This window comes from Geobacillus sp. YF-1 (assembly GCF_052692335.1).
Map to the genome: position 1 here is coordinate 147,652 of NZ_CP199850.1, position 57,671 is coordinate 205,322.

The window sequence follows — 57,671 nt, forward strand, 5'->3', positions numbered from 1 at the left end:
ATTTGGTCATAAGTCGTCCGCTGGCGAGAAGGTTTGAAGCCGATTGCGACGTTTTCGCGGAATCGAGCGGCAACATGGCAGCCGCCTGCCCGTTTATGGTATGATGCGTATAGAAGCAACCATCGATTGTGAAAAGGTTGGTGAAGACGATGCTGACAGCAAATGACGTGCGAGCCATTCTTGAAAAAATGAAAGATCCGTTCTTAAATAAAACCTTTCAAGAAACGAATGCCATTCAAGAAATTAAAATCAAGGAAGAGAAAAACCATGTCAGCGTGAAAATTGCCCTCGCCAAAACGGGAACGCCTGAGCAGCTCCGCTTGCAGACGGAGATCGTTCAGCAGTTGAAAAACGCGGGGGCAGCGACTGTTGGGCTGCGGTTTGCTGAATTGCCGCGCGAAACAGTTGAAAAATATCGTCAGCACAAGCCGAAAACGACGTATATTGCCATTGCCAGCGGCAAGGGAGGAGTCGGCAAATCGACCGTCTCTGTCAATTTGGCCATTGCCCTCGCTCGTCTCGGCAAAAAAGTGGGGCTAATTGACGCCGATATTTATGGATTTAGTGTGCCTGACATGATGGGAATTACCGAGCGCCCGACAGTAAGGGGCGATAAAATTATCCCCGTGGAACGGTTTGGGGTAAAAGTCATTTCGATGGCCTTTTTTGTTGAGGACAACGCCCCGGTGATTTGGCGCGGACCGATGCTGGGGAAAATGCTCAACAACTTTTTCAAAGAAGTCGAGTGGGGCGATTTAGACTATCTATTGCTTGATCTGCCGCCAGGGACAGGTGATGTCGCCTTAGACGTCCATACGCTTCTGCCATCGTGCAAGGAAATTATCGTCACAACCCCGCATCCGACCGCCGCGTTTGTCGCCGCCCGCGCCGGAGCCATGGCGCTGCGCACGGAGCACGAGATTATCGGGGTCATCGAAAACATGTCCTATTACGAAAGCCGCAAAACAGGCGAACGAGAATACGTCTTTGGCAAAGGCGGCGGGGAAAAGTTGGCCAAAGAGTTGCAAACTGAACTGTTAGGACAGCTGCCGCTTCAGCAGCCGGATTGGAATGACGACGACTTCGCCCCGTCGGTCTATGCAGAAGATCATCCGATTGGGAAAATTTATATGGATATCGCGCGTAAAATTGTCGCCAAGTCCTCGTAAAAAACAAAGCGTCCGATGGCTGTAGGGCTGACCGTGTTCGTCTTCGGCGAACGGCGCCCTTTCGCATCCGGACGCTTTTTGATTATCCGCTCCCACCTTGTTGGTTTCCGCCTCCTCCTTCTTCTCCTTCCCCACCTTCTTCTCCTCCCTCTTCTTGTTTTCCCCCGCCTTGCTGGAGCGATTCCGCCGCTTTTGTCAGCATATCTTGAATTTTGGCCTGATATAGCGGGCTGTTCAGCGTTTCTGTTACGACTTTTTGCACGTGCTGGCGGAACTCCTTGCTTTTTAAGACATCCATCATCGCTTTTTCTGCTTCTGGATCTTTTAGAATGTCAATCATCATGCCTTGATATTCAGGGTCTTTCATCAGCGCTTTCATCATTTTTTCATGCTCTTTTTGCAACCCTTTGGCAAAGCTTTCGGCAAATTTCGGGTCTTTGAAAGCATTTTCCCAAAATTTTTTTCCTTGTTCAGACGTCAGTACCTGCTGCAGCGTCTCTTTCACAGCAGTCTGGTCCATCATGAGCTGCTGCTTCATCTGCTCGTCAGACATAATATCTTGAATCGCCTTTTTCCCCTCGTCGGTTTTTAAAATGTCAACAACCATTTTTTTCGTTTCATCATAATCCGGTGGAGGGGGGCTGATTTCTTGAGGGGCACAAGAACCGAGAAAGAGAAAACTGAGCAAGAGGAGCGGTAGGTGTTTGTTCATGAAAATGAGCTCCTTTCTGCAAAAATCCCTCACCCTTAATATGAATGTTGGTGAAAAAAATATGCATGGAGAGGAATGGAGCTGGCTTTTTCAAAAGGGCGCTGGTAAAATGATAAGCGGATGATGTTGATGATGGAGGATGAAGTTGTGAACAGCCGCAAATGGGTGCGTTTGTTTTTGTCTACATTGCTGATAGGCGGCATTGCCACGGCAGCCGTTGGCATGATTTTAAACGGGAAGGAATTTGCACATCTCTTTGTCCGCTTGGAGATCGTAGAGCTGCTCGCGGTGTTGTTTTGGCATATTGGCGTCGGTTTTATTTTTAGCGTCATCAGCCAAGCCGGTTTTTTTGCCTATTTGACCATTCACCGATTCGGCCTCGGTTTTTTTCGTTCACTCTGGAATTCGGTGCAGCTCGTTCTCATCGTGTTTGTCCTGTTTGACCTCGTCTATTTTCGCTATATGGTGTTTGCGGACAAGGGAGATTCGATCATCCCTTACCTTCTTGTGGCCCTGTTTATTTTGGCGGTCGGCCTCGCCGTTGCCTATGTTAAGAGTGTACAAACCAATAAAGGTGCGTTCGTTCCCGCCCTGTTTTTTATGGTTGTTGTGACGGTGATCGAATGGTTTCCTGTGCTGCGCATCAATGACCGCGATTGGCTGTATTTGATGCTCATCCCATTATTACTATGCAATGCATACCAGCTTCTTATTCTGCATAAGTTGACAGGCGGCGCAAAACAATAAAAAGGAGACGCCGCCTGTTCTTTTTTCACGTTCGTGAGGGAGAGAGGGCTTGATGTCGGCTCGAGCCGCTCCGGAAGCCGATGATAGAAGGGAAGGGAGCGTGCGGCTTCACAGCATTGTTTCCAGAATGGAAAAGCTTTTCCCCTCAGCCCAGCTTTTTCCCTGTCGACTCATCGATCAAGAAGGGAACCCGTGTTTTTTCGCCTCCTTCCGAGAGGCGGGTGATTTAGTGCAAAAACGATGGATTCCACTCATTTCTCAATTAGAAAAACCTTGCAGAATCCGCTTTCTCTTCTGAATGAAAATGCCGCCGATCGGGAGGTGACAGCGGTTTTTCACCGGCTTTCTAGGAGGCTGGTGATTTAATCGTGGATACGGCTTTACAATGTTATTTCTCAATTAGAAAAACCTTGTTACATCGGTCCTGCTTTTCGCTCATTCTCCCATTGATGAAAGGAATCAGCGGTTTTTTTACCGGCTTTCTCGGCAGCTTCCTTAGTCGATTCCTTTGCTTTTCGCTTCCCCGTTTGCCAACAGTTCCGAGAGTCTGACGTTTTGGTAACCGTTCTCTTTCATCACCGCAATGATTTTGGGCAACGCCTTTGCGGTTTGTTTTGCCGAATCGGAGGCGTGCAAAAGTACGATATCACCTGGTTCTAAATCGTTTGTCACATTGGCTACAATCTGCTCCGTGCCCGGATTGAGCCAGTCTTTTGAGTTAATGCTCCAATGTACAACCGTATAACCGAGAGAATCAGCAATTTTTAGAACGGTTTTGTTAAAATTTCCACCTGGAGGGCGCAGCAGCTCAACGTTTTTGACTCCCAATGTGTCAAACACTTTTTTGGCCATCATTAAATCTTGGCGAATTTTGGAGCTCTCCAGTTCAGTGTAGTTCACAAATTGATACCCCATGCTGCCAATTTCATGCCCATCTTCTTTGATCCGTTTCACAACGGACGGATGGCGTTCGGCCCATGAAGCAGATAAAAAAAAGGTTGCATTTTTGATGCCGTGTTGTTTTAGGACATCTAAAATTTGCTCGGCATTTTCGTCTCCCCAGCTAATATCAAACGTTAAGGCCACTTGCCCACGGGCATTGTCCACTTTATACACCGCTTTTGGTCCAGATGGAAGCGAAAAAACCGGGCGGTTCGTTTCATAAGCGTATAGAATGACGGCAGTGAAAAAAGCAGAGCATATAATAATGAGCGCCTTTTTCAGCATCCTTCCGTTCAACGCATAAAACATGACATCCGTCCCCCTTTGCACGGAAAATCGCTGTCCCAGTAAAATCTTATGCGGACAGACAGGGGGGATATGAATGCTATTTGTAACCAGAACAAAACACAAATCGTTTTCCCCTCCTCCAACACCTCAAAATTCCAGTAAAAATATATTGCATTTTCGACATGTAAATGATAAAACAAAAATCGTCGCTTCAAAAGAAAGGCTTTGAAACGATGATAAGGGTTGACGAAAGCGAAAGATTGTGTTAGTATAAAAGAGCTGCTTGTGAGAGAATGTTGATGAAACTCACGAGCAAAAGTCATTTTCCCTCGTTCCTTGAAAACTGAACGAAACGAAGCGCAACGAAAAGCGGAGGTCGCTTGCCTATCGGCGAAACGCGCTGGAGGGCCTGCGAGGAGGCTATCGCCGCCGCAGCAGGACCGAAGCGTCGCGAGCCGATAGCGGCCGAAGCTAGACAATACGAAAAGCGGAGGTCGCTTGACACGTTTGGTGTCGGCGCCGAAGCTTACAAAGCCAATCCACTTTCTTTTGGAGAGTTTGATCCTGGCTCAGGACGAACGCTGGCGGCGTGCCTAATACATGCAAGTCGAGCGGACCGAATCGGAGCTTGCTCTGGTTGGGTCAGCGGCGGACGGGTGAGTAACACGTGGGCAACCTGCCCGCAAGACCGGGATAACTCCGGGAAACCGGAGCTAATACCGGATAACACCGAAGACCGCATGGTCTTTGGTTGAAAGGCGGCCTTTGGCTGTCACTTGCGGATGGGCCCGCGGCGCATTAGCTAGTTGGTGAGGTAACGGCTCACCAAGGCGACGATGCGTAGCCGGCCTGAGAGGGTGACCGGCCACACTGGGACTGAGACACGGCCCAGACTCCTACGGGAGGCAGCAGTAGGGAATCTTCCGCAATGGGCGAAAGCCTGACGGAGCGACGCCGCGTGAGCGAAGAAGGCCTTCGGGTCGTAAAGCTCTGTTGTGAGGGACGAAGGAGCGCCGTTTGAACAAGGCGGCGCGGTGACGGTACCTCACGAGAAAGCCCCGGCTAACTACGTGCCAGCAGCCGCGGTAATACGTAGGGGGCGAGCGTTGTCCGGAATTATTGGGCGTAAAGCGCGCGCAGGCGGCTCCTTAAGTCTGATGTGAAAGCCCACGGCTCAACCGTGGAGGGTCATTGGAAACTGGGGAGCTTGAGTGCAGGAGAGGGGAGCGGAATTCCACGTGTAGCGGTGAAATGCGTAGAGATGTGGAGGAACACCAGTGGCGAAGGCGGCTCTCTGGCCTGTAACTGACGCTGAGGCGCGAAAGCGTGGGGAGCAAACAGGATTAGATACCCTGGTAGTCCACGCCGTAAACGATGAGTGCTAAGTGTTAGAGGGGTCACACCCTTTAGTGCTGCAGCTAACGCGATAAGCACTCCGCCTGGGGAGTACGGCCGCAAGGCTGAAACTCAAAGGAATTGACGGGGGCCCGCACAAGCGGTGGAGCATGTGGTTTAATTCGAAGCAACGCGAAGAACCTTACCAGGTCTTGACATCCCCTGACAACCCAAGAGATTGGGCGTTCCCCCTTCGGGGGGACAGGGTGACAGGTGGTGCATGGTTGTCGTCAGCTCGTGTCGTGAGATGTTGGGTTAAGTCCCGCAACGAGCGCAACCCTCGCCTCTCGTTGCCAGCATTCAGTTGGGCACTCTAGAGGGACTGCCGGCGACAAGTCGGAGGAAGGTGGGGATGACGTCAAATCATCATGCCCCTTATGACCTGGGCTACACACGTGCTACAATGGGCGGTACAAAGGGCAGCGAACCCGCGAGGGGGAGCGAATCCCAAAAAGCCGCTCTCAGTTCGGATTGCAGGCTGCAACTCGCCTGCATGAAGCCGGAATCGCTAGTAATCGCGGATCAGCATGCCGCGGTGAATACGTTCCCGGGCCTTGTACACACCGCCCGTCACACCACGAGAGCTTGCAACACCCGAAGTCGGTGCGGTAACCCTGACGGGAGCCAGCCGCCGAAGGTGGGGCAAGTGATTGGGGTGAAGTCGTAACAAGGTAGCCGTACCGGAAGGTGCGGCTGGATCACCTCCTTTCTAAGGGGAAAAGCGAAGGTCGCCCGCCTATCGGCGAAACGCGCTGGAGGGCCTGCGAGGAGGCTATGCCGCCGCAGCAGGACCGAAGCGTCGTGAGCCGATGGCGGCCGGAGCTAGACAGTACGAAAAGCGGAAGCGCCGTGATCGGCTCTCGAAGCCAAATGTTCTTCACCCAGAGGGGTGCTTGCACCCCGAGGGGGAAGGTTATTTGGCAGAAGAGAGCCAGGCGCTGGAGCTAGACAGTAGTCCATATGCATGAACATCGCGCTTTCGTTTCGTTCAGTTTTGAGGGAACGAGTGATGTTCTCTCAATGGCAAACATCGTTCTTTGAAAACTAGATAACCGCAAAAGTAAAGGAAGAAGCCGAGACGCTGTAGGTTAAGCTAGAAAGGGCGCACGGTGGATGCCTTGGCACTAGGAGCCGATGAAGGACGGGGCAAACGCCGAAACGCTCCGGGGAGCTGTAAGCAAGCGTCGATCCGGAGATGTCCGAATGGGGGAACCCACTGTCCGTAATGGGGCAGTATCCATGCCTGAATCCATAGGGCATGGAGGGCACACCCGGGGAACTGAAACATCTTAGTACCCGGAGGAGAAGAAAGCAAACGCGATTCCCTGAGTAGCGGCGAGCGAAACGGGAACAGCCCAAACCAAGAGGCGAGTCCTCTTGGGGTTGTAGGACCGCTCACTGTGGGAGTGAGAAAGGAACGGGGTAGACGAACCGGTCTGGAACGGCCGGCCAGAGAAGGTGAGAGCCCTGTAGTCGAAACTTCGTTCCCTCCCGAGCGGCTCCTGAGTACGGCGGGACACGGGAAATCCCGTCGGAAGCAGGGAGGACCATCTCCCAAGGCTAAATACTCCCTAGTGACCGATAGCGAACCAGTACCGTGAGGGAAAGGTGAAAAGCACCCCGGAAGGGGAGTGAAAGAGAACCTGAAACCGTGTGCCTACAAGTAGTCAGAGCCCGTTCATGGGTGATGGCGTGCCTTTTGTAGAATGAACCGGCGAGTGACGATGGCGTGCGAGGTTAAGCCAGGAAGGCGGAGCCGCAGCGAAAGCGAGTCTGAACAGGGCGCAGGAGTACGTCGTCGTCGACCCGAAACCAGGTGATCTACCCATGTCCAGGGTGAAGGCCGGGTAACACCGGCTGGAGGCCCGAACCCACGCACGTTGAAAAGTGCGGGGATGAGGTGTGGGTAGGGGTGAAATGCCAATCGAACTTGGAGATAGCTGGTTCTCCCCGAAATAGCTTTCGGGCTAGCCTCGGGTGTAAGAGTCTTGGAGGTAGAGCACTGATTGGGCTAGGGGCCCTCATCGGGTTACCGAACCCAGTCAAACTCCGAATGCCAACGACTTATGCCCGGGAGTCAGACTGCGAGTGATAAGATCCGTGGTCGAGAGGGAAACAGCCCAGATCGCCAGCTAAGGCCCCCAAGTGTACGTTCAGTGGAAAAGGATGTGGAGTTGCGAAGACAACCAGGATGTTGGCTTAGAAGCAGCCACCATTTAAAGAGTGCGTAATAGCTCACTGGTCGAGTGACTCTGCGCCGAAAATGTACCGGGGCTAAACGTGCCGCCGAAGCTGCGGGATGACCGTTGGTCATCGGTAGGGGAGCGTTCTAAGGGCAGAGAAGCCAGACCGGAAGGACTGGTGGAGCGCTTAGAAGTGAGAATGCCGGTATGAGTAGCGAAAACAGAGGTGAGAATCCTCTGCGCCGAAAGCTTAAGGGTTCCTGAGGAAGGTTCGTCCGCTCAGGGTTAGTCGGGACCTAAGCCGAGGCCGAAAGGCGTAGGTGATGGGCAACAGGTTGAGATTCCTGTACCACCTCCTTCCCGTTGGAGCGATGGGGGGACGCAGGAGGATAGGGCGAGCAGGCGGCTGGAAGAGCCTGTCCAAGCAGTGAGGCTGGCCAGTAGGCAAATCCGCTGGCCGGAAGGCCAAGCTGTGATGGCGACGGAGTGATCCGGAAGTCCCCGATTTCACACTGCCAAGAAAAGCCTCTAGCGAGGGAAGAGGTGCCCGTACCGCAAACCGACACAGGTAGGCGAGGAGAGAATCCTAAGGCGCGCGGGAGAACTCTCGTTAAGGAACTCGGCAAAATGACCCCGTAACTTCGGGAGAAGGGGTGCTCTTTCGGGTGAAGAGCCTGGAAGAGCCGCAGTGAAAAGGCCCAAGCGACTGTTTATCAAAAACACAGGTCTCTGCGAAGCCGAAAGGCGACGTATAGGGGCTGACACCTGCCCGGTGCTGGAAGGTTAAGGGGAGCGCTTAGCGGAAGCGAAGGTGCGAACCGAAGCCCCAGTAAACGGCGGCCGTAACTATAACGGTCCTAAGGTAGCGAAATTCCTTGTCGGGTAAGTTCCGACCCGCACGAAAGGTGTAACGACTTGGGCGCTGTCTCAACGAGAGACCCGGTGAAATTATACTACCTGTGAAGATGCAGGTTACCCGCGACAGGACGGAAAGACCCCGTGGAGCTTTACTGCAGCCTGATATGGAATTTTGGTATCGCTTGTACAGGATAGGTGGGAGCCTAAGAAGCCGGAGCGCCAGCTTCGGTGGAGGCGCCGGTGGGATACCACCCTGGCGGTATTGAAATTCTAACCCGCACCCCTTAGCGGGGTGGGAGACAGTGTCAGGTGGGCAGTTTGACTGGGGCGGTCGCCTCCCAAAAGGTAACGGAGGCGCCCAAAGGTTCCCTCAGAATGGTTGGAAATCATTCGGAGAGTGCAAAGGCACAAGGGAGCTTGACTGCGAGACGGACAGGTCGAGCAGGGACGAAAGTCGGGCTTAGTGATCCGGTGGTTCCGCATGGAAGGGCCATCGCTCAACGGATAAAAGCTACCCCGGGGATAACAGGCTGATCTCCCCCAAGAGTCCACATCGACGGGGAGGTTTGGCACCTCGATGTCGGCTCATCGCATCCTGGGGCTGTAGTCGGTCCCAAGGGTTGGGCTGTTCGCCCATTAAAGCGGTACGCGAGCTGGGTTCAGAACGTCGTGAGACAGTTCGGTCCCTATCCGTCGCGGGCGTAGGAAATTTGCGAGGAGCTGTCCTTAGTACGAGAGGACCGGGATGGACGCACCGCTGGTGTACCAGTTGTCCCGCCAGGGGCACCGCTGGGTAGCTATGTGCGGACGGGATAAGCGCTGAAAGCATCTAAGCGTGAAGCCCCCCTCAAGATGAGATTTCCCATCGCGTTAGGCGAGTAAGATCCCTCGAAGATGACGAGGTCGATAGGTCCGAGGTGGAAGCGTGGCGACACGTGGAGCTGACGGATACTAATCGATCGAGGGCTTAACCTAGAAAAGCGGAGGCCGCCCGCTGATCGGCGAAACGCGCTGGAGGGCCTGCGAGGAGGCTATGCCGCCATAGCAGGACCGAAGCGTCGCGAGCCGATGGCGGCCGGAGCTAGACAGTACGAAGCGCAGCTTCTTCCGACGGTTATCTAGTTTTGAAGGAATGAACTTCCTGGTTGACAATCAGAACAGGATGGATATAATAATTAGTGTCGAAAACAAACAATAGTCGCATCATTTGTCGTTCCGCAATAGCTCAGCGGTAGAGCAACCGGCTGTTAACCGGTAGGTCGTAGGTTCGAATCCTACTTGCGGAGCCATTTTATGCTTCCATAGCTCAGTAGGTAGAGCACTTCCATGGTAAGGAAGAGGTCACCGGTTCGAGCCCGGTTGGAAGCTCCATTTATTTCTAGGCCCGTTGGTCAAGTGGTTAAGACACCGCCCTTTCACGGCGGTAACACGGGTTCGAATCCCGTACGGGTCACTTTCATTCCTCAATCAACCGTCCCCAAAGACGGTTGATTGAGAAGGTATAATTAGCACGGAACAGGCCATAATAATAAACGGATAAGGCGTTTTCACTTTATAGCGTTGGGCTATAGCCAAGCGGTAAGGCAACGGACTTTGACTCCGTGATGCGCTGGTTCGAATCCAGCTAGCCCAGCCATATTTTTTTGCACATAAAACATGAAACTTACTTCGAGCTGTCCCAATGCACTCGGCATCTTCGAATCAGCAGGCAGAGGAAGGGACATCGTCAAATATTTGAGTGTACCCTAACGATGAGCCATTCGCTCAGTAACGAGCGACGCCTCTTTGAGTTCGCTGCGAGTTGTCCCGACGCACTCGGCATCCTTGGATCAGCTAGCAGAGGAAGGGACATCGTCAAATATTTGAGTGTATCCTAACGATGAGCCATTAGCTCAGTAACGAGCGATGCATCTTCGAGTTGACTGCGAGTTGCCTCGACGCACCAAGCTTCCTTGAAACAGCTCGTAGAGGAAGAGGCAGGTAGAGCTCATCAGTACTTAGAGTGTTATGATCACCATGAGCCATTAGCTCAGTAACGAGCGCTACATCTTCGAAATCGCTGCGAGTTGTCCCGACGCACTCGGCATCCTTGGATCAGCTAGCAGAGGAAGGGACATCGTCAAATATTTGAGTGTATCCTAACGATGAGCCATTAGCTCAGTAACGAGCGATGCATCTTCGAGTTGACTGCGAGTTGCCTCGACGCACCAAGCTTCCTTGAAACAGCTCGTAGAGGAAGAGGCAGGTAGAGCTCATCAGTACTTAGAGTGTTATGATCACCATGAGCCATTAGCTCAGTAGGTAGAGCATCTGACTTTTAATCAGAGGGTCGGAGGTTCGAGTCCTCCATGGCTCACCATGTGCGGAAGTAGTTCAGTGGTAGAACACCACCTTGCCAAGGTGGGGGTCGCGGGTTCGAGTCCCGTCTTCCGCTTGGGCGGGGCCTTAGCTCAGCTGGGAGAGCGCCTGCTTTGCACGCAGGAGGTCATCGGTTCGATCCCGATAGGCTCCATCAAAAGCAACCCTTTTTTAGAAAACGGGTTGCTTTTTCTTTGTTTCACTAAAGAGCGAGCCCGCTTTTTTGTCGAAGAAACCATCGAGGAACGCGCTGAAAAGGTTCAACAGCATGGAGATGAGGCCGTGCTTTGGGCACGAAAAGATGACGGGTTTAGGCACGTTAGGCGGCAAATCAGTATAAATATTCGAAAGGTTGTCAAGTTGAGTCATCTCCCTTCTTTCCTCTACAATAAAAGGGCAATGGGAAACGGAAAGGAGAGGAGACAGCATGAAACCAATCTCGATTATCGGTGTTCCGATGGATTTAGGACAAACGCGCCGCGGTGTCGATATGGGACCGAGCGCGATGCGTTATGCTGGTGTCGTCGAGCGTCTTGAACGCCTTCACGATGACATCGAAGATTTAGGAGACATTCCGATTGGAAAAGCGGATCGGATTCATGAACAGGGGCATCCACGCTTGCGCAATTTGAAAGCGGTTGCGGAGGCGAACGAAAAGCTCGCTGCGGCGGTTGATCAAGTCGTTCAACGCGGGCGTTTCCCGTTGGTGCTGGGTGGCGATCACAGCATTGCCATCGGCACGCTGGCCGGGGTGGCGAAACATTATGAACGCCTTGGCGTCATTTGGTATGATGCGCACGGCGACGTCAACACAGAAGAGACATCGCCGTCTGGAAATATTCACGGCATGCCGTTGGCGGCGAGCCTTGGATTTGGGCATCCTTCGTTAACACAAATCGGGGGATATACTCCGAAAGTCAGACCGGAGCATGTTGTGTTGATCGGTGTGCGCTCTCTAGATGAGGGGGAGAAGAAGTTTATTCGGGAGCAAGGAATCAAAATTTATACGATGCATGAAGTTGATCGGCTTGGCATGACAAAGGTGATGGAGGAAACCATCGCCTATTTAAAAGAGCGGACCGATGGGGTTCATTTATCGCTTGACTTAGATGGGCTTGATCCGAGCGACGCACCGGGAGTAGGGACACCGGTTATCGGGGGATTGACGTACCGAGAGAGCCATTTGGCGATGGAGATGTTAGCGGAGGCTCAACTGATTACGTCTGCTGAATTTGTAGAAGTGAACCCGATTTTGGACGAACGGAATAAAACCGCTTCCGTAGCTGTCGCTTTAATGGGTTCGCTGTTTGGGGAAAAGTTGATTTGATTGAGCACCAACGTCAACCGGTTGCCGGAACGCGGATGCCGCCATCTCCTCCCTGCCGATAGCGGATGGTGATGCGGCCGCGGCGCGCAAGTGGGCCGCCATATGGTTGATGCAATAATGTCCTTTTTCGGTTGGCGTTCGTTGGTTTGAGGGGTGGCTTTGATTTGGCTGCCCCTCTTTTTTTATTCTATGGTACAATAAACGTGTTGCCTGAAACTTTTTGCAGTGGAGCGCCGTAGTATACGGTGAGCTGCGAGGCGGGGGTATTGTATTTTATGGATTTGTTTATTAAAAAAAGGATTAGGGCGGTTCAAAAAGGCGACCAAAATGCCTACGCCGACCTTGTTGATTTGTATAAAGACAAAATTTACCGACTTTGTTATCGAATGCTTGGCAATCAACACGAGGCGGAGGATGCGGCCCAGGAGGCATTCATTCGCGCCTATGTTCATATTAACACCTATAACCCTGATATGAAATTCTCGACATGGCTGTATCGCATTGCGACCAACTTGACGATTGATCGGTTGCGAAAGCGGAAACCGGATGTTTACTTGGATGAGGAAGTGAATGGAACGGATGGACTGACGATGCAAGCGCAGCTTCCTTCCCGTGAAGCCTCTCCTGAAGAAGCGGTGGAAAGTCTAGAACTGCAAGAAACGGTTCAGCGGGCCATTGAGCGGTTGCCGGAAAAATATCGCAGCGTAATCGTGTTAAAGTATATCGAAGATTTGTCGCTGCAAGAGATCAGCGATATTTTAGGGCTGCCGGTCGGCACGGTGAAAACGCGGCTCCATCGCGGCCGTGAAGCATTGCGCAAACAATTGGGCCATTTATAAGAGGGTGGGAAAGAATGAAATGTCCAAACGAAATGATATCGCTTATGCATCACTATCTAGACGGCGATCTTCGTCCGGAGGAAGAGCAGCGCCTGAAGGAACATCTGCGCTCATGCGCTGCCTGCGCTGCCTATTTTCATGAGTTGAAAAAAACCGTTGCTTTTTTGCAATATGCCGCTCATCTAACAGCGCCCCCGGCTTTTACGACGAAGGTAATGAAAATGATGCCGAAAGAGAAAAAAAGCGCCCGGCTGCGCCGCTGGATGCATGGGCATCCGTTGCTGACCGCCGCTTCGCTGTTTGTGCTGCTTACGGTTGGCAGCTTTGCCTCTTCGTGGGGAGAGAACGGAGCGTTTTCCGTTTCGGCGGATGAACACGTTATCATTCGCGATCATACGGTCATTGTGCCAAAAGGGGAAACGGTGAAAGGGGACATTGTCGTCCGCAACGGTTCAATTCGCATTGAAGGAACGGTTGATGGGAACGTCACCGTGATTCACGGAAAAAAATATATGGCGTCAGCGGGGCAAGTGACCGGGGAAATCGAGGAAATTAATCAAGTGTTTGAATGGATTTGGTATAATATTAAAGAGAAAGTCAATCACGCGCTCCAATCGCTCGAATGATGGCAGCCATCGTCCGATGGCTTTTTCCATGGCCGTGAGCGGAGCGGAATTAGAGATAAAGGAAGTGTGAAGATGTCCTTCCAAGAGCTCCCCATCGTGTCCTATTTGCTGAAAGTGGTCGATATTCTCGTTGTATGGTACGTTATTTACAAACTGCTGATGATGATTCGCGGGACAAAGGCCATTCAGCTGTTAAAAGGCATTTTTTTGATTATTTTGGTTCGCTTTGTGAGCAATTATCTCGGGTTGACCACGCTGCAATGGCTGATGGACCAAGCGATCATTTGGGGGTTCCTTGCCATCATCATCATTTTTCAGCCGGAATTGCGGCGCGCGTTGGAGCAGCTTGGCCGCGGGCGGCTGTTTACACGTAATACGGTCAATGAGGATGAAGAACGGCTTCGAATGGTGGAAGCCATCGTAAAGGCAACGGAGTATATGGCAAAACGGCGCATTGGCGCGCTCATTTCGATCGAGAGGGAAACGGGAATGAGCGATTATGTGGAAACGGGCATAGCCCTAAACGCGCACGTGTCTTCGGAGCTGCTTATCAATATTTTCATTCCGAACACGCCGCTGCATGACGGGGCGGTGATCATTCAGAAAAACCAGATTGCGGCCGCGGCCTGTTATTTGCCGCTATCGGAAAGCCCGTTTATTTCCAAAGAGCTCGGAACACGCCATCGGGCGGCGCTCGGCATCAGCGAAGTGACGGACAGCGTCACGGTCGTTGTCTCAGAAGAGACGGGGGCGGTATCGTTGACCAAAAACGGCGAACTATATCGCGATTTAACGATGGATGAGTTTCGGGAGCTGCTGACAGGCGAGCTCGTCCCGGTGGCGAAGGCGCCCGCTTCTTCCCGTTGGCAATGGAGGGGAAAGAAACATGGATAACTTAATGGATCATCCGTGGTTTATTCGCCTTGTTTCCTTATTGCTAGCGATCATGTTGTATATGTCGGCCAATGTCGGGGCGAAAACTGGCGAAACACGCAACACGTTTGGGCAAGAAGATACGGAAACGTTGACAGATGTTCCGGTTGTTGCTTACTATGACGAAGAAAACTTGATCGTTTCCGGCGTGCCGAAGTATGTCAATGTCACGCTTCAAGGTCCGGCTAGCATTGTCAAACCGACAGCTCTGCAACGAAATTTCGAAGTGTATGTCGATTTGACGAACTTGCCCTTAGGCACTTACACGGTTCCGATCAAATACAAAGATGTTTCTGAGAAACTGAAGGTGAATATACAACCGGCTTCAGTAAAAGTAACGATTCGCGAAAAAGTGTCCAAACAGTTTTCCATTGGTGTTGAATTTTTTAATCGAAATAAAATGCCGGATGGCTACTCCGTCGGGGAACCGACCGTTGAACCGAACGTGGTGACCATTACCGGGGCGAAAGAGTTGATTGACAGCATCTCGTTTGTGAAAGCCATTGTTGACTTGGAGGGAGCGACGGAAACGGTGACGCGGGAAGCCCGCGTTCGCGTGTACGATCGGAGCGGAAATGAATTGGATCTGGAACCGAAGCCGTCATCTGTTCAAGTCACTGTGCCGGTGGAGAGCCCAAGCAAAGCGGTGCCGGTTGATGTGCAAACGACAGGTGAGCTTCCGGATGGCGTTCATCTCGTCGGCATCACGCCGGAGCCGAACCGAGTGACCGTTTACGGTCCGAAAGACGTGCTAAATCGGATCGATCGGTTGGAAGGATTGACCGTCGATTTGGATGATGTGACAGATGATAAGACAGTGGAAGTGGACGTTCCAGTCCCCGATGGGGTCAAAAGCGTCAAGCCAAACAAAATCAAGGTGCGCATCGACGTAGAGAAAGATGTCACACAAACATGGAAGGACGTCCCCATTGAGGTCGTCGGCTTGCCGGACTCCTATGAAGCGACGTTTGTCCAACCGGTTGGAGGCAAGCTGACCGTGCGGCTGATGGGGCCGCCCGATATCGTTCAAGGGTTGACGAAAGACGATGTCCGACTGTATGTGGATGCCAGTGGGCTCGGCACCGGTCAGCATCAAGTTCCCATTCGCTGGGACAATCCGAAGCAAATCCAATGGCAGCCATCGACGGAAACAGCGATGATCGACATTAGCGAAAAGGCAGCTGTCCAATAAATTGTATAGTAAGGAGAGAGTGAACGAATGGGCAAATATTTTGGCACTGATGGTGTACGTGGAGTCGCAAATCGTGAGTTGACGCCGGAGCTGGCGTTTCGGATTGGCCGTTGCGGCGGATACGTGCTGACGAAAAGTGCAGAGCGTCCGAAAGTGTTGATCGGGCGTGACACGCGCATTTCCGGGCATATGCTGGAAGGCGCGCTCGTCGCCGGGCTGCTCTCGATCGGAGCGGAAGTGATGCGGCTTGGCGTGATCTCTACGCCAGGCGTCGCCTATTTGACGAAAGCGCTCGGCGCGCAAGCCGGCATCATGATTTCTGCTTCCCACAACCCCGTCCAAGACAACGGCATTAAATTTTTCGGGCCGGATGGGTTTAAACTGTCGGACGAGCAGGAGGCGGAGATTGAAGCGCTGATCGACAGCCCGGAAGATATGTTGCCGCGGCCGATTGGCGCGGCGTTAGGCCAAGTGAATGATTACTTTGAAGGCGGGCAAAAATATTTGCAATATCTCAAACAGACGATTGACGAAGAAGACTTTTCCGGGATGAAAATAGCTCTCGACTGCGCGCACGGGGCGACGTCATCGCTGGCCACTTACTTGTTTGCCGATTTGGACGCTGATGTCATCACGATGGGCGCTTCGCCCAACGGCCTCAACATTAACGAAGGAGTCGGTTCCACCCATCCGCAGGCGCTGGCGGCGTTTGTGAAAGAAAAAGGGGCTGATGTCGGTCTTGCGTTTGACGGCGACGGCGACCGCCTGATCGCCGTGGACGAGCATGGCAACATTGTGGATGGCGACCACATCATGTACATTTGCGCCAAATATTTAAAAGAAACCGGTCGTCTCAAGCAACAAACCGTCGTTTCAACGGTCATGAGCAATCTTGGATTTTACAAAGCGCTCGAGGCGCAGGGCATCCAAAGCGTGCAAACGGCGGTCGGCGACCGCTATGTCGTCGAAGCCATGCGCAAAAATGGATATAATCTCGGCGGCGAGCAGTCCGGTCATATCATTTTCCTCGACTACAACACGACGGGAGATGGCATGTTGACGGCGCTCCAGCTTGTCAACATCATGAAAGTCAAAGGCAAGCCGCTTTCTGAATTGGCCGCGGAAATGAAAAAATACCCGCAGCTGCTTGTGAACGTACGGGTAAAGGATAAAGAAAAGGCAATGGAAAACGAACAAGTGCAAAAAGTGATTCAGGAAGTGGAGGCAGAGATGAACGGCAATGGCCGCGTCCTCGTTCGTCCGTCAGGGACGGAACCCCTCGTGCGCATTATGGCTGAGGCTCCAACCGAAGAGGCGTGCCGCGCCTATGTGGAGCGGATCGCCGATGTTGTCCGCCGTGAAATGGGGGCCGAATAACCGATTGTTTGAACCATCCTATGCATAAACGGAACGTTCGCTTTCGTTTATGCATAGGTTATTTTATATAAACGGATGTATAGATGATAGTTGACGCCGCTGGGAATGTGCTGTAATATTAACGTTGTTGCCTTTTACCTGAAAGGAGGCGATAGCGGAGCGGAGATCGTGAAACGACGGCTTGTCGCAGCGGTTTGTAGGACAAAGACAACGCAAATATCGTTGGTTGTTGCTTCGTTTTGACGACGAAAAAAGCGCCTGGACTAAGCGCGGGAACGGAAGCGCGCTTAGTTGACGAGGAGGAGGTTTATCGAGTTTTCGGCGGATGCCTCCCGGCTGGAGCGATGACAGCCGCAAGTCCTCTCTTAAAACAAAGGGGTGACCCTTTGCACAAAGGGGAGGATGTCATCGCGCAACTAGAAAGGGGAGTCTGCCGCAGCGACGGCGAGACCCCGTTGTTCTTTGACAACTGAACATGGAAGGATCTCGTTAGCGGCAGCCTCCGATGTTAAAGGAGGAAAGATTGCCATGTGCGGCATTGTTGGTTATATCGGTTACCAAGATGTGAAAGAGATTTTGTTGCGCGGATTGGAAAAACTCGAGTACCGCGGCTACGATTCGGCAGGGATCGCCGTATTAAATGAGAACGGGGTTCATGTGTTTAAAGAAAAAGGACGGATCGCCGATTTGCGCCGCATCGTCGACCCGAACGTCAAAGCGACGATCGGCATCGGCCATACCCGTTGGGCGACGCACGGGGCGCCAAGCCGGGTGAACGCCCATCCGCATCAAAGCGCCTCCGGCCGTTTTACGCTCGTGCATAACGGTGTCATCGAAAACTACGAGATGCTGAAGCGCGACTACTTGGCTGATGTCGAGTTCCGCAGCGACACGGATACGGAAGTGATCGTCCAGCTCGTGGAACAATTCGTCCGTGACGGGTTGACAACGGAAGAAGCGTTTCGCCAAACGCTCTCGCTGTTAAAAGGGTCGTACGCCATCGCCATGATTGACGCGGAAAACGAGGAAACGTTGTATGCGGCGAAAAACAAAAGCCCACTTCTTGCCGGTCTCGGTGACGGGTTTAACGTCGTGGCGAGCGATGCGATGGCCATGCTTCAAGTGACGAACCAATTCGTTGAACTGATGGACGGCGAAATGGTGATCGTCACGAGCGAGAACGTCACGATTCAAACGCTAAACGGTGAAACAGTCGAACGGAAGTCATTTACGGCTGAGCTCGATGCGAGCGACATTGAAAAAGGGACGTATCCGCATTACATGTTGAAAGAAATTGATGAGCAGCCGTTCGTCATCCGCCGCATCATTCAAAAGTACCAAGACGAAAACGGCGGATTGACGATTGACCAAGCGATCATCAACGAAGTGCTGAACGCCGACCGCCTGTACATTGTCGCGTGCGGAACGAGCTACCACGCAGGTCTTGTCGGCAAGCAATTGATCGAGTCGTGGGCGAAAATTCCAGTCGAAGTGCATATTGCCAGCGAATTTTCGTACAATATGCCGCTTCTGTCGGAAAAGCCGCTCTTCCTCTTTATTTCGCAAAGCGGGGAAACGGCCGACAGCCGCGCCGTGCTCGTGCAAACGAACAAACTTGGCCATAAAGCCATTACAATCACCAACGTCCCAGGCTCGACGCTGTCGCGGGAAGCGGACTATACGCTCTTGTTGCACGCTGGCCCGGAAATTGCCGTCGCTTCGACGAAAGCCTACACGGCGCAAATCGCGGTGCTGGCGATTTTAGCGGCGACTGCGGCGAAAGCGAAAGGCCTCGAATTGGATTTTGACCTGACGAAAGAGCTCGCCATCGTCGCCAATGTGATGGAAATGCTGTGCGATGCGAAAGAAGAAATGGAGAACATCGCACGCGACTACTTGACGTTGACGCGCAACTGCTTCTTTATCGGCCGCGCCGTTGACTACTATGTCTGCCTAGAAGGCGCGCTGAAACTGAAGGAGATCTCTTACATCCAAGCGGAAGGGTTCGCCGGCGGCGAGCTGAAACACGGCACGATCGCCTTGATTGAGGACGGTACGCCGGTGATTGCCCTCGCCACCCAAGATCACGTCAACTTAAGCATTCGCGGCAACGTAAAAGAAGTCGTCGCCCGCGGCGCGAACCCATGCGTCATCTCGATGCGTGGCTTGGAAGGCGACGGCGACCGCTTCGTCATCCCGGCCGTCCATCCGGACCTTACGCCGCTTGTTTCCGTCGTGCCGCTGCAGCTGATCGCGTACTATGCCGCCCTGCATCGCGGCTGCGACGTCGACAAACCGCGCAACTTGGCGAAGAGCGTGACGGTGGAGTGAGCGGTTCGTTGGGAAAAGGCTGTTGTGTTGAATGACAAAAAAGTCGGGTACTTGACAAAAAAGTCGGGAACCGGACAAAAAAGTTAGGTACCGAACAAAAAAGTCGGGAACTGAAAGCCTGTTGGTGAATCCAGCAGGCTTTTGTTTTTTCTATTACAGTGTTTATTTGCTTTGCAAATATAACTGTTATTGGTATCTGCGGAAAATAAAGTCGCATACTGAAAAATAAAGTTGGTAACTAGAAAATAATAATGGTAACTGGGAAAAGGTGTTGGCATAGGTTTATGCCAGCACTTTTTTATTTTCGATCAGATAGAATCACTAAAAAAGCAGGATATTTTAAAAATATTTGTAATATTATGGTACAATTATTGTGAGATATCGATCTTCTTCAAATCACACTGGAGAACATAATTTTTTTAAAATGTGGTGACATGAATGGGGCATAGGCGACTAACGGGTGAGTTGTTTCAATAAGAAAACAGTATATGATTATTAAAAACGTTCAGATTTTAAATAAATTAGAAAGGAGAATCTACATCATGTCAGTTGATTGGAAAAGTGTAGAACATAGAATTTATACGATGTGTATGATTCAAAACGAAGATAAAGTTTTATTAATTAAACGACCTAACCATTTCGGTTTTCCGGGATATTTAGCACCAGGGGGTATATAAACACATTTTACAACAGGGATATTAAGTGGGGAAGCAAGGCATCATTATTGAGCCTTTTGTTAGACAAATCCATTAACAATTGACAATGCTTTTTAGATATGTAAAACTACATATGTAAAAAAGCTTTATAATGGGGGAATAACATGAACTTGGACAGTCTCTATGATAAATTTTTTGCTACTTACCCGATTTATCAACGTTTTAGACCAATAAAGTCGTTTAGAGACTTGCACGATTGGCTTTGGTTTACTGAGATTATACATAATTTTATCGATGGTAAGTGAAGTGTGGAAACATAAATGAATGGGGACTAGGACGGCAACCAAATAATAAAGGGAGAAGTTCGGGGAGGAAATCATAAAATGTACATATCAAGCATGCGGATTCAGAACTTTAGATGTTTTGATGATTTTTTCATCGAATTTAATGAGGGTTTAAATGTTTTGATAGGAAGTAATAATGCTGGAAAAACGACAATTATTAAGGCATTAGAATATATTTTTAGGCGTACGGGTGTAAAATCTCCTACAATTGATGATTTCAATAAAAATGTGGATTTGGCTGTTCCGCCAGAGATAACAATTACTGTGACATTACGCTCTTCAAAAACAGACACAACAGATGATAAAGCGATTGTTGCAAGTTGGCTTACAAAATTGGATACCCCATGGGAAGCCCAGCTCACGTATAAATTTTTTCTACCTGAGCAAGACCATAAACCGTACCATGATGATTATGCAAAAACCTCTTCCACTAAAGAACGTTGGGCATTGCTAGAAAAAAACTTGAAGAGATATGTCTCAAAGATATACGGTGGAAATATTATAAATAAAATTCGTGCAGAATCAGAGTATTTAGACAAAATACATTGTGAATCGTTAGATGCACTTCGAGATGTGGAAAGCAATATGTTTACTGGAAGAAACACGCTTTTAAAGCAATTATTAATGCATTTTAAAGATAAGGTGGTAGCGGCAGAACCTGCGGACAATGGACTGACTAAGGCTCAAATATTTGACCAGTATGCAGACTTGTTAGTGAAGAATCTAATTGAAAGAGTAAACCAAAAGGAAGTGCTAAAGTTTGCAGAAGACACAGGTGCGTCTGTTGGAGGTACACCTGCTTTGGATGGGAATTTAGATGAAAATGATGTGCTATCCGTTCTTCGATTAATAATCAAGGATCGGACTGGAATAGAGATACCTATCATAAACAATGGCATGGGTTATAACAACCTTATATACATATCTCTGATCTTATCAAAATTTAAAATGATTACTTCCGAAGAATACGGGGAAAACGCCAAAACTTTTCCGATACTTCTTATTGAGGAACCTGAAGCACACTTACATCCAGCTCTTCAATATAATTTTCTAAAATTTCTCAAAGAAGAAGTGAAAAATCAAACCTTTAGCAGACAAATTTTTATAACTACCCATTCAACGCATATAACCTCTGCAGTTGGTTTAAAACCAATTATTTGTCTGGAAAAAGATGAAAGCGGAAAAATCTTTGCTAAGTATCCTGATAAAGTATTTTTAGAAAGCAACGAGGATCAGGAATCAAAAAAGTATGTGGAGCGATATCTTGATGCTACAAAATCGGCTATGTTATTTGCAAAGTCCGTAATTTTGGTTGAGGGAATGGCTGAATTGTTACTTCTTCCTGTACTGGCGGAATTGATTGGTTGCGATTTGGATAAGCATCATGTCTCCCTTGTCCGTGTTGATTCATTAACTTTTAAGCACTTCATTAAATTATATGGAGCTGGAGTTACTTCGGAAAGACAAAAATATGCTTTACAAAAAAGAGTAGCCTGTATTATTGATTCTGATCCAGCTAAATTAGAGAAGAGAAACGATAGTAGTTCTGGAAAGAAAAGATGGAAAGAGTGTTGGCCGTTTGAGATAAATCAAGATCCTGAAAACTACGAGTATCGTGAAATATCAGGGGCTGTAAAGAAATTATTAGAACAAAAAAATAACTGTTTGAATGTAGAGATATTCTACAAAAAGGAACATGGAAAAACATTTGAATACGATTTGGCTTGGGACAATTATAACAGTAACTGTAGATGAGCATTTTTCATTACAATAATTTCCATGCCCTAAGAGACAAACAGGGGACCCCTTAGGCGACATGGAGCTGTTTTTTGATCACATCAATGGGAATATTTTGCTTCGCGGCATCGTAGATGAACTCGACGACGCTGTGCCCTTTCCGAGACCGAAGAAGCTCCAGGCCGGAAGAGAGGTCTTGCTGAGATTCGGCGATGCTGTATACGCAGGCGAACAGCACCACGGCCCAATACCGTTTCACCGCCCGAATGTGACGAACACGGTACCCATCGAGCTTCAGCTGGTCTTTGGCCTGCCGGAAAAAGCATTCGATCGTCCAGCGCTGGGCATAATAACGCAAGATCTCTTCATCGCCTAGCTCCCGGTCGGTGCTCAAGACGACATGGAGATGATCTGGCGTCATCGGTTCATCCGCCTTCCAAGCCAGCAGCACCACCGCGTCATCGAGGCCATGGATCGCTCCCTCGTAGCGATACACGCGGTAACGCTCCTTCCCCACCGTGACGAGGTGGGTGTCGTTGGGCTCGATATAGCGGGCGAACTTCTTCGCTTGGATGGCGATACCTTTCGGATAGAGAATCCGGTTCGTCTTGAGCATGGCGATGACATGGAATCCTTGTTTCAGGCAGGCTTCGATGAGCGCTTGGGACGGATACCAGGAATCCATGAGCACATACACCGGCTGAGCCCGCTTCCCCTTGAGCGAGGAAAGCATCTCGATCGCCAGGTCGATTTTGCTTCTTCCCGCCGTCTTGTCATACAGACGAAAGGCGAACGGAAACGCTTGCGAGAAAGTATGCACCATCAGCCAAACAAGCGAATGCCCCCAAACGGATTGATGATCTTTGTGCGAGTAGTGCCAATCACACCCTTGAATGGCGCGGGCAGCCCGTGACGAAGGCTTCGTTTTTTGGCAAATCGTATCATCAATCGAAACAAAAAGGGGTTGATTCTCCCGTTTGGCTAGGCGTTCGATCTGGCGAAGAATCCATTCTTGAAGCTTCTCAAGCAGTTTTTCCTCGTTCCAAGGGCTTTTCGTGAAAAAATGGCTGAGCGTGGTTCGATGGTTGGGATGAAAACTCCAGTACCGGACATCCGTCAATGTCCCCGAAAATCCCTTGGTAGTCAAGGCGTCGACAAGGTAAACGAGATGCTTGATGACCGGCTTCGAGAAATAAAGCGCCAATCCCAACGTCATGAAAAACTTGTGGATTCCTTGATGATGTGCTAATCTATTCATGAGACATGAACCTCCTTGTGTGAATGGGTTTGAGCACATCTATTTTACTCAAGGAGTTGGGTTCATGTCTCCTTTTTTGTTTAGTTGTCAATTTATGTTAGCAAATTTGCTCATCTACAGCAGTAAGCTACTTTTTACTGATGAAGTAGAAATTGTTGAAGTTGACGAACTTAAGGCAAGTAATTGGGAAAATGAGGATAAAGAGAGGGCTAAGCATGCTTCGAGCTTCCTTTTGTACGCAAAAGGGAGAAAAGGTGAACTTGCTTTTGAATTGGCTAGCAGAATACAAGAGAACAAAGATGAAAGATTGATAGTACCTGACCATATTCGAAAGGCCCTTGAGTGGGTGTGTTACAAGGATAATCAAGGGGTAGGGCAGGATGGACAATATTAGACTGATTTCTTCTGATCAACGAATACCATTATCAGATCTTAGTCGTCATTTTAAAGTGATAGCTGGGCCTGGGGCAGGAAAAACGCATTGGCTTGTAGAGCATATCAAAAATGTTCTTCAAAATGCGGAGAATCTTACATATACTTCAAAAATTGCTTGTATAACATACACAACTGTTGGTGCAGAAGAAGTCCAAAGTCGTTTGGGAATGAATCAGGAAAGGGTTGAGGTATCGACGATTCACAGTTTTCTGTATGCGAACGTTGTAAAGCCGTATGTGTATTTATTAAATGATAATCATGGAAAGAGATTGGTTAATGTTGAGGAGTTAGATGGCCATTATGAAAATATAGCAACAAACGGGAAAATATATCAATGGAAGGTAAAAACAAGAGCTCATTATCTTCAGGATAATAAAAAGCTAAAAGAATATTTAGAACAATTGGATTGGAAGCTCGTAGACGGGCAACTATATCTAAAACCAAGAAAAAACTATCGGATCGGGAAATATTATATTAGAATAGAGGACCTTCCTTTATATAAGCAATTATTTTGGGATGAAGGGGTCATTCATCATGAGGATGTCTTGTATTTCTCTTATAGAATTTTGAAAGAGTTTTCAATTATATTGGAGCATTTAAGTGCAAAATACCCCTATATTTTCTTAGATGAATTTCAAGATACCAATCCAATTCAAACAGAAATAATTAAATGGCTTGGGAATTCAGGCTCAGTGATTGGCGTCGTAGGAGATCCAGCTCAGTCGATTTATGAATTTCAAGGGGCATCCCGTCAAGATTTTATTGATTTCACTCTCCCTAATCAGATTATTTACATGATTGAGAACAATAGGAGATGTGGCAGTAAGATTGTTGATTTTCTAAATCATATTAGAAAAGGAGACCAACTAACGCAAAAGCCGACGAGAGAAAATAGGAATCATGATATATATTTTATTGAATGTACAGATGGTCCATATCAAGCTATAGCAAACTTCAACAATTTGAGGATCAGTTTAGGGCTTGAAAAAGATTATTGTATACTCACCCGAAATAACGACACCGTTAAATTACTACGTAACACAGAAAATAGCGAAGTATGGACAAGCTTCAGTGAGGCAGATTCTTCAAATAGAGAACGTTTTATCAAGTCCATTTTGACTGCATATAAGCTTACATTAGATACTCGGTATGAAGTAGCAATTAAGGAACTAGAAAGATCAATAAAAACTGATCGGCATGGAGAATTAAAGGATCCATTTCAAGAAAATCAAATTATAAGTCCCATTATGAAAAGGAGTCTGGCCGTAGATTTACTTGAATTCTTGGCAAACGATTTGAAAACTTCACTTGATCAATCTTTATTCGAATTCTATAACTCCCTTTCTGATTTTTTTATAGAGAAAGGAATTGCAATAAAGAAAATTTCTAGGGGAAAAATAAAGCAATTTTCCGAATCGATAACTATCAGGAACTTGGTGGATAACCTTATATTGTCCGAAGAGAAAACAACCGAGATAAGGACAATTCATAAAGCAAAAGGAGCAGAATTTGAATCTGTTCTTTTATATCTCCCTGAAGTTAAAGATGTGAATTTGCTCGTCAGTCCTGACATTAATTCTGAGCAAGAGGATACGCGAATTTTATATGTGGCTTTAAGTAGAGCAAAAGATTTATTATGTATTTCATGCCCGCCTCTCAACGACGCAATGATTAAAAAATTAGAGGCTTTGAATGTGAAAAGGAACCATTAAAAATTACAAACTGTCACTCTTTAACTCGCACCCTAATATGTAGACAGCTAATAAATCCCGTCCTGAGAAAATAAAAACTGTCCAGGGACAATAAAAAATGTCCAAGAAGCCGAGCGTGGTTAGGGTTTTGCCTGGATCCATGCTGGGCTTTTCTGTTGATAGGGGGACAGGGTATAGGGCGGAAAGGGTTGAGGGATCAGGTTTTATCCCAATATACCCATCCATTTTTCCTCTCTCCTTACCCCTGCTCCCTATCCCCTCCAGATATTTCCTTGGACATTTCCCAACGTTTCGTTTCCCTCATCCCTTCCCCCTAATTCCCTAAATCATTCCAATTGAACGGACACTTATTATTTTCGTGGTATTTTGTTCCAACTGGTTCCTCAAAACCCGAAAACCCTTGCGGCTGTAGGGAAGAGAGGCGGTGAGGGGAAAGTTGTGGGATGGACATGAATTATTGTCTCTTGACAATGTTGTAACAAAAGGTCAGATGCCGAACCAAAAAGCTGAAAACGAAAAGGCCTGTTGGGTGAGTCTAACAGGCCTTTTTTGTAAATAGGCTACGGTTGACCATTTGGCCGCCTTTACCATACAAAAAGCTTCGCAGATTTTGTTTCCGGCTAGAAAGAAACATAATGGCCAAGCTGTTGTAGCGAAGAACTTTTGGGGAGACATGAACCTACTTGGGTGAATGAGTTTTGAGCACAGCTATTTCAACCAAGGAGTCCGGTTCATGTCTCATTTTTACATATGGTTTGATGTAAATGAAGATAGGTATTCGCCACGCACCTTAGCTTCCTAGAAGGCTGGTGAAAAAACGCTGTTTGCCTTGATCGATGATGGAACGCGTGAACATAGAAGCTGATGCAACCGGTTTTTCTATTTGAGAAACGATTGCGAGAAGCGGTTGCGTGAGTAAATCACCAGCCTCCTAGACAATTCCCCATGTTCCGATTTTGTACCCGCTGTAAACTTTTGGGCTCTTCACCAAAAAAGTAAGAGGATGCTACTAAAGTTCAACTCGGGCTAAAATAGATGGTGCATTTCCCTTGCCAAATCTGAGTAATTGTAGTATACTGAATTTTATAAACCATGATAATATTATTAATCAGGATGACTTGAGAAGCCCCACCTCTAAGCGTCAGTGCAGGTGGTGGGAGGATGTCGCTAAAAACAGCATATCTGATAAGACCAAGCAACAGGTAGTTCACCAATCTGCGTGAACTTTAAAAGGGAAGTTTGGTGAAAATCCAACACGGTCGCGCCACTGTGATGCAGAGCGAGGATCAATAACCCACTGTTCCTTGTTTGGAATGGGAAGGGGATCCACCGCGATGAAGCTAAGTCAGGAGACCTGCCTGTTGTATACACTTTCGACCTACGCGTCATAGGGAGGAGTGGGGGAAAATGAACAAGAGGCACTTCAAGTACCTCAATACAAGCTAGTTATGCCCTCCTTCTGTCTGTCTAGAAGGTGGGCATTTTACTTGTATTGAGGAAAATGACATGGAGGTGCTACGATTGGCAATTCATAGTTCTAATTTAGGTTATCCTCGAATCGGTGAACAACGAGAATGGAAAAAAGCATTGGAGTCATTTTGGAATGGGCAATTGGAAGAAGCCAATCTAATGGAAACGATGAAGACCATTCAACTATCATCCATTAAAAAACAAATGGCAAAAGGAATCGAACTGATACCAATCGGGGACTTTTCATTATACGATCATGTGCTGGATACCGCTTTTATGTTTGGGTATATTCCAAAACGATTTGGCCAAGAAAGTGAGCGCCGATGGGATACTTATTTTGCCATGGCGAGGGGAACAAGCAGCCAGCCGGCTATGGCCATGACAAAATGGTTTAATACCAACTATCACTACATTGTTCCAGAGCTTGATGGCCTACAACCAAGGCTTATGGAAAATTTTCTTTTACGTGATTACCAATTTATCAAAGATAATCTTTCAATTGAAACAAAACCTGTTTTGCTTGGACCTGTCACGTTTTTAATTTTGGCCAAGTTAAGCACAGGAGTACATTGGCATAAGCACCTACAGCTCCTCGTCCCCGTATATATCGAATTGCTTGATGAGTTGTATAGAGCAGGAGTGCGCTGGGTACAAGTTGATGAGCCTATTCTTGTGCAAGAGATTGATGAAGACATAGTGGCCGCTGTTGAATACGTTTATCATTCATTCCATCAAAAAGTACCTGGTGTCCAGCTGATTTTACAAACGTATTTCGAAAGCCTTTCTAATTATCCAGAAATCGTCTCTCTTCCTGTTGCCGGGTTCGGTCTTGATTTCGTTCATGATGACGGTGAAAATTTGTACAACATGAAGAAATATGGGTTTCCAAAAGGGAAATGGCTAGCTGCGGGTATGATCGACGGTCGCAATGTTTGGAAGAGTACACTCGTCCAAAAAGCAGCGCTACTGGAAGAGCTATCGAAGCATACGGAACACTTGATTATTCAACCGTCGTCTAGCCTGCTTTATGTACCGATTACAGTCAAACATGAACACCGTTTACCAAAAGGATTGGTCGATTCATTGGCATTTGCGGATGAAAAGCTTGATGAAGTGCGCCTGCTTGCTGAATACGCCCAAGGGAAACGTTCTTTATCCGATTTGCGTCACTATGATGAACAAACCGGGGAAGCTCTTCGCCTACTTCGAGGCCAGTCTATAAAAAAAACGATGCACCCCATTGAGCAAACGGAACGTCCTCCCTATGCAAAGCGAAGGCAAGCACAGCAACAACATCTAAAATTGCCGCTTTTGCCTACTACGACGATCGGGAGTTTTCCACAGACCCGCGAAGTGCGGCAAGCGCGGCTGAAGCGGAAAAAACAAGAATGGGACGAAAAGCAATATCAAACCTTTATCCGTAAACAAATCGCAAAGTGGATAGAAATTCAAGAAAAACTCGAACTTGACGTTCTTGTTCATGGTGAATTTGAACGAACAGATATGGTAGAGTTCTTTGGTGAAAAATTAGGAGGTATCGCCTGCACGACAAACGGATGGGTGCAGTCATACGGATCGCGTTGCGTCCGTCCCCCAATCATATTTGGGGATGTTGTCCATCTTTGTCCTATAACTGTTGAAGAGAGTGTTTACGCTCAATCGCTAACAGAAAAACCGGTGAAAGGGATGTTGACGGGTCCTGTCACTTTGTACAATTGGTCATTTGTTCGTCGGGATCTGCCTCGCTCCGCGGTGCTGAATCAACTCGCTTTGGCAGTCCGTCAAGAAGTGTTGGCGCTTGAACAGGCGGGAATCCGCATCATTCAAGTTGATGAACCTGCACTAAGAGAAGGGTTGCCGCTCAAAAGACAAAAACAGCCGGCTTATTGGCAGGAAGCGGTATATGCCTTTCGTTTAGCGACATCGGCTGTTCGTTTAGAAACGCAAATTCATACACACATGTGCTACTCAGATTTTTCGGAAATGATCGACATCATTGATGATCTAGATCCCGATGTCATTTCGATTGAAGCCGCGCGGAGCGGAGGAGAGCTGTTATCTTTATTTGAAATCCATACGTATCGCAAGCAAATCGGACTGGGGGTGTATGACATTCATAGCCCTCGCATCCCGAGCAGAGATGAGATTCTCATTCAGCTTGAGAGAGCGTTGCGTGTCCTGCGGCCTGACCAATTTTGGGTGAATCCTGATTGCGGATTAAAAACCCGTACGGAGAAAGAAGCGATCGCCAGCTTGCAAGCGATGGTTGCCGCGGCAAAGGAGATGCGTAACCGTCTTTTCGTCTCTCTTCAAGGAGGGGATCAGGATGATAGCAAGCGCTGAACAGTCGAAAACGATTCAGACTAGATTGGTGCTCCCGTCCGATACGAATCATCTTGGTACCATTTTTGGTGGAACGGTGCTGGCGTACATTGACGAAATTGCGGCAATTTGCGCTATGCGTCATGCCCGAAGAGCAGTGGTCACCGCCTCCATTGACAAGATTGACTTTATTTCTTCTGCCAAAATTGGCGACATCTTAAAGCTGGAAGCATTCGTGTATTCCACCGGTCGTACGTCTATGAAAGTATTTGTAAAAGTTGAAACCGAAGATTTATTTACTGGCGAACATCATTTAACAACCACTTGTTTTCTCACGATGGTGGCGATTGATGAAAACAAAAAGCCTTGTCCTGTTCCGACTGTCATTGTAGGGGAAAAAGAGGAACAACTCGTGCAATATTATTTAAAAGCAAACCGATAAGATCGATCTCACATTTCCCACCCTTCCGACGAAAATCGGGAGGATTTTTTTATCTTCCTGTCGAATAAAACCTTGAAACACAAGGAACGCAAAGGAGTTTGCCCGTCATGGACGTTGGAATTCGGGCCATTTATGAAAGTTCTTAATTTGAATAGAATAAGCACTCTGTTCAAAGATCTTAACCTTCCTCAGTTGATGGATCATCTCGTTCCCGTGAATCCGCAATGCCAACCTCGAGCCGGTGACGTTGTCGGCCTAATCACCTTGGATATCTTGAGCGGCCGGCAAGCGCTCGTTCATGGGGAACAATGGGCGCATGACATCGATTGGCCGAAGCGGATTCGGCTAGGACTGGAGCCGTCTTGGTTCAACGACGATGCCATCGCGCGTCATTGGGATCGACTGTATGAGGCGAATCTCCATCAAGTTAAAAACGCGTTCAAACTGCTGAGAAAGCTTGATAAATCAACAAATATCACACTTTTGGCTTTTCACTCAATAAGTGAACATCCGAAACTGGGCTAAACCCTTGATATGATTATGTTTTACGGTTTTTTTGATGAGCTGCTGTCACGGATTCAGGTAAACTCGTTTTGAAAAAATAGGTATTTTCTGCAATGAAATTTGTGGAAAATACGGATGTTTTTTGTAAATGCTTTTGGTATAGTGAAGGTGAAACCGGCCGGTTGCAAATAGCCAATCTGTTTAAACCTTTCCACCCCTTCCCGATGGGACGGGGTATCACTTTTCGTTGCGGATGATTGATCAAGGAAGGAATGAGGTCCGTGCATAAGAGAATTGTTGTCGCTGTTTCAGCCGTGCAGTTTGCCCTTTTAGCCCTAGTGGCGGTCATCATTTCTGATATACACGACCGCTTTTTTCCGGAACAGTTGGGAGTGAAAGCCAAGGTGACATTGGATTTCAGCCAATCCGGCCTGTCCGATGAGGAGGCCTTTCGACAGCTTGGATCCATCAGCGACCGATTAGGGCTGGGTCTGATGAAGGTGGCCCCGGATTTGCGAGGGGATCAGTCAGGCCAAGTTTTTGTTAAAGTGGGAGCGCACGGCTCTTTTCCGAAGCAAATCCAGCGTTTCGGCAATCAACCTGACGCTGAAATTCGCGACAACGGGGCGCTAGTTCATTCGTTCGCCAATGGCGACTATTTGGTGACTGGAAAAACGGATCGCATTGCCGAGTTTAAAGATTGGCTGACGTCACGCCGGGTTGATCAGCAATGGAACGAAGAAACGCTCATCACCATTTTTCAGTTTCTCACTCTGCAGAGCGATTTCGGCGTGACGCTGCTCGCCGTTTCCGCACTGATGGTGTCACTGGCCTTGTATTGGCTGGCGGTCAAGGCAAGGGGGCGAGCGCTGCGCGTGTTGGCCGGTGTGGCGCATTCAATGCGAGGACTTCGTCCGTTTTCTCATGGCGATGGTTTCTGCTGCCGCGCTGTTGGATGTGTTGGCCTTCGTTTACGTGGGTTTCGCTTATGGTTGGGGCTTTGTGCCTTATTATGCCAAGGTGTTGCTTTTGGCCGAATGGATCGTCATCTTCCTGACTATGACCTGCACCTTGGCTCTCTCGGCCGCCTCATGGCCAAGCCCTGCGATGTTGGCGATGCGGGAGCCGGCCGTCAAAAGTTTGGCGAAAAGTTCGGCGGTTCTGAAAATCGCCACGTTCGCCCTCGTTCTCGCCACAGTCGCGCCGGCCTTCGCCGCATATACGGAAGCAAGAAAAACGGCACAGGAACAGGCCACGTGGAAATCGTTGGCCGATCAGGCCGTCTTCGTGTTCCCGTCCCGTCCGGGAAAAGCGGGGGGAGCGGAAAGCGAGAAAATGTTCCAGAAGCTTCAGCCTTTTGTCGGCGACATGGTGCGGGAAGCAGAGGCGGCGGATCAGGTGGCGCTATCTCTCGCGTGGACGGAAGAGTACTTCTCCGTTGATGGATTCCGGATCGCTCCCTATCGTTACATCATCATGGTCAATCAGCGGTGGCTTGATCTTGTGCTAGGGAGAGAGAAAAAACGGCTGTCTTTCGTTCCGCTTTCGCCGGAGCAAATCCCACCAGATGCCAAAAAGGTGCTGGAAGCATCATTTTCATTGTATGTACGAAATCCGCAACAAGCGGTGAACATATGGAACCAAGTGAAGATATATCGCTTAGCTGGATCGCAAACACTTCCTTTTGTCCGGTTCGGTGGGCAGCTTGATTTCGCGAAGCCCAATGAAGTGTTTCTCCTTCTTGTACCGAATGTGCACGCGATGTTTAATGACAACTTCCTGATTTCTGTCGCCTCATCGTCTGAACTTAGCTTCACCGGGTTAGAGGCGGCGCAAAAGCTCGTGTCCGAGCGTGGCTTGCAGAACAACATCCGCGTCAATTACATGGCCGAAGAAGGAATTTTGCGCGCGCAGCTTTTCGCTTATTTTGCGTGGCTGCGAGCCGGATCGCTTTCTGCGCTCATTGTGGCCTTGGCTATTGCCGCCATCATCAGCGCCTTCATTGCTGCGGTGTTGAAAGCGAAGCGCGATTTTCCGCTCCGTCTCGGTGGAGCATCTTGGTGGATGATCCTAAGAGGGCGAATAGCGAAGGAATGGCTTATGGGAGGTGCATTGACGGTCTTGATTATGGCGCTTCAAGGCTCGGATGGCTGGATGGCGGTCGCCCTAGCGGGGGCGATGGCGCTGTTGGCGTTGCCGCTTGTACATATAGGGGCGGCAAGCTGGGTGTTTGCGAAAGTCAGCCTGCGTCAGCTGTAGAAAAAAGCAAGGAGGAATGTAGTGCGTGCAGATCGAAGCGGATCAAGTAACAATGGTACTAAATGGGCGGACGATTATGGAACGAGAAAGTTTAGTCTGCGTGCCGGGGGCGATGACTGCGCTTGTCGGCCCAAGCGGCGCCGGTAAAACGACGCTTCTTCATTTGCTTGGACTACTTTTGCGGCCGACCGGCGGGCGGGTGCTGGCCAACGGCGCTGACACAACCACTTGGGGAGCGCGGCAGCGCCGCCTTTTCTGGAAAAACTATGCGGCGTTTATCCTGCAAGATTACGGGATTATGGAGGAAGAGTCAGTCGCTTTCAATGTCACGATGACATCTAGCCTGTTCCGTTCCAAGGTGGTGGGCGATGAGAAGCGGTTGAAAGCGGTGCTCATGGAAACAGGATTGGGCGGAAGGGAACAAGAATTGGCCGCCCGCTTAAGCGGCGGCGAAAAGCGGCGCCTAGCGATTGCGCGCGCACTCTATAAGGATGCGCAAGTCATTTTGGCCGATGAACCGACTGCTTCCCTTGATGACGCCAACGGCAAACATGTCATTGAACTGCTTGCATCGCTGGCGCGGCAAGGAAGGACTGTCATCGTGGCCACCCATGATGACAAGATGATGCGCGCTGCTGATGTCCAGCACTCGCTAGCGCGTTTTTCGGATGCTCCAAAGGGAAGGGGAGAATAAAATTGCCAAAACAAAGAAGAACATGGTGGTGGGCGGCCTTGTTGGTGGCCGTTTTCGCCGGGGGATTCTTGATCGCCGGAGCTGGCGTCGGCCTTTCGTTCATCCCGTTCCCGGGCAAACAAGAGTTTGCGCGCCCTTCTTGCGGAAAATTGCCGAGCAAGTCAGCTGTTGAAGAAGCGCTGGCCAACCACCGGGATCTTGTCGCCCGCTTGGAAAAGGTGGGCGAAGGCGTTAACGTGGAGGTCGCGACGCCATGCGAAGATGATACAAACCAAGCGGTCATCCGCATCTCCTACAAAACGAAAGCAGAACGTGATGGCATTTCCTCCATTTTAGCCGATCAAGGGTTTGGAACAGCGGTGGAATTGGTAAAACGGTGAGATCCGTCATACCTGCAGAGCTAGTTGGGCCCTCGGGCTCAGCTAGCCAAAGACCACAATACAAACCAATGATGTCTGCCCTTTTTGCCGTGGCTACGGGGCTTCGCTCGAAGCCATCCCTGCCCGTCGGACAGTGAAACACCAAGTGTTTGATATCCCTGTCATCAAAGTCGAGGTCGCTCAACACGAGGCGGAAGTGAAATCATGCCCCTGCTGCGGACGGCTCGAACAGGTGGAGTTTTCACCGGACGTCACGCACCATGTCCAATACGGCAGCGCATCCGTGCGCTAGTCGCCTACCTCCATACGGTGTAGCTTCTTCTTTTTTCTGCCCGGCTTGTTCAGTTGTTCGAGGAATGGTTGGACGCCCCCCATCAGTGAGGGAAGCATCTATATAAGTTGCAATAAAGAATTTCCGGCTTTTCGTTTCGGGTTTCATCTAAGTACAAGTTGATATGAGAGTAATTAGCGGGATGTAAAACAAAATTTCAACTTATATACAATATCGTTCAAGAATCGGCCGCCCGGCTCGAGGTGCTGCGGGAACTCATTCAAGAGAAGCTGTTGGCTTTCCCGATTTTGCACGCCGATGAAATGAGCCTCTCCGTACAAAGAAAACAGCATTGGCTCCATGTGGCCGGCATATCGGAGGCCACATGGCTGTTTTGCCATCCCAAGGTAGCGTCAAAAGTTCTATGAAAAAAATCTTGGATGGTCAAATGGAAAGATGCACGGGATGGCCAAGTGGATGTTTACGAAGTATTGTGATTTCTAAGATGCTGATTGAAAAGCGTGGTGGTTGAACTTATAATTAAAAGTAATCATGGACATGCTATTACCGTATATTATTTCAGGGTGGTGATAGCATGTGCGAGTGGAGGGAGGAAGAAGAAATGGTTATGTTGCAAAAAGAATTGGATGATAAGACAAAGAACGTTGATACACATAAAATTAGTGCCATTTTAAAAAGAGGAACTGTAGATGAGCAAATTTGCTAACATAAATTGACAACTAAACAAAAAAGGAGACATGAACCCAACTCCTTGAGTAAAATAGATGTGCTCAAACCCATTCACACAAGGAGGTTCATGTCTCATGAATAGATTAGCACATCATCAAGGAATCCACAAGTTTTTCATGACGTTGGGATTGGCGCTTTATTTCTCGAAGCCGGTCATCAAGCATCTCGTTTACCTTGTCGACGCCTTGACTACCAAGGGATTTTCGGGGACATTGACGGATGTCCGGTACTGGAGTTTTCATCCCAACCATCGAACCACGCTCAGCCATTTTTTCACGAAAAGCCCTTGGAACGAGGAAAAACTGCTTGAGAAGCTTCAAGAATGGATTCTTCGCCAGATCGAACGCCTAGCCAAACGGGAGAATCAACCCCTTTTTGTTTCGATTGATGATACGATTTGCCAAAAAACGAAGCCTTCGTCACGGGCTGCCCGCGCCATTCAAGGGTGTGATTGGCACTACTCGCACAAAGATCATCAATCCGTTTGGGGGCATTCGCTTGTTTGGCTGATGGTGCATACTTTCTCGCAAGCGTTTCCGTTCGCCTTTCGTCTGTATGACAAGACGGCGGGAAGAAGCAAAATCGACCTGGCGATCGAGATGCTTTCCTCGCTCAAGGGGAAGCGGGCTCAGCCGGTGTATGTGCTCATGGATTCCTGGTATCCGTCCCAAGCGCTCATCGAAGCCTGCCTGAAACAAGGATTCCATGTCATCGCCATGCTCAAGACGAACCGGATTCTCTATCCGAAAGGTATCGCCATCCAAGCGAAGAAGTTCGCCCGCTATATCGAGCCCAACGACACCCACCTCGTCACGGTGGGGAAGGAGCGTTACCGCGTGTATCGCTACGAGGGAGCGATCCATGGCCTCGATGACGCGGTGGTGCTGCTGGCTTGGAAGGCGGATGAACCGATGACGCCAGATCATCTCCATGTCGTCTTGAGCACCGACCGGGAGCTAGGCGATGAAGAGATCTTGCGTTATTATGCCCAGCGCTGGACGATCGAATGCTTTTTCCGGCAGGCCAAAGACCAGCTGAAGCTCGATGGGTACCGTGTTCGTCACATTCGGGCGGTGAAACGGTATTGGGCCGTGGTGCTGTTCGCCTGCGTATACAGCATCGCCGAATCTCAGCAAGACCTCTCTTCCGGCCTGGAGCTTCTTCGGTCTCGGAAAGGGCACAGCGTCGTCGAGTTCATCTACGATGCCGCGAAGCAAAATATTCCCATTGATGTGATCAAAAAACAGCTCCATGTCGCCTAAGGGGTCCCCTGTTTGTCTCTTAGGGCATGGAAATTATTGTAATGAAAAATGCTCATCTACAGAAGAGGAATTAAGCGCTACGATAAAGTGCTCGAAAAACTATCTAAAAACTGATGGTAGAAAAACTTCATCCTGAAGAGTTGCGCTACATCCACGATGAGATGTTGCATTACTACGGCGGAATACCCGGAGAGAAAGACCCTGGTATGATTGAATATGTATGTCAGCAGCCATTTGTGAACTTGTTTGGAAAAGAAATGTACCCTTCCTTATTTGAAAAGGCTGCTGTTTACATGATTGCCATAGCAACCGGACATTACTTTTTAGATGGAAATAAACGGACGGCGGTGATGGCAGCATATTCTTTTTTGATGAAAAATGGGTATGAGTTGATTGTTTCGGATGATGAACTATTTGAAATGTGTATCAAGGTTGCTAAAAAGGAAGTACGTGAGAAAGAATTGGCAAATTGGTTATCAAATCATTCATGTGTATCGAGTGGAGATTATCTAGATGATGAAGAGTAGCCGGTTGCTTACAAAATGCGAAACTGGTTACTCTTTTTTGATTGCACAAAATTAAATTTCCCTCACATTTCACACCCTTCCGACAAAATTGGGGGGATTTTTGTGTCTAGTGTCAAATGAATATTTGCTCGTGGCAGCCGTTTTTCACCGGCCTTCTAAAGCCCTGCGGTAATATGTCAAGGTGAAAAATCATCGAAATGGGAAATTCGATTGTCCGATGATCGGGAAAAAGGTAATTAGTGGATCACTCGTTCTGAACAACAATACGTCTTGCTGCACCCTTTGAAGAGGGGATGTGCTGCTTCCTTCTAAGGAGCTCATCGAAGCGTGCTTTCGCATTCATAATGATCAAAAAGGTGGATTCGGGGTATGAAGCGACGAAATCCATATTCTGTTTTCGATCACATCTTTGGATAACGGTTTATTCTTTTGCCAGGACAGCGATGAAGAATGGCTGCTTTTTGCCGTCTCCATTTTTGCACCGAAGCATTCCTCCGTGCAGGGGGGATGCTTTTTATTATGTTTAACAATAAGAATACCATTAAAATCAATAATTATTTATTGAGAAACGATAAATTAACGATTACAATAAAAGCAAAAACGAATCAGTGAGGTGCTTGCGGTGAAACGAGAAACGCTTTTTTTGAAGGTGGCCTTGGTGTTGATTGGCCTTCCGGTTCTGGCGTTGTGCTTGTTTTTGGTGCCGGTGCTTGCGAAGGTGGCGGTCAAGCTGGTACCGGCGTTCCCTTGGATCAAGTATTTCGTTTATCTTGTGTTCGAGGCGTCGGCGCTGCCGTTTTATTTTGCGCTCTATCAGGCGTTTCGGCTGTTGACGTATATTGATCAAAACAGCGCGTTCTCTGAGCGGTCGGTCGAGGCGTTAAAGAAGATCAAATGTTGCGCCGTCGCCATCAGCGGGCTGCATCTGCTCGCTTTGCCGCTGTTTTATCTTTTTGCCGAAAAGGACGACGCTCCGGGGGTCATTTTCGTCGGGCTGCTGGTGCCGTTTGCGTCGCTCTTGATCGCTGTCTTTGCCGCTGTGCTGCAAAAGCTGCTGCAACAAGCCGTTGACATCAAACAAGAAAACGAGTTGACGATTTGAGGTGGATGACATGCCGATCATCGTGAATCTTGATGTCATGTTGGCGAAGCGGAAGATGAGCGTCACGGAGCTGTCGGAGAAAGTGGGGATTACGATGGCGAATTTGTCGATCTTGAAAAACGGAAAGGCGAAGGCGATCCGCTTTTCGACGTTGGAAGCCATTTGCAAGGCGCTCGACTGCCAGCCCGGGGACATTTTGGAGTACCGAAGTGACGAAGGGGAATCGCATTCGTAAGCGGGGGAGGGGACGGCTTGAAAGGGGAGAAACACGCGGCAGCGGCGGGGGAATGCCCGCCTTGCTGGCTGGTTGCGGTTCGGAGGTGTCTCTGTTCTGGAAAAGCGCGGCTCAGCAAAGCGTTTGTGCAGCTTGTTCGCTTCGGTTGGGCGCAGGCGTTGTCCTGCGTGTTTCCAGTCGTTATTTTTGCTTCATTGGCGCTGACGAAGCTCGCGCCGCTTCCTTTGTTGCCGCGGTATGACTGGCTGCTTGTCATTTGCCTTCTCATGCAATGGTGGATGGTGCGCTCCGGGCTGGAAACGCGCGATGAGCTCAAAGTCATTACTGTCTTTCACTTGATTGGGCTTGCATTAGAGCTGTTTAAGGTGCATATGGGTTCATGGTCGTATCCGGAGGAAGGATATACGAAACTGTTTGGCGTGCCGCTGTACAGCGGCTTCATGTACGCGAGCGTCGCGAGCTATCTTTGCCAGGCGTGGAGACGGCTGAAGGTGGAGCTCGTGCGCTGGCCGCCGTTTTGGCTGGTCGTTCCGTTGGCGGCGGCGATTTACGTGAACTTTTTTACCCACCATTATTGGATCGATGTTCGCTGGTGGTTAGCAGGCCTTGTGATCCCCGTTTTTTGGCGCTCGTGGGTCGCGTATGAGGTCGGGGGAATTCGGTATCGGATGCCGCTTGTTCTGTCCTTTTTGCTGATCGGTTTTTTCATTTGGGTCGCGGAAAACATCGCCACCTTTTTCGGGGCTTGGCAATATCCAAACCAAGCGAGGGCGTGGAGCCTCGTTCATGTCGGGAAAGTCAGCTCGTGGGTGTTGTTGGTCATTGTCAGTTTTCTCATCGTGGCGACGTTAAAGCAAGTGAAGGGCGGTGGAAAGGAAAAAACGGGCGGGACGTCCGCGGACGTAGCCCAAGCCGGGGCGGGCCGAGCAGAGGCCGCCCGCTGTTGAGGCGGCCTGGCTCTGGTTATCCGAGATGCGCCTTGATTTCTTCAATTTGGGCAAGGTGGCGTTGTTCATGGTAGCCGACAAATTCCACCCATTGCTTTAAGCTTAGGGGGCCGAAAATCGGATGCGGGAACGATTTGGCTTCCAGATCAGCCGGGTCGGCTTGCTCGACGATGTGACGCAGTCGCTGCCGCGATTGACGCAATTTTTCCTCCAATTCCTCCCACGTGAAACGCCGGTCGCTCGGGCGGGCGAAATCGGGTGCCTCCACTTTTTTGGAACGGTCAAGGGTGAGGTGGATCGGCTTTTCGCTGACGGGCTGGCTCGCGCCGTGCGTCAATGTCTGGGCGATCATGGCGGCGATCGATGTCTCGATAAGGTACAAATGTTCGAGCACTTGGGCGATCGTCCAACTCCCTTCAGCCACCCGGGTGTTGAGTTGTTCATCCGACAGAGCGGACACGCTTTCAATCAGCTGTCGGCGCACTTGTTCCTGATGATCCATGATTTTCCCTCGCTTCGGTCTGGATTTGACTTCATCGTACTATAAAGAAAGCGAGCCGTAAAGCCGTTTTGTGTTCGCCGTGATGACCGTTTTCACGCGCTCGCTCTCTTCGCCGTAATGCGCCGCTACGGTGCGGACAGAGTCAAATAAAAACAGCGGCGTCGTCGGTTTTCCGTGAAACGGACCGGCAAACGGCCATGGGCCGTCCGTTTCGAGAAGCAGCTGCTCGAGCGGGATGAGGGGCAATAGCGCTTGGTCGCGCTCGCGGTAGCACACCTCGGGAGTGACGGAAATGTAGTAGCCGCACCGGACGATGCGTTGCACCGTCTTTGCGCTTGCCTTCAGCCAATGGAAATGAGCGTGCCGGACGCCAGCTTGCTGCACGATGGCCAAGGCGGTTTCGGCCCGGTCGTAGACGGCGTGAAGCACGAGCGGCAAAGAGACATCGACGGCGATGGCGGCGATTTGCGCCAACAAGTCACAATAGCGAGGCAATTGGGCTGCTGCCTCGGCTGAGTAGTACGGCAGCCCGACTTCGCCAATGGCAGCGAGCTGCGGCCGCGCTTGCTTGAGGAGTGATGTCCATTCATTCCAATCGGCCGCGTTGGGCATGGGACGTTCCGGATGAAAGCCGATGGCGGCGTAGACGAAAGACGGAAACCGTTGTTTGAGCTCCAGCGTTCGGTAGCTGGAGCTTAAGTCAGTGGAGACGGCGACGACGCCGGTTATGCCTGCCTCTTGCCAACGCTTGATTTGTTCATCTACCCGGACGTATTGGTCGAGATGAAGATGGGCATCGATCATCGGCGCGACCTCCCCTGTCGCCGCAGCGTCCTAGAAGGCTGGTGAAAAACATTGGTTTCCTTTGGTCGATGAAAAAAAGTGTGCACTGTTGCAAGGCTTTTCTATTTGAAAAACGATGCTGGGAAGCGGTTGCGCGAGTAAATCACCACCCCTCTAGCGGCAGCCTCTTTATTCTTTGTCGATTTGATATTTGCGGATGCGGTATTGCAAGTTTTGCCGGCTTAGGCCAAGCGCTTTGGCGGTTTTGGTGATGTTGAAGCCGTGATGCTGCAGCGCCTTGCGAATGTAGTAAATTTCGACCTCTTCCATGTATTGGTCAAGCGGTAAAATATCATCCGTATCGAATAGAAAATCGGTCTTGGCCTCGTCAGGGGTAAGCTTGGCCCGGAAATACGCCGGAAGATGGGCGAGTGTGATCACCGTGTCTTGTTCCATCGTTTCCATCGTTTCGAAGATGACAGCCTCTAGTTCGCGCACATTGCCGGGCCAGCGGTAAGCGAGAAACGCTTCTTGCACATCCTCATCGAGCCCTTCCACCGTCAACCCATAGCGTTCGTTGCCTTGGCGGATGAAATGAGCGGCCAACGGCAAAATGTCCTCCCTTCTCTCGCGCAGCGGGGGCAACACGATGCAATGGACGGCGAGCTGGTAGTAAAGCGGCTTCAGCAGTTCCCCCGTTTGCACGGCGTCAATGGGGTCGCCGCTTGTCGAAGTGATGAGGCGGACATCGGCCCGAACAGGTTCATGGCCTTGGGCGCGGACAAACTGTTTTTCTTGCAGGAAACGGGCGAGTTTTTGTTGGAGCGGCAGACTTAACGAGTCAATGTCGTCAAGCAGGACGGTGCCGCCGTTCGCCTGTTCGAACAAGCCGGGCTGAATCTCGCCGTTTGCTTCGCTGCCAAACAGCATCGTTTCCAACCAGTCGTCGGGGAGCGACAAACACGTTTGCGCCAAAAACGGTTTGGCGCGCCGCTCGCTTTCATAGTGAATGCAAGAGGCGAGCAAATCTTTTCCCGTTCCTTTTTCGCCGATGAGCAGCACAGGCGCGTCAGAGCGGGCGGCATGGCGGGCTAGGCGGACCGCCGTTTGCATCGCCTCGCTTTGGCCGATGATGTCAGCCAGCGTTCGTCCCGGTTCGCTGCGCTGGTACTGCTCGGCGATCAGTTTGCGAAACTTTGTGACATCTTTGGCGATTTCCACTGCCCCGATGATGCGCCCGTCTTTCCGCAAAGGGTATGTTTGATTGACCGTTGTCACGGCTTGTCCTTTGTTATTGAAATACGTTTGCTGCTTGTTTCGAATGCTTTCGCCGGTGCGCAGCGCTTCAAGCAAGGTGCTCGGCTGCTCCGGATGAAAGCGGAAGACGTCTAAAATGTTTTTATCGAGCACATCTTCCACATCCATGCCCTCGATTTCCCGCATTTTTCGATTGTAAATAACGGTTTTTCCATGCTGATCGACAGCGTGGATGCCAAGGTCGATCATTTCGAGAATTTGCTCGTACATCGATAAAAGCGTTTCCATCTCCCGGTTCACGATCAGCACCTCTCTTTTCCTTGTATTATAGCATAAGCCATTGCGAAAAAGATGAATCTTCGATACGGAAGGAGCAATGAGAAAAATTTTTTGCTAAATATATTGAAAATAGAAAAAAGAATCAACATAATAGAGATAGGAATCAAGTTTAATTGAAAAAATTTTTTGCTCAATGATGAGCGCCGCTTGTTCGATGAAAATGTAAGCGGTTCCGATTTGATCTGTTAAGGAAGGAGAGTGTGGGGAATGCCACCAGTACAAGAATTAAAGCGAGAATTAAAAAGCAGGCATTTGTTTATGATTGCCCTCGGTGGGGTGATCGGCACGGGGTTGTTTTTAGGATCCGGCTATACGATTCATGAGGCGGGGCCAGGGGGAGCGGTGGCCGCTTACTTATTCGGCGGTCTCGTCATGTATTTGACGATGCTTTCGCTAGGGGAATTGGCGGTGAGAATCCCCGATGCCGGGTCGTATCAGACGTATGCGACGAAATTCATCTCACCGGCTGCCGGCTACTGCATCGGCTGGCTGTCTTGGCTCAATTGGTCGGTGACGGTCGGCATCGAGCTGCTCACGGTCAGCATTTTGATGAAGCGATGGTTTCCCGATGTGCCGACATGGGTGTTTTGCGCGGTCTTTGCCTTGTTGTTGTTTTTGATCAACGCCTTGTCTGTCAAAGGGTTTGGCGAGGTCGAGTTTTGGTTTTCCAGCGTGAAAGTGCTGACGGTGATCGCCTTTATTGTGCTTGGATTGGCGGCGATGTTTGGCGTCATCCAGATGAAAAACGGGCAGCCTGCTCCGTTTTTCACGAACTATACGGATCATGGCGGTTTGTTTCCAAAAGGGTTTTGGGCGATTTTTTCAACCATGATATTGGTTAACTTTTCTTTCCAAGGGACGGAACTGGTCGGCGTGGCTGCCGGGGAAAGCCGCGAGCCGGAGAAGACGGTGCCGGTGGCGTTGCGCAATACGGTATGGCGCATTTTGATCTTCTTCATTCTGGCGATTTTTGTGTTGGCCGGTTTGTTTCCGTGGGAGAAAGCGGGTGTGGTGGAAAGCCCATTTGTGGTCGTGTTTGACAACATTGGCATTCCGTATGCGGCCGATATCATGAATTTTGTCATCATTACGGCGGTGCTGTCGGTGGCCAATTCAGGATTGTACGCAACGTCGCGCGTGCTTTGGTCGATGTCGCGTCAAGGAATGGTGACGCCGTTTTTCAGCAAACTGTCGAAGCGCGGCGTGCCGCTTAACGCGCTGATCGCCAGCATTGCCATCGGATGCTTGTCGCTGTTATGCAGCATTTACGCGGAAGATACGGTGTATGTTTGGTTGACGGCGATCGCCGGGTTTGGCGCGGTGACCGTCTGGGCGTCGATTGCGCTGTCGAGCTATTTGGGACGGAAGGCGTTTTTGCGCGAGGGCGGCGATGTGCGCGATTTGAAGTATCGGACGCCGCTGTATCCATTCGTGCCGCTGGCGGCGTTTGCGTTAAATATGGTGACGATCATCGGATTGGCCTTCATTCCCGATCAGCGGATCGCGCTTTACTGCGGGATTCCGTTTTTGCTCGCTTGTTATGGCTACTACCACTTGGTGGCGAAAAAACGACTTCGGCCTTTGAACGTGGAAAAAGAGGAGCTGACGGTGGCCAAGTAAAAATCATTGAAAAAAGCCATAATTATTTGCATAATATAACTATGAAACCGTTTTATAACGAAAAAATTTTTTGCTTGTTAAAAAGGAGGACGATGAAATGGTGCAGCCGTACAGACATGAACCGCTCACCGACTTTACTGTGGAAGCGAACCGGGACGCGTTTTTGGCAGCGCTCAAGAAAGTGGAATCGGAGCTTGGGCGCGATTATCCGCTCGTGATCGGCGGCGAGCGCATCATGACCGAGGACAAGATCACGTCGATCAATCCGGCCAATAAGGCGGAGGTGGTCGGTCGGGTGGCGAAAGCGAATCAAGAGCTCGCCGAACGGGCGATGAAAGCCGCCGATGAAGCGTTCCGCACGTGGAGCCGGACGAGTCCGGAAGCGCGGGCCGATATTTTGTTCCGGGCGGCGGCGATCGTGCGCCGGCGCAAGCACGAATTTTCCGCTTGGTTGGTGAAAGAAGCCGGCAAGCCTTGGCGGGAAGCGGATGCCGATACAGCCGAAGCGATCGACTTTATGGAATATTACGGCCGGCAAATGTTGAAGTTGAAAGACGGCATTCCGGTGGAAAGCCGTCCGGGGGAAACGAACCGCTTTTTCTATATCCCGCTTGGCGTCGGCGTCGTCATTTCACCGTGGAACTTCCCGTTTGCCATTATGGGGGGAACAACGGTCGCTTCGCTTGTGACGGGCAATACGGTGCTGCTGAAACCGGCGAGCGCCACGCCGGTGGTGGCGTATAAATTTGTGGAAGTGTTGGAAGAAGCGGGGTTGCCGGCTGGTGTCCTCAACTACATCCCGGGCAGCGGGGCCGAAGTGGGCGACTATTTGGTCGACCATCCGCGCACGCGGTTTATCAGCTTCACCGGCTCGCGCGATGTTGGCATCCGCATTTACGAGCGGGCAGCGAAAGTGCACCCGGGACAAATTTGGTTGAAGCGCGTCATCGCGGAAATGGGCGGCAAAGACGCCATCGTTGTGGATAAGGAAGCCGATCTGGAACTGGCGGCGCAATCGATTGTCGCCTCGGCGTTTGGCTTTTCGGGGCAAAAATGTTCGGCGTGCTCGCGCGCGATCATTGTCGAAGATGTGTATGATCAAGTGCTCAGCCGCGTCGTCGAGCTGACAAAGCAGCTCAACGTCGGCGATCCGGCGGAGCAAGCGACGTTTATGGGGCCGGTGATCGACCAAAACGCGTACAACAAAATTATGGAATATATCGAAATCGGAAAACAGGAAGGCCGTCTGATGACCGGCGGAGAAGGAGACGATGCAAAAGGCTTCTTCATCCAGCCGACAGTGTTTGCCGATGTCGATCCGAATGCGCGCATTATGCAGGAAGAAATTTTCGGTCCGGTCGTCGCGTTCGCCAAAGCGCGCGACTTTGACCATGCGCTCGAGATCGCGAACAACACAGAATACGGCCTGACAGGCGCTGTCATTTCCCGCAACCGAGCGAATCTTGAAAAAGCGCGGCAAGAATTCCATGTCGGCAACTTGTATTTCAATCGCGGCTGCACGGGTGCGATCGTCGGCTATCAACCGTTTGGCGGCTTCAATATGTCAGGGACGGACTCGAAAGCCGGCGGTCCGGATTACTTACTCCTCCATATGCAAGCGAAAACGGTATCGGAAATGTTTTAAGGCAAAGGGGCTGACCCAACAGGCGATCTCCCCTCAAGAAAGACACAACATATCGTGTGGCAGGGAAGCGGCTGGTGCTTATATAGCGATGAGAGAGGGTGTCCCAGTCCTTTTGGGACACCCGCTTTTGCAACGCAACGAAGAAAACGGAAAGGAGCGGTGAAGATGGCAACCAAATCGGAACAGCTCATTGCGAAGACGGAACAATACGGGGCGCGCAATTACCATCCCCTGCCGATCGTCATCTCGGAAGCGGAAGGAGTATGGGTGAAAGACCCGGAAGGCAACCGCTATATGGATATGTTAAGCGCTTATTCGGCGGTGAACCAAGGCCATCGCCATCCGAAAATTATTGCGGCGCTGAAAAAGCAGGCGGATCGTGTCACGCTCACGTCGCGCGCGTTCCATAACGACCAGCTCGGTCCTTGGTACGAGAAAGTATGCCGATTGACAAAAAAAGAAATGGTGCTGCCGATGAACACGGGCGCCGAAGCGGTGGAAACGGTGCTCAAAGCGGCGCGCCGCTGGGCGTATGACGTCAAAGGCGTCCCGGACAACCAAGCCGAAATCATCGTTTGTGAAGGAAACTTCCACGGCCGGACGCTTGCCGCCGTGTCGCTGTCGTCCGAACCGGCTTATAAACGCGGGTTTGGGCCGCTGTTGCCGGGCGTGAAAATCATCCCGTACGGCGATATCGAAGCGCTGAAAGCCGCGATCACACCGAATACAGCGGCGTTTCTTGTCGAGCCGATCCAAGGCGAAGCGGGCATCCGCATCCCGCCGCAAGGATTTTTAAAAGCGGCGTATGACGTATGCAAGCAACATAACGTCTTGTTCATCGCGGACGAAATTCAAACCGGGCTCGGCCGGACCGGGAAGTTGTTTGCCTGCGACTGGGAAGAGGTTGTGCCGGATATGTATATTTTAGGAAAAGCGTTGGGCGGCGGGGTGTTCCCGATTTCGTGCGTCGTCGCCAATCGCGATATTTTGTCGGTGTTTGAACCCGGCTCGCACGGCTCGACGTTCGGCGGCAACCCGCTCGCTTGCGCGGTGTCGATCGCGGCGCTCGAGGTGATTGAAGAAGAGCGTCTAGCGGAGCGTTCGCTTGAACTTGGCGAATACTTCCTTTCGAAACTAAAACAAATTCGAAACGAGGATATTAAAGAAATTCGCGGCCGCGGTTTGTTTATCGGCGTTGAGCTGCATGGCCCAGCGCGTCCGTACTGTGAGGCGCTGAAAGAGCAAGGCTTGCTTTGCAAGGAAACACACGAGACGGTCATTCGCTTCGCGCCGCCGCTCATCGTGACAAAAGAAGAGTTGGACTGGGCGCTTGAGCGGATTGTGAACGTTTTATCCCGGCCGGTTTCCAGTCCAAACGAATGAGAATGCAATGCGAATAGGCTGTCAAGCGAAAGAGGGTTGCGAATCTCGTTCAACAAGAGAGCATATCGCTTGAATGGAATGCGAATAGGCTGTGAAGCGAAAGAGGGAGCTGATTCAAACGCCCGCCCAATCAAGTGTGGGGCTGGAATCAGCTCCTGTTATTTTTGCGGTCACCGCGCATTTTCTGCTAAGATAGGAGAAAGGATGGTACGGATGAAGCATACCTATCATACAGAGACGAAGAGCAAGTGAATGGAGGAAGACCCGTGCAGACATGGATCACTGATTTTATGGAGCAATTTGGCTATATCGGCATTTTCCTCATGATCGCACTGGAAAATATCTTTCCGCCGATTCCGTCGGAAGTCATTTTGCCGTTTGGTGGGTTTATGACGACCTACACCACCTTGACGGTTCCCGGCGTCATTGCGGCAGCGACAGCGGGTTCGGTTGTTGGGGCGATCGTGCTGTACGGTATCGGCCGGCTGTTGTCGGTCGAGCGGCTTGGGCGGATCGTTGACCGGTGGGGCAGATGGCTGCGGGTGAAGCCGGAAGACATCGATAAGGCGAACCGGACGTTTCAGCGCTACGGGGTGTGGGCGGTATTCGTTGGCCGTATGATTCCGCTCGTGCGCAGCTTGATTTCGATTCCCGCTGGTATGGCGAAGATGAACGTGTGGCTGTTTGTCTGGCTGTCGGTGCTCGGCACGCTTATTTGGAATACGATTTTAATCTCGATCGGGGCGGCGCTCGGTGAATCGTGGGGGAAAGTATCGGAAGTGATTGGGATGTACGCTGAAGTGGTGTATATCCTTATTGCTGCGGTTATTGTGGTTGGAGCGATCCGCGTTTGGAAGCGGCGCCAGGTTTCTTAATTCCGACATCGTAAAAAATGGTTTGGCCAAAAAGGGCTGCCCCAAGGCTGTTTTTTCGTCTTGGAGGCGGCCCTTCTCGCAAACGGAAAACTTCCCGCTTCCACGTGAAACGGGAGTAGCGGCGAACGGGCTTTGTCGCCTGTGAGCTTTTTCATGGTCGTTAAAAGGTTCCGCGCTTCCATAACAAATAAATGAAGTATGGTGCACCGATGATTGACGCCACCACTCCTGCTGGAAGCGGTTCGGCGAGAACGTTGCGCCCGATCGTGTCAGCGGCAAGCAGCAGCCAGCCGCCGATGAGCATCGCTGCCGGAATGGCCCGCTCATGGCGCGGGCCGACGATCATTTTGGCGATGTGTGGCGCCATTAAGCCGATAAAGGAAATGCCCCCGGTTACAGCGACGGCCGCTGCCGCGACGGCAACGGCGGTTGTCATCAGCACGAGCCGCTCGCGGCGAACATGGACGCCGACCCCGATGGCAACCGGATCGCCTAAGTGCAAAAGGTTTAGCCGTTTCGCCCGATACAGGCCGATCAACGCACCGATGACAAGCCACGGCAGCATCGCCCAAATAAACGGCCAATCATCGCCCCAAATGTTGCCGTAAAGCCATCTGGCGATAAAGTCGACTTTCGTTCGGTCGGCGGCGGAAATGAGGACAATCATGAGCCCGGAGAGCGCCATCGAAAATCCGACCCCAGTAAGAATGAACGATACCGGCTGCAGCCCGGTTGTTTGATTGTAAGAAACGGCGTAAATGGCCGCTGCCGTCAACAGCGCTCCGACGAAGGCGACGAGCGGCAGCGCGTAAAGAAACGTCCCGGCTTCAATCGGGAAAAATAAAAAGAATATAGCGACGCCCGCGCCGGCTCCGGCGTTGATGCCCAATATGCCCGGATCGGCGAGTTCATTTCGGGTGATGCCTTGCAGCATCGCTCCCGATAGGGCGAGCGCCATCCCGGCGAGCAACGTAATCACGATGCGCGGCAGGCGGAGAGAAAACAAAATAAATTCTTCTTGCATCGAGCCGTAGCCGAACAGCGTCGGCAAGATGCGGCCATACGAGAGCGGCGCCTCGCCGGTGCCCAACGCGATGGCGGCCGTTGCGGCAATAAGCAACAAAAGCAGTCCCAACACGATCGTGATGCGCGTTCTCATGCCAAGCCCCTCCCTTTTTTCCGCACGACAAACAAGAAAAACGGCAAGCCGATCACCGCAACGATGGCTGCCACCGGCGTTTCAAACGGGGCGTTGATCGTACGGGCCGCCGTATCGGCGCCGATCATGCCGGCCGCGCCGACTGTGGCCGACAGCGGGATGATGAATCGGTAATCGGCGCCGGCGATTGCGCGCACAAGATGAGGGATCATCAAGCCGATGAAGGTGATGTTGCCGGCGATGGCGACCGACGCTCCTGTCAATAAAAAGATAGCCAAAAACAGCCATGCTTTGACAATCGCTGTGTTTTGCCCGACGCCGACGGCGACGTCTTCGCTCAAGCTAAGAATCGTCAGCTGCCGCGAATACCATGCGGCAATGGCGAGCCCGATCACGATGAGCGGAATGATGACTGACAGCTGTTTCCACGACGTCCCGGCTACCCCGCCCGATGTCCACATCGAAACGTCTTTGGAAATATGAAAATAAAGGCCAACCCCTTCAGCGACGGCAAACAAAAGCGCTGAGATTGCCGAACCGGCTAAGACGATGCGCAATGGTGAAAAGCCGCCTTTGCGGGCGGCGCCGATGCCAAAGACCATCCCCGCCCCGGCAGCCGCCCCAAGCAGACAAGCGACGGTGATTACGAGATAATGGGCCGAAGGAAAACAGGCCATCGTTATGGCCAACGCTGCGTTCGCTCCAGCGGTTAAACCAAGCAGCCCTGGGTCAGCGAGCGGGTTGCGTGTCATTCCTTGCATGATCGCCCCGGCGACGGCGAGTCCGGCGCCGACAAAGGCCGCCGCCGTTTCCCGCGGCAGACGGAGCTCGCGAATCACGTCAAGCTGTTTGCCTTGTTCGTTGGAGAAGAGCGCTCGCCATACGTCGCTCCACGCGGTATCAGCGACACCGATCGCCATCGAGCTGAACCACACGGCCAGCAGCAGGACAAGTGAGAAGGGAAACGTATAACGAAACGGCCAGCGTCGGCGGTTGGCTTCCATCGGCGGATTCCTCCTTTTCACAAGAAAGGACGGGACATTCACTGCGTGTGAACGCCCGTCTCATCGGTTATTGGCCCAAAAAATGTTTTTTAAAGAAATCGAGCTGGTAGTCTAACGTAATCGGGTCATTGAAATAAAACGCCTTGGCATCAGCGACGAACATACGGCCGTTTTTGACCGCCGGGATGTTTTTAAACGTGTTCGTTTCCATAAACGATGTATCGCCGTCGCTGTTTTTGCTTAAGATGAGGTAATCGCCGACAAACTGCGGCAGCGCTTCAAGGGAAACGGCGTAATAGCCCGGTTTCAGCGCCTGCTCTTCGACAGCTTTTGGCATTTTCAGCTTCATTTCTTGATACAAAATTTCCGTACCGCGCGCCCAATTGTTGCCGAACACATACAGCTGCTTATCAAAGTTTTCCGCTACGGTGACGGTCGCGTTTTCGCCGATTTTCGCCCGGATGTCTTCCCCGGCTTGTCGTGCCCGTTGTTTGAAGTCGTCAATCCACGCTTTCGCTTCTTTTTCTTTATTTAACAGTTTGCCGATTTCCAAAAACTGTGTCAAGTAGTCGACTTTTCCGTATGTAAACGTGACAGTTGGAGCGATTTTGCTTAATTTGTCAACGTTTTTTGTATTCGATAATCCGATAATTAAGTCCGGTTTTAATGCCACAATTTTTTCAATGTCTTCGTCTGTCACCACTTGTGCGTCTTTCAGTTTATCCTGAAAGAGCGGGCTCATTTTTGACCACGAATCCACACCGACAATGGGAACGCCTAAGGCAAGCACATGGCCGGCAAACGTCGATAAGACGACGACTCGTTTCGGATCAGCCGGCACTTTCACCGGTCCGTTTTCCGACTGGTACGTAATCGTTTCCGGCTTTTTTTCCTTTGGTGAAGCGCTGTTGTTCTTGTTGTCGTCCGCTGTGTTGCCGCACGCGCTTAACACAAGGATAAAAAGAAGCAACAAGGAAAGCCACGTTTTTCTCATGATGAATAAACTCCTTTCAGCAAATGATACGTAAAACAAACCGGCTTGTTCGTCCGCGGGTCGCGGCCGATGTCAGCGTCAATGCCAAACACGTCGCGAAGCACTTCACGGCAAATGACGTCTTCGCTCGGCCCGGCTTTGACGATTTGGCCCGCTTTCATAGCGATCACATAGTCGGCAAACCGCGCCGCCTGGTTAATGTCATGGAGCACCATCACAATTGTCCGCCCTTCTTCTTTGTTCAGCCGTTCAAGCAGCTCGAGCACCTCGAGTTGATGGGCGATGTCCAAATACGTCGTCGGTTCGTCCAAAAAGATGATGTCCGTCTCTTGCGCGAGCGCCATGGCGATCCAAACGCGCTGCCGCTGTCCGCCGGAGAGGGCATCAACCGGCCGATGTTTCAACTCGGCTGTTTTTGTCACGGCAAGCGCCCAGTCGATCGCTTCGTAATCTTTTTTTGTTAAACGGCCAAATCCTCTTTGATAAGGAAAGCGGCCGTATGAGACGAGCTCACCGACGGTCAATCCGCTTGTCGCTTCCGGCGTCTGCGGCAAAATGGCCATTTTTTTCGCCAGCTCTTTCGTTGGCTGTTGTGAAATCGCTCGGCCATCCAACATCACCGCCCCGGATTGCGGGGAAATGATGCGCGTCAGCGTTTTGAGCAGCGTCGACTTGCCGCACCCGTTCGGCCCGATAATGGCGGTGATTTGCCGGTCGGGAATGCGGACGGACAAGCGTTCAAAAATCGTCCGGTCATCGTAGCGGACGGTCAGTCCGTCAGCGTATAGGCGGACCATGCGGCCACCTCCTTTTGAACTAGGAAAATGAGAATCAATATCATTAACAAGCTCTATTATAGCGAATTCATGCGCAAGAAGACAATACATTTTTGTGAATCAACGATGAATTTTCGCGGCGAACGTCTATGACGCTGGTGATTTAATCCTAGGAGGCGGGTGATTTAGTGCAAAAACGACTGATTCCACTCATTTCTCAATTAGAAAAACCTTGCAGGATCCGCTTCTCTTCTGAATGAAAATGCCGCCGATCGGGAGGTGACAGCGGTTTTTCACCAGCCTTCTAGATCCGGGTTTGCAATGTTATTTCTCAATTCGAAAAAACCTTGTTGCATCCGTCCTGCTTTTCACACGTTCTCCCATTGAAGAAGGGAATCAACGGTTTTTCACCAGCCTCCTAGAGCTCCGGTTTCAACGTGTTGCCGCTGGTTCCAAGCTCGCTGCTTTTTTGACTGCAAACCTACCAAGCGATGATGCAGAACGTTGTGTGTCTGCTCGGCGCAAATAGTTGTTCTGGCAAAAGAAAGCAGGTAACATAAATAGGGAGAGATATTTTTTGAATTATACAAATTATTCGCGTTTTGGGAGGGGAACAAGATGAATTTCACGCTGCCAGCCGAGATGGAATGGTTAAAAGAAAACGTCCGTAAGTTTGTGAGCGAAGTCGTCGAACCGGTGGCGATGGATATTGAGGAAAATGATCAGATTCCGCGGGATATCGTTGAAAAATCGAAAGAAATGGGGTTGTTTGGATTAAGCATTCCGGAAGAGTACGGCGGCCTCGGCTTGTCGATGGTCGGCAAATGCGCCATTTACGAAGAGCTTGGCAAAACGCATAACGGCTATACGACGTTAATCGGCGCCCATACCGGCATCGGTACGGTCGGCATCGTCGAGCTCGGCACGGAAGAACAAAAGCAGCGTTATTTGCCAAAGATGGCGACGGGCGAATGGATCGGCGCTTTTGCTCTCACGGAGCCGAGCGCCGGATCAAACGCCGCCGCTTTGAAAACAACCGCCGTTCGCAAAGGCGACCGCTACATCATCAACGGCTCGAAACATTATATTACCAACGCCATTGACGCCCACGTGTTTACGGTGATGGCGGTCACCGATCCGTCCAAAGGCCCGAAAGGCATCACGTCGTTTATCGTAGAAAAAGATTTTCCCGGCTTTATCATCGGAAAAGTCGAGCGGAAAATGGGGTTGCGCGGGTCGCATTCGGCTGAGCTGTTTTTTGACAACTTGGAAGTACCGGCCGAAAACGTGCTTGGGAAAGAAGGGGAAGGATATGTCAACGCCTTGAAAATTTTAGCGAACGGCCGCGTCGGTCTCGCCGCGCGCAACCTCGGCTCGTGCATCCGCCTGCTCGAATATTGCATGGAATACGCCGAACAGCGTGAACAGTTCGGCAAGCCGATCATCGAGCAGCAAGCGATCCAACATATGTTGGCGGAAATGAGCATGTTAATCGAAGTGCTCCGTTCAACCGTCTACCGTGTCGCTTGGATGGTCGACCAAAAGATGCGCGTCGTTAAAGAAGCGGCTATCGCGAAGCTGTTCGGTTCGGAAGTGTACAACAAGATCGCCGATATGGCCGTGCAGATTCATGGCGGCCTTGGCTACATGAAAGACTATCCGATCGAGCGCTATTTCCGCGATGCCCGCATCACGAAAATTTACGAAGGCACCTCAGAAATTCAGCGCAACATCATTGCGAGCGAACTGCGGAAAGAATACGGAAAAGCGCGGGTGTAATCAAGGCCGGTGATTGAAGAGGGCAGGCCGCTTTCCAAGCATCATTTTTCAAATCCGTTGCCGCGGTGCTGCTTATCACGCGTCCCCATGGCTCGAGTTCCCAAGCCTTGACTCGGAAACGGGACGTTTCGACCGAAGGGAAACAACGATCGGGCGTCAAATGGGGTTGGCGCCTAATTTGTCGCAGCAGAGGGAGGCTGGAGTGCTGTTCTCCCTCTGCCTTTTCCTTGTCGGAAAATGTCACTCGCTTTTCATTGACGGAAAAAAGGTGGATTGCTAGAATAAGATTTGATTATAGAAAATTCGTAATTTTTTGTTTTCATTAGTACTCCTTACTCCTTGCCAAGAGCCTGCCGGTTGGCGCAGCCGTATATTGGTAAGCCTTTTCATCGATCGATTGTCCCCACAGATCATCCATCCAGAGATCAACAGCCATTGTCCAAAAAAGACGAAGGAGTGATGAGTGTGCAGCGGCTACAGCCGTTGGTCACAACTAGAACGCGAGGGTTGCAGGAGGATTCGTTTCCATTTCGTCTCTACCAAAAAGCTAAGCGGTTGGGGGTGTGGAATCCGGCGGACATTGATTTGACGCAAGATGTGAAAGATTGGGAGACGTTGCCGGATCCAATGAAAGAGGGGATTTTACGGCTCATTGCCCAGTTTCAGGCGGGTGAAGAGGCGGTGACGCGCGATTTGTTGCCGCTTTTGATGGTCGTCGCCAAAGAGGGGCGGATCGAAGAGGAGATGTACTTAACCACCTTTTTGTTTGAGGAGGCGAAACATACCGAGTTTTTCCGTCTCGTGCTCAATGCGCTCGGCGTCAAAGAAGATTTGTCCCATTACCATTCAGAGACGTATCACACGATTTTTAACGACATTTTGCCGTCGGCGATGGGACGGCTCGAGCATGACTCATCCCCAGAGGCGGTCGCTGAGGCATCGGTCGTATACAACATGTTTGTGGAAGGCGTATTGGCGGAAACCGGCTATTATGGCTTCTATAAGTCCCTCGAGCAAATGAAAGTCATGCCCGGCTTATTGAAAGGGATCGGCTATTTGAAAAAAGATGAGTCGCGTCATATCGCCTACGGGACGTTTTTGCTGCAGAGGCTTATTAGGGAACATCCGCCTGTTTTGCAAGTGGTGATGAAGAAAATGGAGGAGCTCGCCCCGCTTGCCGTGAAACTCAATGAGGAAGCAGCGGCTCGCGATTCGATTTTCGGCCCCGACCACTATGCCGATATCATGAATTTCACCGCCCGCCAACTGGCAACGAGGATGGAAGTGTTGAAAAAAGCGCAGGAGAAGCCGTTTGACGAGCTGTTCGGTCTTGAGGAAAGCGAAAACGTTGGCTAGAAGTTGAGAGTCGAAAACAAGGAAGGGAGAAATCGTCATGACCACCCATGTGCAAGTGCATCATTTTCCGCTCTTCATTGACGGCCAATGGCAGCCGGCAAGCAGTGGGGAAACGTTTAACGTCTACAATCCGGCGACCGGCGAGGCGGTGGCGACCGTCGCGAAGGCGACAGCCGAAGATGTGGATCGGGCGGTGAAGGCGGCGCGCAAGGCGTTTGACGAGACGGATTGGAAGACGATGAAACCGAAAGAACGGGCGCGCGTGCTGAATGCGATCGCTCAGGCCATTGCCGCCAACGCCCAAGAACTCGCTTATTTGGAAGCGATCTCAAGCGGAGGGACGATCCGGCGCATCAGCTCGATTGATATTTTGCAGACGGTCGATTTGTTCCAAACGATGGCGAATATCGTTCAAGAGTACCCCTTTTCGGAAACGCTGCCGATTCCGCCATTTCCCGGACCGGCGCACAATTTTGTTTGGCGCGAGCCGATCGGGGTGTGCGCAGCGATTACGCCGTGGAATTTGCCGCTCATGATCGCGTCGTGGAAAATCGCCCCGGCGCTGGCGACGGGCAATACGATAGTTGTCAAGCCGGCAAGCTATACGCCGCTATCGACGCTCAAACTGGCGGAAATCATTTCGTCGTTCGTGCCCCCTGGGGTTATCAACGTAGTGGCTGGACCGGGCGCGGAAGTCGGGGAGGCGCTTGTCCGTCATCCGCAAGTGGACAAGGTGGCGTTTACCGGTTCAACCGAAGTTGGCCGCCGCATTATGGCGTTGGCGGCGGAAACGGTGAAAAACGTCACGCTTGAACTTGGCGGCAAGTCGCCGAACATTTTGCTTGATGATGCGGATTTGGAGATCGCCATTCCGGGCAGCTTGTTTGGCGTCTTTTTGCACTCCGGCCAGCTGTGCGAATCGGGAACGCGGTTGTTTGTGCCGGATCGGATGCATGATGAAGTCGTCGAACGGCTCGTCGCGCTGACAAAAACGCTGCAAATCGGCCACCCGCTTGACCCGGCGACCGATATCGGCCCGGTCATTTCCAAGCGGCAACAAGAAACGGTGCTATCCTATATTGAAGCCGGCCAACGCGAAGGGGCGACGCTTGTCTGCGGCGGTCATGCGGTGGATGTCCCGGGCTGTGAAGGCGGCCATTTTGTCGCGCCGACGATTTTTACGAATGTGAAAAACGACATGAAAATCGCCCAAGAAGAAATTTTCGGCCCGGTGTTGTCTGTCATTCGCTACCACGACGTGGAGGAGGCGGTGGCGATGGCGAACGATACGATTTACGGGCTGGCGGCCGGCGTCTGGACGCGCGATGTCAACAAGGCGTACGCCATCGCCGGGCGCTTGCGGGCGGGCGTCGTTTGGATCAATGACTGGCACATGCTGCGCAATGACGCGCCGTTTGGCGGCTACAAGCAAAGCGGCATCGGGCGCGAGATGGGCAAATATTCGCTTGATGCCTACACGCAGCTGAAACATGTGCATACGTCGATGGTGCCGGAGCTCGAGAAGCGCAAATGGTATCAAGTGCTGTTTTCGAAGTTGGGCGCAATGAGAAAAGCATAAAAAGGGGGACGGGGAATGACGACGTTAGCGAATTTTTGGCTGCGCACGGCGATTTATACGGGCTCAAATAGCCGGGCACTCGTGCCGGATTTGTTCCGCGGGCTCGGCGCCAAGCGGGTGCTGTTGCTTTCCGACCGCGGTCTGGAGCAGGCCGGCGTCGTCGGGAAGGTGGCCGATCTGTTTTGGCTGACGCCGCACGGGACTGGACCGGAACTGGCTGGCATCTTCCTAGATATCCGCCAAGATGCGGAAAGCGAATGCGTCAATGAGGCCGCGCGCTATGCGCGCGAAGTCGGCGCCGATGCCTTGTTGGCCGTCGGCGGCGGCAGCGTATTGGATACGGCTAAAGGCGTGAAATACGCCGTGTTCAAAGGGTTGCGCGACATTAAAGAGGCCATTCCCGGCGGGTTGTTGTACGAGTCGTTTCCAAAGGCGCAATTCATGCCGATTCCGCACATCGCCATCCCGACGACCGCCGGAACGGGGTCGGAAGTGTCGCCGATTGCAGTCATTTATAATGAAGAGTTGCGGTTGAAAACGAACATCATCCATCCGTTTATTAATGCCGATGTGGCGGTGCTCGACCCGGATTTGACAGTCGGGCTGCCGCCGAAGGTGACGGCGTTCACCGGCATGGATGCGCTCACCCATGCCATTGAGGCGCTCGCCTCGCCGACGGCGACCGCGCTTACGGATGCATGCGCTTTGCAAGCGATTCGTTTGATTCACGATTATTTGCCGCAGGCGGTCCGTGACGGTGGAAACATCCGCGCCCGCGCGGAGATGCTGCAGGCAAGCTTGCTTGGCATCACCGCTTTCAGCTTTGCGTTAAACGCCATCCCGGTGCACAATTTCGCCCATGCGTACGGGGCGATGTTCCGCATTCCGCATGGGCTGGCGAATGCGGTCTTTTTGCCGGTCGTCATGGAAATGATTCTTGATCTGTATTTGCCGAAGGCGAAGCGGTTGGCTGAAGCGCTCGGCATTCACGATCACGGCCAAGGGGAAGAGGTGCTGCTCGCTAAAGCGATCGAGCGCATTCGCCGCTTGCGCGATGACATCGGGCTGCCGGCTGATTTTGCTGATTATCCGATCACGGACGAACAATTTGCCGCCACCATTCCGGCGGTCGCTGCCGACCCGGCAGCGGTCAGCTTTCCACTGCCGCCTGAACTGATTCGGGCGGTCGGCGAGCGCGTTGTGAAGTTGACAGTGGAAAAAGGATGAAGCAGGAAGAAACCGGTATCCCGCACATGAAGCGGGACACCGGTTTTTTGTGCCAGCGCTTCAGCTCCGCGGCCGCCCGATAACCGTGTCCAACGACCAAAGTTGGCTTCCGTTCAGCCATAAATACATCGACATGGCAAGCAAGGCGAGGTTGAATTCATAGCCTGTCTCCCGTCCGTTGCCAAGCAGCCCGGCGTCCGCTTTGACGGTGACGATCGCCCCCGTCATAATGACAGCAAACGCCGCAGCCATCAGCCGTGTGCCGAGGCCGAGCATCATTGCCCAGCCGCCGGCCAGTTCGACAATCGTGACGATGTAGGCGAGCCAGCCGGGAAGCCCCATCGCCGCAAACGAATCGGCCGCTGCCCCGAGCCCTCGCTGCCATTTCACCCAGCCATGGGCGAAAAAAATGAATCCGGTGATGATTCGCAACAGAAAGGCGCCGAATTCCTCAGAACGCATTAGATTTTCCCTCCTTGTCCAACCGCATGGTAGTACAATGTTATGCAGGCACGTCCGTTCCCATGCCTTTCGTTAGCCATTCGACCGGCAATGGGCTACAATGGAGGGGAAGCGTGTCAAAAGTAGAGGAGGATGGCCATGAAAATTGAAGTATGGTCCGATTTTGTCTGTCCGTTTTGCTATATCGGCAAGCGCCGTTTGGAACAAGCGCTGGAACAGTTTCCGCACCGAAACGACGTGACGGTCGTCTTCCGCAGCTTTGAGCTCGACCCGAACGCCCCCAATGAGACGCCGCTGACGATCCATGAAATCATTGCCAAAAAATACGGAATTACGGTGGAGGAAGC

General features: G+C 50.8%; 45 protein-coding genes, 7 tRNA genes, 2 rRNA genes, 2 pseudogenes and 1 riboswitch (1 of these 57 running past the window's edge). Of the genes and pseudogenes, 44 read left to right on the forward strand and 12 right to left on the reverse strand.

All coding sequences use genetic code 11. The features are described from left to right. The first annotated feature begins 149 nt into the window (after window positions 1–149). A complete protein-coding gene (locus ACTVIM_RS00835) occupies window positions 150–1,169 on the forward strand; it encodes an Mrp/NBP35 family ATP-binding protein (RefSeq protein ID WP_144972395.1) in 1,020 nt (339 codons plus the stop codon). Window positions 1,170–1,251: 82 nt separating this feature from the next. Here the strand turns inward: ACTVIM_RS00835 and gerD are convergent, their stop codons facing one another. Next, window positions 1,252–1,881, reverse strand: a complete 630-nt coding sequence (gene gerD / locus ACTVIM_RS00840; protein WP_445613350.1) for a spore germination lipoprotein GerD — start codon at window positions 1,879–1,881, stop codon at window positions 1,252–1,254. A 147-nt stretch (window positions 1,882–2,028) separates the two neighbouring features. Between gerD and ACTVIM_RS00845 the strand changes: the two genes are divergently transcribed. Continuing rightward, window positions 2,029–2,628, forward strand: coding sequence for a KinB-signaling pathway activation protein (locus tag ACTVIM_RS00845; RefSeq protein WP_445613351.1), 600 nt, complete (start codon window positions 2,029–2,031; stop codon window positions 2,626–2,628). A gap of 495 nt (window positions 2,629–3,123) precedes the next feature. On the opposite strand, the gene pdaB is transcribed toward ACTVIM_RS00845, so the two are convergent. Further along, window positions 3,124–3,879, reverse strand: coding sequence for a polysaccharide deacetylase family sporulation protein PdaB (gene pdaB, locus ACTVIM_RS00850; protein ID WP_445613352.1), 756 nt, complete (start codon window positions 3,877–3,879; stop codon window positions 3,124–3,126). 525 nt (window positions 3,880–4,404) lie between these two features. Here pdaB and ACTVIM_RS00855 point away from each other — a divergent pair. From ACTVIM_RS00855 to ACTVIM_RS00895, 9 genes are all read left to right on the forward strand, one after another. Continuing rightward, window positions 4,405–5,962: ribosomal RNA gene (locus ACTVIM_RS00855) — 16S ribosomal RNA — on the forward strand. A 377-nt stretch (window positions 5,963–6,339) separates the two neighbouring features. Further along, window positions 6,340–9,269, forward strand: a 23S ribosomal RNA gene (locus ACTVIM_RS00860). The 16S and 23S rRNA genes sit together here with 4 tRNA genes alongside, the layout of an rRNA operon. A gap of 239 nt (window positions 9,270–9,508) precedes the next feature. After that, window positions 9,509–9,583: transfer RNA gene (locus ACTVIM_RS00865), tRNA-Asn, on the forward strand. 6 nt (window positions 9,584–9,589) lie between these two features. Beyond that, window positions 9,590–9,665, forward strand: a tRNA-Thr gene (locus ACTVIM_RS00870). 10 nt (window positions 9,666–9,675) lie between these two features. Next, window positions 9,676–9,747 (forward strand) — tRNA-Glu (locus ACTVIM_RS00875). Between the two features lie 108 nt (window positions 9,748–9,855). After that, a tRNA-Gln gene (locus ACTVIM_RS00880) sits at window positions 9,856–9,930 on the forward strand. A 647-nt stretch (window positions 9,931–10,577) separates the two neighbouring features. Then, window positions 10,578–10,653, forward strand: a tRNA-Lys gene (locus ACTVIM_RS00885). A gap of 3 nt (window positions 10,654–10,656) precedes the next feature. Then, window positions 10,657–10,728: transfer RNA gene (locus ACTVIM_RS00890), tRNA-Gly, on the forward strand. 5 nt (window positions 10,729–10,733) lie between these two features. Next, window positions 10,734–10,806, forward strand: a tRNA-Ala gene (locus ACTVIM_RS00895). Window positions 10,807–10,823: 17 nt separating this feature from the next. Here the strand turns inward: ACTVIM_RS00895 and ACTVIM_RS00900 are convergent. Beyond that, the gene (locus ACTVIM_RS00900; RefSeq protein WP_445613353.1) at window positions 10,824–11,021 is read right to left on the reverse strand and encodes a hypothetical protein; all 198 of its coding nucleotides are present in this window, start codon (window positions 11,019–11,021) and stop codon (window positions 10,824–10,826) included. A 58-nt stretch (window positions 11,022–11,079) separates the two neighbouring features. On the opposite strand from ACTVIM_RS00900, the gene rocF reads away from it, so the two are divergent. The 9 genes and pseudogenes from rocF (at window position 11,080) to ACTVIM_RS00945 (ending at window position 22,032) form a co-directional block, all read left to right on the forward strand. Continuing rightward, complete coding sequence (gene rocF, locus ACTVIM_RS00905) at window positions 11,080–11,979, forward strand: arginase (RefSeq protein ID WP_033023359.1); 900 nt, start codon at window positions 11,080–11,082, stop codon at window positions 11,977–11,979. 275 nt (window positions 11,980–12,254) lie between these two features. Next, window positions 12,255–12,818: an RNA polymerase sigma factor SigW gene (gene sigW / locus ACTVIM_RS00910; protein WP_033023355.1), complete on the forward strand. Its 564-nt coding sequence runs from the start codon at window positions 12,255–12,257 to the stop codon at window positions 12,816–12,818. A 14-nt stretch (window positions 12,819–12,832) separates the two neighbouring features. Continuing rightward, window positions 12,833–13,444: an anti-sigma-W factor RsiW gene (gene rsiW, locus ACTVIM_RS00915; protein ID WP_445613354.1), complete on the forward strand. Its 612-nt coding sequence runs from the start codon at window positions 12,833–12,835 to the stop codon at window positions 13,442–13,444. Between the two features lie 72 nt (window positions 13,445–13,516). Next, window positions 13,517–14,338: a diadenylate cyclase CdaA gene (cdaA, locus tag ACTVIM_RS00920; RefSeq protein ID WP_033023352.1), complete on the forward strand. Its 822-nt coding sequence runs from the start codon at window positions 13,517–13,519 to the stop codon at window positions 14,336–14,338. After that, a complete protein-coding gene (locus ACTVIM_RS00925) occupies window positions 14,331–15,569 on the forward strand; it encodes a CdaR family protein (protein ID WP_445613355.1) in 1,239 nt (412 codons plus the stop codon). The genes cdaA and ACTVIM_RS00925 overlap by 8 nt, the downstream gene beginning before the upstream one ends. A 27-nt stretch (window positions 15,570–15,596) precedes the next feature. After that, window positions 15,597–16,946 (forward strand): phosphoglucosamine mutase, encoded by a 1,350-nt coding sequence (gene glmM / locus ACTVIM_RS00930; protein WP_033023348.1) that lies wholly within the window; start codon window positions 15,597–15,599, stop codon window positions 16,944–16,946. A 528-nt stretch (window positions 16,947–17,474) separates the two neighbouring features. Next, the gene (glmS, locus tag ACTVIM_RS00935; RefSeq protein WP_445613356.1) at window positions 17,475–19,277 is read left to right on the forward strand and encodes a glutamine--fructose-6-phosphate transaminase (isomerizing); all 1,803 of its coding nucleotides are present in this window, start codon (window positions 17,475–17,477) and stop codon (window positions 19,275–19,277) included. 542 nt (window positions 19,278–19,819) lie between these two features. Next, window positions 19,820–19,948: pseudogene (locus ACTVIM_RS00940) on the forward strand (DNA mismatch repair protein MutT); the annotation flags it as partial. A gap of 368 nt (window positions 19,949–20,316) precedes the next feature. After that, window positions 20,317–22,032, forward strand: a complete 1,716-nt coding sequence (locus ACTVIM_RS00945; RefSeq protein ID WP_445613357.1) for an ATP-dependent nuclease — start codon at window positions 20,317–20,319, stop codon at window positions 22,030–22,032. A 52-nt stretch (window positions 22,033–22,084) separates the two neighbouring features. Here ACTVIM_RS00945 and ACTVIM_RS00950 read toward each other — a convergent pair whose 3' ends face one another. Next, window positions 22,085–23,272: an IS701 family transposase gene (locus ACTVIM_RS00950; RefSeq protein ID WP_445612345.1), complete on the reverse strand. Its 1,188-nt coding sequence runs from the start codon at window positions 23,270–23,272 to the stop codon at window positions 22,085–22,087. 64 nt (window positions 23,273–23,336) lie between these two features. On the opposite strand from ACTVIM_RS00950, the gene ACTVIM_RS00955 reads away from it, so the two are divergent. The 15 genes and pseudogenes from ACTVIM_RS00955 to ACTVIM_RS01025 all read left to right on the forward strand — a co-directional run bounded on the left by ACTVIM_RS00955 (window position 23,337) and on the right by ACTVIM_RS01025 (window position 38,584). After that, the gene (locus ACTVIM_RS00955) at window positions 23,337–23,666 is read left to right on the forward strand and encodes a hypothetical protein (RefSeq protein WP_445613358.1); all 330 of its coding nucleotides are present in this window, start codon (window positions 23,337–23,339) and stop codon (window positions 23,664–23,666) included. Then, complete coding sequence (locus tag ACTVIM_RS00960) at window positions 23,653–25,419, forward strand: ATP-dependent helicase (RefSeq protein ID WP_324699528.1); 1,767 nt, start codon at window positions 23,653–23,655, stop codon at window positions 25,417–25,419. The genes ACTVIM_RS00955 and ACTVIM_RS00960 overlap by 14 nt, the downstream gene beginning before the upstream one ends. 1,183 nt (window positions 25,420–26,602) lie before the next feature. Further along, window positions 26,603–26,795, forward strand: a riboswitch (cobalamin riboswitch). A gap of 130 nt (window positions 26,796–26,925) precedes the next feature. Beyond that, a complete protein-coding gene (gene metE, locus ACTVIM_RS00965) occupies window positions 26,926–29,232 on the forward strand; it encodes a 5-methyltetrahydropteroyltriglutamate--homocysteine S-methyltransferase (protein ID WP_445613359.1) in 2,307 nt (768 codons plus the stop codon). Continuing rightward, window positions 29,216–29,653 carry an acyl-CoA thioesterase gene (locus ACTVIM_RS00970; protein WP_033842661.1) on the forward strand — a complete coding sequence of 146 codons (438 nt, stop codon included), beginning with the start codon at window positions 29,216–29,218 and terminating at the stop codon, window positions 29,651–29,653. Before metE ends, ACTVIM_RS00970 begins: the two co-directional genes overlap by 17 nt. 107 nt (window positions 29,654–29,760) lie before the next feature. Further along, window positions 29,761–30,086, forward strand: a pseudogene (locus tag ACTVIM_RS00975) (DUF4277 domain-containing protein); the annotation flags it as partial. Window positions 30,087–30,414: 328 nt separating this feature from the next. Further along, window positions 30,415–31,599 carry a hypothetical protein gene (locus tag ACTVIM_RS00980; protein ID WP_445613360.1) on the forward strand — a complete coding sequence of 395 codons (1,185 nt, stop codon included), beginning with the start codon at window positions 30,415–30,417 and terminating at the stop codon, window positions 31,597–31,599. Then, window positions 31,556–32,416: a hypothetical protein gene (locus tag ACTVIM_RS00985; protein ID WP_445613361.1), complete on the forward strand. Its 861-nt coding sequence runs from the start codon at window positions 31,556–31,558 to the stop codon at window positions 32,414–32,416. Before ACTVIM_RS00980 ends, ACTVIM_RS00985 begins: the two co-directional genes overlap by 44 nt. Window positions 32,417–32,441: 25 nt before the next feature. Then, window positions 32,442–33,110 (forward strand): ABC transporter ATP-binding protein, encoded by a 669-nt coding sequence (locus ACTVIM_RS00990; protein WP_033018003.1) that lies wholly within the window; start codon window positions 32,442–32,444, stop codon window positions 33,108–33,110. A 2-nt stretch (window positions 33,111–33,112) separates the two neighbouring features. Further along, window positions 33,113–33,490, forward strand: a complete 378-nt coding sequence (locus ACTVIM_RS00995) for a hypothetical protein (protein ID WP_033018001.1) — start codon at window positions 33,113–33,115, stop codon at window positions 33,488–33,490. A 504-nt stretch (window positions 33,491–33,994) separates the two neighbouring features. Beyond that, window positions 33,995–34,189 (forward strand): hypothetical protein, encoded by a 195-nt coding sequence (locus tag ACTVIM_RS01000; protein ID WP_445614280.1) that lies wholly within the window; start codon window positions 33,995–33,997, stop codon window positions 34,187–34,189. Between the two features lie 396 nt (window positions 34,190–34,585). Beyond that, the gene (locus ACTVIM_RS01005; protein ID WP_445612345.1) at window positions 34,586–35,773 is read left to right on the forward strand and encodes an IS701 family transposase; all 1,188 of its coding nucleotides are present in this window, start codon (window positions 34,586–34,588) and stop codon (window positions 35,771–35,773) included. Window positions 35,774–35,886: 113 nt separating this feature from the next. Beyond that, window positions 35,887–36,300: a type II toxin-antitoxin system death-on-curing family toxin gene (locus tag ACTVIM_RS01010; protein ID WP_051985036.1), complete on the forward strand. Its 414-nt coding sequence runs from the start codon at window positions 35,887–35,889 to the stop codon at window positions 36,298–36,300. Window positions 36,301–36,922: 622 nt separating this feature from the next. Beyond that, on the forward strand, window positions 36,923–37,402 hold the full coding sequence (locus ACTVIM_RS01015) for a DUF2975 domain-containing protein (protein ID WP_445613362.1): 480 nt from the start codon (window positions 36,923–36,925) through the stop codon (window positions 37,400–37,402). A 10-nt stretch (window positions 37,403–37,412) separates the two neighbouring features. Beyond that, window positions 37,413–37,637 (forward strand): helix-turn-helix domain-containing protein, encoded by a 225-nt coding sequence (locus ACTVIM_RS01020; RefSeq protein ID WP_031406132.1) that lies wholly within the window; start codon window positions 37,413–37,415, stop codon window positions 37,635–37,637. A 17-nt stretch (window positions 37,638–37,654) separates the two neighbouring features. Next, on the forward strand, window positions 37,655–38,584 hold the full coding sequence (locus ACTVIM_RS01025; protein WP_445613363.1) for a DUF817 domain-containing protein: 930 nt from the start codon (window positions 37,655–37,657) through the stop codon (window positions 38,582–38,584). Window positions 38,585–38,600: 16 nt separating this feature from the next. Here ACTVIM_RS01025 and ACTVIM_RS01030 read toward each other — a convergent pair whose 3' ends face one another. The 3 genes from ACTVIM_RS01030 to ACTVIM_RS01040 form a co-directional block, all read right to left on the reverse strand. Then, window positions 38,601–39,086 carry a DinB family protein gene (locus ACTVIM_RS01030; RefSeq protein ID WP_445613364.1) on the reverse strand — a complete coding sequence of 162 codons (486 nt, stop codon included), beginning with the start codon at window positions 39,084–39,086 and terminating at the stop codon, window positions 38,601–38,603. A gap of 39 nt (window positions 39,087–39,125) precedes the next feature. Next, window positions 39,126–39,890, reverse strand: a complete 765-nt coding sequence (locus ACTVIM_RS01035; protein ID WP_445613365.1) for a TatD family hydrolase — start codon at window positions 39,888–39,890, stop codon at window positions 39,126–39,128. A 168-nt stretch (window positions 39,891–40,058) separates the two neighbouring features. Beyond that, the gene (locus tag ACTVIM_RS01040; protein WP_445614281.1) at window positions 40,059–41,426 is read right to left on the reverse strand and encodes a sigma-54 interaction domain-containing protein; all 1,368 of its coding nucleotides are present in this window, start codon (window positions 41,424–41,426) and stop codon (window positions 40,059–40,061) included. 246 nt (window positions 41,427–41,672) lie between these two features. Between ACTVIM_RS01040 and ACTVIM_RS01045 the strand changes: the two genes are divergently transcribed. The 4 genes from ACTVIM_RS01045 to ACTVIM_RS01060 all read left to right on the forward strand — a co-directional run bounded on the left by ACTVIM_RS01045 (window position 41,673) and on the right by ACTVIM_RS01060 (window position 46,988). Then, entirely contained in the window at window positions 41,673–43,085 is a 1,413-nt protein-coding gene (locus ACTVIM_RS01045) for an amino acid permease (RefSeq protein ID WP_445613366.1), read from the forward strand. A gap of 97 nt (window positions 43,086–43,182) precedes the next feature. Continuing rightward, the gene (gene pruA / locus ACTVIM_RS01050; protein WP_445613367.1) at window positions 43,183–44,730 is read left to right on the forward strand and encodes an L-glutamate gamma-semialdehyde dehydrogenase; all 1,548 of its coding nucleotides are present in this window, start codon (window positions 43,183–43,185) and stop codon (window positions 44,728–44,730) included. Between the two features lie 165 nt (window positions 44,731–44,895). Next, the gene (locus ACTVIM_RS01055; protein WP_445613368.1) at window positions 44,896–46,113 is read left to right on the forward strand and encodes an ornithine--oxo-acid transaminase; all 1,218 of its coding nucleotides are present in this window, start codon (window positions 44,896–44,898) and stop codon (window positions 46,111–46,113) included. A gap of 266 nt (window positions 46,114–46,379) precedes the next feature. Beyond that, window positions 46,380–46,988, forward strand: a complete 609-nt coding sequence (locus ACTVIM_RS01060; protein ID WP_445613369.1) for a DedA family protein — start codon at window positions 46,380–46,382, stop codon at window positions 46,986–46,988. Between the two features lie 160 nt (window positions 46,989–47,148). On the opposite strand, the gene ACTVIM_RS01065 is transcribed toward ACTVIM_RS01060, so the two are convergent. From ACTVIM_RS01065 to ACTVIM_RS01080, 4 genes are all read right to left on the reverse strand, one after another. Then, window positions 47,149–48,147, reverse strand: a complete 999-nt coding sequence (locus ACTVIM_RS01065) for a FecCD family ABC transporter permease (RefSeq protein WP_445613370.1) — start codon at window positions 48,145–48,147, stop codon at window positions 47,149–47,151. Beyond that, window positions 48,144–49,151, reverse strand: coding sequence for a FecCD family ABC transporter permease (locus ACTVIM_RS01070; protein WP_445613371.1), 1,008 nt, complete (start codon window positions 49,149–49,151; stop codon window positions 48,144–48,146). Before ACTVIM_RS01070 ends, ACTVIM_RS01065 begins: the two co-directional genes overlap by 4 nt. A gap of 67 nt (window positions 49,152–49,218) precedes the next feature. Continuing rightward, window positions 49,219–50,145, reverse strand: coding sequence for an iron-hydroxamate ABC transporter substrate-binding protein (locus tag ACTVIM_RS01075; protein ID WP_445613372.1), 927 nt, complete (start codon window positions 50,143–50,145; stop codon window positions 49,219–49,221). Beyond that, a complete protein-coding gene (locus ACTVIM_RS01080) occupies window positions 50,142–50,942 on the reverse strand; it encodes an ABC transporter ATP-binding protein (protein ID WP_445613373.1) in 801 nt (266 codons plus the stop codon). Before ACTVIM_RS01080 ends, ACTVIM_RS01075 begins: the two co-directional genes overlap by 4 nt. A gap of 597 nt (window positions 50,943–51,539) precedes the next feature. Here ACTVIM_RS01080 and ACTVIM_RS01085 point away from each other — a divergent pair. The 4 genes from ACTVIM_RS01085 to ACTVIM_RS01100 all read left to right on the forward strand — a co-directional run bounded on the left by ACTVIM_RS01085 (window position 51,540) and on the right by ACTVIM_RS01100 (window position 56,862). Continuing rightward, the gene (locus tag ACTVIM_RS01085; RefSeq protein ID WP_445613374.1) at window positions 51,540–52,700 is read left to right on the forward strand and encodes an acyl-CoA dehydrogenase family protein; all 1,161 of its coding nucleotides are present in this window, start codon (window positions 51,540–51,542) and stop codon (window positions 52,698–52,700) included. A 459-nt stretch (window positions 52,701–53,159) separates the two neighbouring features. Beyond that, window positions 53,160–54,056 carry a R2-like ligand-binding oxidase gene (locus ACTVIM_RS01090; RefSeq protein WP_445614282.1) on the forward strand — a complete coding sequence of 299 codons (897 nt, stop codon included), beginning with the start codon at window positions 53,160–53,162 and terminating at the stop codon, window positions 54,054–54,056. 37 nt (window positions 54,057–54,093) lie between these two features. Next, window positions 54,094–55,635 (forward strand): aldehyde dehydrogenase family protein, encoded by a 1,542-nt coding sequence (locus tag ACTVIM_RS01095; RefSeq protein WP_445613375.1) that lies wholly within the window; start codon window positions 54,094–54,096, stop codon window positions 55,633–55,635. Window positions 55,636–55,650: 15 nt separating this feature from the next. After that, window positions 55,651–56,862, forward strand: coding sequence for an iron-containing alcohol dehydrogenase (locus ACTVIM_RS01100; protein WP_445613376.1), 1,212 nt, complete (start codon window positions 55,651–55,653; stop codon window positions 56,860–56,862). Window positions 56,863–56,922: 60 nt separating this feature from the next. Here ACTVIM_RS01100 and ACTVIM_RS01105 read toward each other — a convergent pair whose 3' ends face one another. Then, window positions 56,923–57,324 (reverse strand): DoxX family protein, encoded by a 402-nt coding sequence (locus ACTVIM_RS01105; protein WP_445613377.1) that lies wholly within the window; start codon window positions 57,322–57,324, stop codon window positions 56,923–56,925. 138 nt (window positions 57,325–57,462) lie between these two features. Between ACTVIM_RS01105 and ACTVIM_RS01110 the strand changes: the two genes are divergently transcribed. After that, window positions 57,463–57,671, forward strand: partial view of a DsbA family oxidoreductase gene (locus ACTVIM_RS01110; RefSeq protein WP_445613378.1) — the 5' end (the start) only. It continues 511 nt past the right edge of the window; only the first 209 of its 720 coding nucleotides appear in the window; it begins with the start codon at window positions 57,463–57,465; the stop codon falls past the right edge of the window.

Coding starts and splice junctions, on each gene's coding strand:
- ACTVIM_RS01020 (WP_031406132.1), top strand. CDS start 37,413: ATGCCGATCATCGTGAATCTTGATGTCATGTTGGCGAAGCGGAAGATG.
- pdaB (WP_445613352.1), bottom strand. CDS start 3,879: ATGTTTTATGCGTTGAACGGAAGGATGCTGAAAAAGGCGCTCATTATT.
- ACTVIM_RS01075 (WP_445613372.1), bottom strand. CDS start 50,145: ATGAGAAAAACGTGGCTTTCCTTGTTGCTTCTTTTTATCCTTGTGTTA.
- glmS (WP_445613356.1), top strand. CDS start 17,475: ATGTGCGGCATTGTTGGTTATATCGGTTACCAAGATGTGAAAGAGATT.
- ACTVIM_RS01095 (WP_445613375.1), top strand. CDS start 54,094: ATGACCACCCATGTGCAAGTGCATCATTTTCCGCTCTTCATTGACGGC.
- rsiW (WP_445613354.1), top strand. CDS start 12,833: ATGAAATGTCCAAACGAAATGATATCGCTTATGCATCACTATCTAGAC.
- ACTVIM_RS01030 (WP_445613364.1), bottom strand. CDS start 39,086: ATGGATCATCAGGAACAAGTGCGCCGACAGCTGATTGAAAGCGTGTCC.
- ACTVIM_RS00900 (WP_445613353.1), bottom strand. CDS start 11,021: ATGACTCAACTTGACAACCTTTCGAATATTTATACTGATTTGCCGCCT.
- ACTVIM_RS00950 (WP_445612345.1), bottom strand. CDS start 23,272: ATGAATAGATTAGCACATCATCAAGGAATCCACAAGTTTTTCATGACG.
- cdaA (WP_033023352.1), top strand. CDS start 13,517: ATGTCCTTCCAAGAGCTCCCCATCGTGTCCTATTTGCTGAAAGTGGTC.
- ACTVIM_RS01010 (WP_051985036.1), top strand. CDS start 35,887: ATGGTAGAAAAACTTCATCCTGAAGAGTTGCGCTACATCCACGATGAG.
- rocF (WP_033023359.1), top strand. CDS start 11,080: ATGAAACCAATCTCGATTATCGGTGTTCCGATGGATTTAGGACAAACG.
- ACTVIM_RS01055 (WP_445613368.1), top strand. CDS start 44,896: ATGGCAACCAAATCGGAACAGCTCATTGCGAAGACGGAACAATACGGG.
- ACTVIM_RS00835 (WP_144972395.1), top strand. CDS start 150: ATGCTGACAGCAAATGACGTGCGAGCCATTCTTGAAAAAATGAAAGAT.
- ACTVIM_RS01035 (WP_445613365.1), bottom strand. CDS start 39,890: ATGATCGATGCCCATCTTCATCTCGACCAATACGTCCGGGTAGATGAA.
- ACTVIM_RS00955 (WP_445613358.1), top strand. CDS start 23,337: ATGTCTCCTTTTTTGTTTAGTTGTCAATTTATGTTAGCAAATTTGCTC.
- gerD (WP_445613350.1), bottom strand. CDS start 1,881: ATGAACAAACACCTACCGCTCCTCTTGCTCAGTTTTCTCTTTCTCGGT.
- ACTVIM_RS01085 (WP_445613374.1), top strand. CDS start 51,540: ATGAATTTCACGCTGCCAGCCGAGATGGAATGGTTAAAAGAAAACGTC.
- ACTVIM_RS01070 (WP_445613371.1), bottom strand. CDS start 49,151: ATGGAAGCCAACCGCCGACGCTGGCCGTTTCGTTATACGTTTCCCTTC.
- ACTVIM_RS00960 (WP_324699528.1), top strand. CDS start 23,653: ATGGACAATATTAGACTGATTTCTTCTGATCAACGAATACCATTATCA.
- metE (WP_445613359.1), top strand. CDS start 26,926: ATGGAGGTGCTACGATTGGCAATTCATAGTTCTAATTTAGGTTATCCT.
- ACTVIM_RS01105 (WP_445613377.1), bottom strand. CDS start 57,324: ATGCGTTCTGAGGAATTCGGCGCCTTTCTGTTGCGAATCATCACCGGA.
- sigW (WP_033023355.1), top strand. CDS start 12,255: ATGGATTTGTTTATTAAAAAAAGGATTAGGGCGGTTCAAAAAGGCGAC.
- ACTVIM_RS01065 (WP_445613370.1), bottom strand. CDS start 48,147: ATGAGAACGCGCATCACGATCGTGTTGGGACTGCTTTTGTTGCTTATT.
- ACTVIM_RS01100 (WP_445613376.1), top strand. CDS start 55,651: ATGACGACGTTAGCGAATTTTTGGCTGCGCACGGCGATTTATACGGGC.
- ACTVIM_RS01005 (WP_445612345.1), top strand. CDS start 34,586: ATGAATAGATTAGCACATCATCAAGGAATCCACAAGTTTTTCATGACG.
- ACTVIM_RS01045 (WP_445613366.1), top strand. CDS start 41,673: ATGCCACCAGTACAAGAATTAAAGCGAGAATTAAAAAGCAGGCATTTG.
- ACTVIM_RS01090 (WP_445614282.1), top strand. CDS start 53,160: ATGAGTGTGCAGCGGCTACAGCCGTTGGTCACAACTAGAACGCGAGGG.
- glmM (WP_033023348.1), top strand. CDS start 15,597: ATGGGCAAATATTTTGGCACTGATGGTGTACGTGGAGTCGCAAATCGT.
- ACTVIM_RS00945 (WP_445613357.1), top strand. CDS start 20,317: ATGTACATATCAAGCATGCGGATTCAGAACTTTAGATGTTTTGATGAT.
- pruA (WP_445613367.1), top strand. CDS start 43,183: ATGGTGCAGCCGTACAGACATGAACCGCTCACCGACTTTACTGTGGAA.
- ACTVIM_RS00970 (WP_033842661.1), top strand. CDS start 29,216: ATGATAGCAAGCGCTGAACAGTCGAAAACGATTCAGACTAGATTGGTG.
- ACTVIM_RS01080 (WP_445613373.1), bottom strand. CDS start 50,942: ATGGTCCGCCTATACGCTGACGGACTGACCGTCCGCTACGATGACCGG.
- ACTVIM_RS00925 (WP_445613355.1), top strand. CDS start 14,331: ATGGATAACTTAATGGATCATCCGTGGTTTATTCGCCTTGTTTCCTTA.